This window comes from Massilia sp. SYSU DXS3249, from assembly GCF_053668055.1.
Genome location: NZ_JBSIPX010000018.1, coordinates 57,672 through 102,833, shown reverse-complemented (window position 1 = coordinate 102,833; position 45,162 = coordinate 57,672). Strand labels below are relative to the sequence as shown.

At 66.4% G+C, this 45,162-nt stretch carries 43 protein-coding genes and 1 tRNA gene (1 of these 44 cut by a window edge); 13 read left to right on the top strand and 31 right to left on the bottom strand.

Annotation, left to right across the window (positions count from 1 at the left end; all coding sequences use genetic code 11):
- A partial coding sequence (locus tag ACWCIA_RS19085; RefSeq protein WP_454161710.1) for an IS3 family transposase occupies positions 1 to 95 on the top strand: 95 nt, incomplete at its 5' end.
- Between the two features lie 68 nt (positions 96 to 163).
- On the opposite strand, the gene ACWCIA_RS19080 is transcribed toward ACWCIA_RS19085, so the two are convergent.
- A complete protein-coding gene (locus tag ACWCIA_RS19080; protein ID WP_454165820.1) occupies positions 164 to 808 on the bottom strand; it encodes a DUF4136 domain-containing protein in 645 nt (214 codons plus the stop codon).
- Between the two features lie 299 nt (positions 809 to 1,107).
- Here ACWCIA_RS19080 and pepN point away from each other — a divergent pair, with 299 nt between their 5' ends.
- From pepN to ACWCIA_RS19060, 4 genes are all read left to right on the top strand, one after another.
- The gene (pepN, locus tag ACWCIA_RS19075) at positions 1,108 to 3,753 is read left to right on the top strand and encodes an aminopeptidase N (protein WP_454165818.1); all 2,646 of its coding nucleotides are present in this window, start codon (positions 1,108 to 1,110) and stop codon (positions 3,751 to 3,753) included.
- Positions 3,754 to 3,785: 32 nt separating this feature from the next.
- Positions 3,786 to 4,787 carry a class 1 fructose-bisphosphatase gene (locus ACWCIA_RS19070; protein ID WP_454165816.1) on the top strand — a complete coding sequence of 334 codons (1,002 nt, stop codon included), beginning with the start codon at positions 3,786 to 3,788 and terminating at the stop codon, positions 4,785 to 4,787.
- A 103-nt stretch (positions 4,788 to 4,890) separates the two neighbouring features.
- Positions 4,891 to 4,966, top strand: a tRNA-Thr gene (locus ACWCIA_RS19065).
- A gap of 266 nt (positions 4,967 to 5,232) precedes the next feature.
- Positions 5,233 to 5,568 (top strand): four-helix bundle copper-binding protein, encoded by a 336-nt coding sequence (locus ACWCIA_RS19060; protein WP_454165815.1) that lies wholly within the window; start codon positions 5,233 to 5,235, stop codon positions 5,566 to 5,568.
- 66 nt (positions 5,569 to 5,634) lie between these two features.
- Here the strand turns inward: ACWCIA_RS19060 and ACWCIA_RS19055 are convergent, their stop codons facing one another.
- From ACWCIA_RS19055 to ACWCIA_RS19035, 5 genes are read right to left on the bottom strand one after another with little or no spacing between them, the layout of a single operon-like run.
- A complete protein-coding gene (locus ACWCIA_RS19055; RefSeq protein ID WP_454165814.1) occupies positions 5,635 to 6,333 on the bottom strand; it encodes an MBL fold metallo-hydrolase in 699 nt (232 codons plus the stop codon).
- Positions 6,334 to 6,366: 33 nt separating this feature from the next.
- Positions 6,367 to 7,155, bottom strand: a complete 789-nt coding sequence (locus tag ACWCIA_RS19050; RefSeq protein WP_454165813.1) for a sulfite exporter TauE/SafE family protein — start codon at positions 7,153 to 7,155, stop codon at positions 6,367 to 6,369.
- 13 nt (positions 7,156 to 7,168) lie between these two features.
- Positions 7,169 to 7,606 (bottom strand): YeeE/YedE family protein, encoded by a 438-nt coding sequence (locus ACWCIA_RS19045; protein ID WP_454165812.1) that lies wholly within the window; start codon positions 7,604 to 7,606, stop codon positions 7,169 to 7,171.
- Positions 7,607 to 7,615: 9 nt separating this feature from the next.
- Positions 7,616 to 8,047, bottom strand: a complete 432-nt coding sequence (locus tag ACWCIA_RS19040; protein WP_454165811.1) for a YeeE/YedE family protein — start codon at positions 8,045 to 8,047, stop codon at positions 7,616 to 7,618.
- On the bottom strand, positions 8,044 to 8,376 hold the full coding sequence (locus ACWCIA_RS19035; protein WP_454165809.1) for a metalloregulator ArsR/SmtB family transcription factor: 333 nt from the start codon (positions 8,374 to 8,376) through the stop codon (positions 8,044 to 8,046). Before ACWCIA_RS19035 ends, ACWCIA_RS19040 begins: the two co-directional genes overlap by 4 nt.
- Before the next feature lie 100 nt (positions 8,377 to 8,476).
- On the opposite strand from ACWCIA_RS19035, the gene ACWCIA_RS19030 reads away from it, so the two are divergent.
- Positions 8,477 to 8,830 carry a TIGR01244 family sulfur transferase gene (locus ACWCIA_RS19030; protein WP_454165808.1) on the top strand — a complete coding sequence of 118 codons (354 nt, stop codon included), beginning with the start codon at positions 8,477 to 8,479 and terminating at the stop codon, positions 8,828 to 8,830.
- A gap of 94 nt (positions 8,831 to 8,924) precedes the next feature.
- Here ACWCIA_RS19030 and ACWCIA_RS19025 read toward each other — a convergent pair whose 3' ends face one another.
- The 3 genes from ACWCIA_RS19025 to ACWCIA_RS19015 are packed head-to-tail and all read right to left on the bottom strand — an operon-like array spanning position 8,925 to position 11,534.
- The gene (locus ACWCIA_RS19025) at positions 8,925 to 10,040 is read right to left on the bottom strand and encodes a flavin monoamine oxidase family protein (RefSeq protein ID WP_454165806.1); all 1,116 of its coding nucleotides are present in this window, start codon (positions 10,038 to 10,040) and stop codon (positions 8,925 to 8,927) included.
- Between the two features lie 2 nt (positions 10,041 to 10,042).
- Entirely contained in the window at positions 10,043 to 10,705 is a 663-nt protein-coding gene (locus ACWCIA_RS19020) for a cupin domain-containing protein (RefSeq protein ID WP_454165804.1), read from the bottom strand.
- Between the two features lie 55 nt (positions 10,706 to 10,760).
- A complete protein-coding gene (locus ACWCIA_RS19015) occupies positions 10,761 to 11,534 on the bottom strand; it encodes an SDR family NAD(P)-dependent oxidoreductase (RefSeq protein WP_454165803.1) in 774 nt (257 codons plus the stop codon).
- Positions 11,535 to 11,693: 159 nt separating this feature from the next.
- Here ACWCIA_RS19015 and gcvA point away from each other — a divergent pair, with 159 nt between their 5' ends.
- On the top strand, positions 11,694 to 12,614 hold the full coding sequence (gcvA, locus tag ACWCIA_RS19010; protein ID WP_454165802.1) for a transcriptional regulator GcvA: 921 nt from the start codon (positions 11,694 to 11,696) through the stop codon (positions 12,612 to 12,614).
- Positions 12,615 to 13,081: 467 nt separating this feature from the next.
- On the opposite strand, the gene ACWCIA_RS19005 is transcribed toward gcvA, so the two are convergent.
- Complete coding sequence (locus ACWCIA_RS19005) at positions 13,082 to 13,711, bottom strand: hypothetical protein (RefSeq protein ID WP_454165800.1); 630 nt, start codon at positions 13,709 to 13,711, stop codon at positions 13,082 to 13,084.
- Here ACWCIA_RS19005 and ACWCIA_RS19000 point away from each other — a divergent pair.
- Positions 13,710 to 14,027 carry a DUF883 family protein gene (locus tag ACWCIA_RS19000; RefSeq protein WP_454165798.1) on the top strand — a complete coding sequence of 106 codons (318 nt, stop codon included), beginning with the start codon at positions 13,710 to 13,712 and terminating at the stop codon, positions 14,025 to 14,027. The two genes, ACWCIA_RS19005 and ACWCIA_RS19000, sit on opposite strands and share 2 nt — an antisense overlap.
- Positions 14,028 to 14,320: 293 nt before the next feature.
- Here the strand turns inward: ACWCIA_RS19000 and ACWCIA_RS18995 are convergent, their stop codons facing one another.
- The 3 genes from ACWCIA_RS18995 to ACWCIA_RS18985 form a co-directional block, all read right to left on the bottom strand.
- Entirely contained in the window at positions 14,321 to 17,449 is a 3,129-nt protein-coding gene (locus tag ACWCIA_RS18995; protein WP_454165796.1) for an efflux RND transporter permease subunit, read from the bottom strand.
- A gap of 9 nt (positions 17,450 to 17,458) precedes the next feature.
- A complete protein-coding gene (locus tag ACWCIA_RS18990; RefSeq protein WP_454165795.1) occupies positions 17,459 to 18,577 on the bottom strand; it encodes an efflux RND transporter periplasmic adaptor subunit in 1,119 nt (372 codons plus the stop codon).
- 112 nt (positions 18,578 to 18,689) lie between these two features.
- Positions 18,690 to 19,307 (bottom strand): LysE/ArgO family amino acid transporter, encoded by a 618-nt coding sequence (locus ACWCIA_RS18985; protein ID WP_454165793.1) that lies wholly within the window; start codon positions 19,305 to 19,307, stop codon positions 18,690 to 18,692.
- A 93-nt stretch (positions 19,308 to 19,400) separates the two neighbouring features.
- Between ACWCIA_RS18985 and ACWCIA_RS18980 the strand changes: the two genes are divergently transcribed.
- Positions 19,401 to 20,303: a LysR family transcriptional regulator ArgP gene (locus tag ACWCIA_RS18980; RefSeq protein WP_454165791.1), complete on the top strand. Its 903-nt coding sequence runs from the start codon at positions 19,401 to 19,403 to the stop codon at positions 20,301 to 20,303.
- A gap of 24 nt (positions 20,304 to 20,327) precedes the next feature.
- Positions 20,328 to 20,690: a hypothetical protein gene (locus ACWCIA_RS18975; protein ID WP_454165790.1), complete on the top strand. Its 363-nt coding sequence runs from the start codon at positions 20,328 to 20,330 to the stop codon at positions 20,688 to 20,690.
- Positions 20,691 to 21,168: 478 nt separating this feature from the next.
- Here ACWCIA_RS18975 and ACWCIA_RS18970 read toward each other — a convergent pair whose 3' ends face one another.
- From ACWCIA_RS18970 to ACWCIA_RS18920, 11 genes are all read right to left on the bottom strand, one after another.
- Positions 21,169 to 21,906, bottom strand: coding sequence for a 2OG-Fe dioxygenase family protein (locus ACWCIA_RS18970; RefSeq protein ID WP_454165789.1), 738 nt, complete (start codon positions 21,904 to 21,906; stop codon positions 21,169 to 21,171).
- A gap of 54 nt (positions 21,907 to 21,960) precedes the next feature.
- Positions 21,961 to 23,994 carry a TonB-dependent receptor gene (locus ACWCIA_RS18965; RefSeq protein WP_454165787.1) on the bottom strand — a complete coding sequence of 678 codons (2,034 nt, stop codon included), beginning with the start codon at positions 23,992 to 23,994 and terminating at the stop codon, positions 21,961 to 21,963.
- A 7-nt stretch (positions 23,995 to 24,001) separates the two neighbouring features.
- Positions 24,002 to 24,493, bottom strand: coding sequence for a DUF6702 family protein (locus ACWCIA_RS18960; RefSeq protein ID WP_454165786.1), 492 nt, complete (start codon positions 24,491 to 24,493; stop codon positions 24,002 to 24,004).
- Positions 24,490 to 26,871 carry a M1 family metallopeptidase gene (locus ACWCIA_RS18955; protein ID WP_454165784.1) on the bottom strand — a complete coding sequence of 794 codons (2,382 nt, stop codon included), beginning with the start codon at positions 26,869 to 26,871 and terminating at the stop codon, positions 24,490 to 24,492. The genes ACWCIA_RS18960 and ACWCIA_RS18955 overlap by 4 nt, the downstream gene beginning before the upstream one ends.
- A 200-nt stretch (positions 26,872 to 27,071) precedes the next feature.
- Entirely contained in the window at positions 27,072 to 29,426 is a 2,355-nt protein-coding gene (locus tag ACWCIA_RS18950) for a M1 family metallopeptidase (protein WP_454165782.1), read from the bottom strand.
- A gap of 190 nt (positions 29,427 to 29,616) precedes the next feature.
- A complete protein-coding gene (locus ACWCIA_RS18945; RefSeq protein WP_454165781.1) occupies positions 29,617 to 31,047 on the bottom strand; it encodes a serine hydrolase domain-containing protein in 1,431 nt (476 codons plus the stop codon).
- A gap of 207 nt (positions 31,048 to 31,254) precedes the next feature.
- Entirely contained in the window at positions 31,255 to 31,680 is a 426-nt protein-coding gene (locus ACWCIA_RS18940) for a PEP-CTERM sorting domain-containing protein (protein ID WP_454165779.1), read from the bottom strand.
- Positions 31,681 to 31,841: 161 nt separating this feature from the next.
- Positions 31,842 to 32,978 (bottom strand): HupE/UreJ family protein, encoded by a 1,137-nt coding sequence (locus ACWCIA_RS18935; protein WP_454165777.1) that lies wholly within the window; start codon positions 32,976 to 32,978, stop codon positions 31,842 to 31,844.
- Complete coding sequence (locus ACWCIA_RS18930; RefSeq protein WP_454165775.1) at positions 32,975 to 34,147, bottom strand: hypothetical protein; 1,173 nt, start codon at positions 34,145 to 34,147, stop codon at positions 32,975 to 32,977. Before ACWCIA_RS18930 ends, ACWCIA_RS18935 begins: the two co-directional genes overlap by 4 nt.
- 85 nt (positions 34,148 to 34,232) lie before the next feature.
- Positions 34,233 to 34,520, bottom strand: a complete 288-nt coding sequence (locus ACWCIA_RS18925) for a hypothetical protein (RefSeq protein ID WP_454165773.1) — start codon at positions 34,518 to 34,520, stop codon at positions 34,233 to 34,235.
- Between the two features lie 10 nt (positions 34,521 to 34,530).
- Positions 34,531 to 36,018, bottom strand: a complete 1,488-nt coding sequence (locus ACWCIA_RS18920) for a DUF4331 domain-containing protein (RefSeq protein WP_454165772.1) — start codon at positions 36,016 to 36,018, stop codon at positions 34,531 to 34,533.
- Between the two features lie 265 nt (positions 36,019 to 36,283).
- Between ACWCIA_RS18920 and ACWCIA_RS18915 the strand changes: the two genes are divergently transcribed.
- A complete protein-coding gene (locus ACWCIA_RS18915; RefSeq protein ID WP_454165770.1) occupies positions 36,284 to 36,871 on the top strand; it encodes a sigma-70 family RNA polymerase sigma factor in 588 nt (195 codons plus the stop codon).
- A gap of 20 nt (positions 36,872 to 36,891) precedes the next feature.
- The gene (locus ACWCIA_RS18910; protein WP_454165768.1) at positions 36,892 to 37,572 is read left to right on the top strand and encodes an anti-sigma factor; all 681 of its coding nucleotides are present in this window, start codon (positions 36,892 to 36,894) and stop codon (positions 37,570 to 37,572) included.
- Here the strand turns inward: ACWCIA_RS18910 and ACWCIA_RS18905 are convergent.
- The 7 genes from ACWCIA_RS18905 to ACWCIA_RS18875 all read right to left on the bottom strand — a co-directional run bounded on the left by ACWCIA_RS18905 (position 37,559) and on the right by ACWCIA_RS18875 (position 44,446).
- Positions 37,559 to 37,981 (bottom strand): response regulator, encoded by a 423-nt coding sequence (locus ACWCIA_RS18905; RefSeq protein WP_454165766.1) that lies wholly within the window; start codon positions 37,979 to 37,981, stop codon positions 37,559 to 37,561. The two genes, ACWCIA_RS18910 and ACWCIA_RS18905, sit on opposite strands and share 14 nt — an antisense overlap.
- Positions 37,982 to 38,150: 169 nt before the next feature.
- Positions 38,151 to 39,335, bottom strand: coding sequence for a GAF domain-containing sensor histidine kinase (locus tag ACWCIA_RS18900; protein ID WP_454165764.1), 1,185 nt, complete (start codon positions 39,333 to 39,335; stop codon positions 38,151 to 38,153).
- Positions 39,336 to 39,437: 102 nt separating this feature from the next.
- On the bottom strand, positions 39,438 to 40,484 hold the full coding sequence (locus ACWCIA_RS18895) for a hypothetical protein (protein ID WP_454165762.1): 1,047 nt from the start codon (positions 40,482 to 40,484) through the stop codon (positions 39,438 to 39,440).
- A 59-nt stretch (positions 40,485 to 40,543) separates the two neighbouring features.
- Positions 40,544 to 41,107 (bottom strand): TMEM175 family protein, encoded by a 564-nt coding sequence (locus tag ACWCIA_RS18890; RefSeq protein WP_454165760.1) that lies wholly within the window; start codon positions 41,105 to 41,107, stop codon positions 40,544 to 40,546.
- Positions 41,104 to 41,784 (bottom strand): YoaK family protein, encoded by a 681-nt coding sequence (locus ACWCIA_RS18885; protein ID WP_454165758.1) that lies wholly within the window; start codon positions 41,782 to 41,784, stop codon positions 41,104 to 41,106. Before ACWCIA_RS18885 ends, ACWCIA_RS18890 begins: the two co-directional genes overlap by 4 nt.
- Positions 41,785 to 41,798: 14 nt before the next feature.
- On the bottom strand, positions 41,799 to 43,676 hold the full coding sequence (locus ACWCIA_RS18880) for an amidohydrolase (protein WP_454165756.1): 1,878 nt from the start codon (positions 43,674 to 43,676) through the stop codon (positions 41,799 to 41,801).
- 74 nt (positions 43,677 to 43,750) lie between these two features.
- Positions 43,751 to 44,446, bottom strand: coding sequence for a hydrolase (locus tag ACWCIA_RS18875; RefSeq protein ID WP_454165755.1), 696 nt, complete (start codon positions 44,444 to 44,446; stop codon positions 43,751 to 43,753).
- 411 nt (positions 44,447 to 44,857) lie between these two features.
- Between ACWCIA_RS18875 and ACWCIA_RS18870 the strand changes: the two genes are divergently transcribed.
- On the top strand, positions 44,858 to 45,162 hold the start of the coding sequence (locus tag ACWCIA_RS18870; protein ID WP_454165753.1) for a hypothetical protein. Its footprint extends 1,177 nt past the window's final position; 305 of the gene's 1,482 nt are visible here — the first part of the coding sequence; it begins with the start codon at positions 44,858 to 44,860; its stop codon lies beyond the right edge, outside the window.

Here is a 45,162-nt window from a genome sequence, read left to right as displayed (position 1 = left end):
AGTATATCCATTACTATAATCACGACCGCATCAAGATGAAGCTAAAAGGGCTGAGTCCTGTCCAATACAGAACCCAGCCCTTAGCACTTCACTAGATCCAACCGTCCAACTTTACGGGGTCAGTTCAAAAGGTTCCGGCTTTCGTTTTTTACTACCGCGCCGCTCAGCCGTTCTTCTGCTGCAGCTCCACGCGCCGCGTCGCGCCGCTCGGGCCGGGGAAGCCGGCGAAGGCGCTGTGCACCAGGGCCGGCATGACGGCCGGGGTCGACAGCTCGCGGCTGGTGTTATGCACGGTCACGTCGAACAGGCGCTTGTCGCCCTTGTCCTTGATCGAGAGCTGCAGCTCGCGGCGGAAGCGGTGCTCGATCGAGACCTGGTAGCTCGGGAACGGATTCCAGAACGGGTCGTGCAGCGGGTGGTACCAGCCGGCGAAGCGGGCACGCGGGCCGAAGCGCGGGCCGTAGCCGTAGCGATAGTACGAATAGCCGTGGAACATCGGCGGCATTTGCTCGATCACGCGCACCGGCACGTCGGTCGTGGTGAAGCGCATCGCCACTTTCAGGGCGGCGGCAGTGGTGTCGGCTTCGCGGAAGCCCAGCTGCGCCAGTTGCGCGCGCACCAGGTTCTGGTAGCTCTGGTATTCCAGGGTGTTGTCGATCGCCGGCGGCGTCTCGAAGGCATAGCTCTTGTCCCCGATCTGGGCCGGCCACTGGTGGAAGGTGGTGACATCGCTGCGGATGGTTGTCGCGCATCCGCCGAGCAGCAGGGCCATCGCGGCGGCTGCTGTCATCATCAACAGGCGTTTCATTATTCTCTCCAATATTTTTTACGGAATTCGAGCGCCTAACAAAACCTTCATGGCGGCGTTGCGTTCGTCTCGCCGTACTAGCGTACTGTCTTCGACGACGCGCCTTGCCCTGAAGGCTTTGTTAGGCGCTCTTATCCGACTCTTAGGCTGCGCTTTTTCAGTCATTTTCGCAGATAAATTTACACATGGTTACCCTCTGCACATGCCGACACATTCCACCGCACGGAAATCGCGCGAAGCAGTGGAAATCTTGTTGGTAGAATAAGCCCTTCTTCGACTGTCATTTCTCGGACATCCCCATGCGCACCGACACGCCCCAGACGATTTACCGGAAAGACTACACCCCGCCCAGCTACCTCGTCGATACCGTCGAGCTCGGCTTCGACCTCGATCCCGCCCGCACCATCGTCGCCAACCGGATGACGATGCGGCGCAATCCCGACAGCGCCCAGCGCGAAATCGAGCTCTACGGGGAAAACCTGGAGCTGGTGGCGCTGCGCATGAACGGCAAGCTGCTGCGCGACAAGGATTACCGCATCGAGGGCAGCCTGCTCACGATCCCGAACACACCCGAGGAAGTGACGCTCGAGATCGAAACGATCTGCGCGCCGGAACTGAACACCACCCTGAACGGCCTGTACACGTCGAACGGCAATTTTTATACGCAGTGCGAGGCCGAAGGCTTCCGCGCGATTACCTACTTCCCGGACCGTCCGGACGTGATGGCCGTGTTCACCGTCATGCTGCGCGCCGACAAGGAAAAATACCCGGTGCTGCTGTCGAACGGTAACCTGGTGGAAGAGGGCGAGCTCGGCGACGGCCGCCACTACGCCAAGTGGGAAGACCCGTTCAAGAAGCCCTCTTACCTGTTCGCCCTGGTCGCCGCGCGCCTGGTCTGCCAGGAAGAGACCTTCAGGTTGGCCGACGGCCGCGACGCGCTGCTCCAGGTCTGGGTCGAAGAGGGCAACCTCGACAAGACCGACTACGCGATGCAGTCGCTCAAGAACAGCATCCGCTGGGACGAGGAACGCTGGGGCCTGGAGCTCGACCTCGACCGCTTCATGATCGTCGCCGTCAGCGACTTCAACATGGGCGCGATGGAAAACAAGGGCCTGAATATCTTCAACACCAAGTTCGTGCTGGCCAATCCGCGCGTCGCCACCGACATCGACTTCCAGGGCATCGAGGCCGTCGTCGGCCACGAATACTTCCACAACTGGACCGGCAACCGCGTCACCTGCCGCGACTGGTTCCAGCTGTCGCTGAAGGAAGGCTTGACCGTGTTCCGCGACCAGGAATTCTCCGCCGACATGATCGGCACCGAGAGCGGCCGCGCCGTCGGCCGCATCGACCAGGTGCGCACCCTGCGCCAGGCCCAGTTCCCGGAAGACGCGGGGCCGATGGCGCACCCGGTGCGTCCGGACTCCTTCGTGGAAATCAACAATTTCTACACCGTGACCGTGTACGAAAAGGGCGCCGAAGTCGTGCGCATGTACCAGACCCTGCTGGGCCGCGAAGGCTTCAGGAAGGGCATGGACCTGTATTTCGAACGCCATGACGGCCAGGCCGTCACGGTCGACGATTTCCGCCGCGCCATGGCCGACGCCAACGGCCGCGACCTGACCCTGTTCGACCGCTGGTACAGCCAGGCCGGCACCCCGGTCGTGCGCGCCGAAACCCGCTACGACGAGACGGCGAAAACCTATACGCTGAGCTTCATGCAGTCCTGCCCGGCCACGCCCGGTCAGCCGCGCAAGTTCCCCTTCCACATCCCGATCGCCGTGGGCCTGCTGGGCGCCGACGGACGCGACATGCCGCTGCGTATCAACGGCGAGGACAAGGGCAACACCGCCGTGCTGGAGCTGACGGAGTCCGAACAGAGCTTCGTCTTCGAGAACGTGCTGGAACAGCCGACGCCATCGATCCTGCGCGACTTTTCCGCGCCGATCGTCCTCGACTTCAACTACGGCGACGCCGACTTGCTGCACCTGTTCAGCCACGACAGCGATGCCGTGAACCGCTGGGAAGCCGGCCAGCGCCTGGCCATGGGCCGCCTGCTGAAACTGACGGGCGAAGCCGGCGTCGATGCGCCCCTGATGCTGGACGATACTTTCCTCCTGGCGATGGGCAAGATGCTGGGCGACGAAACGCTCGATCCCGCCTTCCGCGAGCAGGCCCTCCTGCTGCCGTCGGAGGGCATGGTGGCCGAGCAGATCGAGGTGGTCAATCCGCTGTCCATCCACCTGGCGCGCCAGTTCATGCGGGCCAACATCGGCGCCCGCCTGCGCACCGAATTGCTCGCGCAGTACGAAGCGAACCAGACGCCGGGGGAGTACAGCCCGGACGCCCTGTCCGCCGGCAAGCGTGCGCTGAAAAACCTGTGCCTGGCCTACTTGACGGCGGCCCAGGACGAGGAGGGCCTGGCCCTGGCCCAGCGCCAGTTCGACGAGGCCGGCAACATGACCGACCGCGTCGCCGCCCTGAGCGCGCTGATCCATTCCCGTGCCCCGGGCGCGGACGCCGCCCTGCAGCGCTTCTATGACGAGTTCGAGGACGAGCCGCTGGTCATCGACAAGTGGTTCATGCTGCAAGCCTCGGCGGCAACGACCGACGTGGCCGCCGTGCGCGCGCTGATGCGCCACCAGGCCTTCAACCTGCGCAACCCGAACCGCGCGCGCAGCCTGATTTCCAGCTTCTGCGCCGGCAATCCGGTACAGTTCCATGCGATCGACGGCAGCGGCTACGCCTTCTGGGCCGAGCAGGTCATCGCGCTCGACGCCCTGAACCCGCAGGTGGCCAGCCGCCTGGCCCGCGCGATGGACCGCTGGCGCCGCTACACGCCGGAACTGCAGGAGACCATGAAGAAGGCGCTGCAGCAGGTGGCGGGCCAGCAGCGGCTGTCGAACGACGTCCGCGAAGTGGTGGGCAAAGCGCTCGCGAATTAAATTAAAAGTAATCAATCCAAAGAAGGAAGTTCATGAAACGCGTCAGTCTCACGCAACACCTGGTGGAGCAGCAGCGCCTCCACAACAGCATTCCGGCCGAGCTGCGCCTCCTGATCGAGGTCGTGGCCCGTGCCTGCAAGCGCATCAGCTATGAAGTCAGCAAGGGTGCGCTGGGCGACATCCTCGGCAGCGCCGACACCGAAAACATCCAGGGCGAAGTGCAGAAGAAGCTCGACGTGATTTCCAACGAAATCCTGCTCGAAGCGAACGAGTGGGGCGGCCACCTGGCGGCGATGGCGTCGGAAGAGATGGAAACCATCCACCCGATCCCGAACCGCTATCCGAAGGGCGAGTACATGCTGCTCTTCGATCCGCTCGACGGCTCGTCGAACATCGACGTCAACGTCTCGATCGGCACCATCTTCTCGGTGCTGAAGGCGCCGGAAGGCATGCAGGATCCGACCGAAGAAGCTTTCCTGCAGCCGGGCTCGGCGCAGGTGGCGGCCGGTTATGCCGTCTACGGCCCGCAGACGATGCTGGTGCTGACCACCGGCGACGGCGTCCACTGCTTCACGCTCGACCGCGAGATGGGTTCCTGGGTGCTGACCCAGAGCGACATCCAGATCCCGCCGGCGACGAAGGAGTTCGCGATCAACATGTCGAACAAGCGCCACTGGCACCCGCCTGTCCAGCGCTATGTCGACGAAATGCTGGCCGGCAAAACCGGCGCGCGCGGCAAGGATTTCAACATGCGCTGGATCGCCTCGATGGTCGCCGACGTGCACCGCATCCTGAACCGCGGCGGCATCTTCATGTACCCGGCCGACATGCGCGACCCTGCGCAACCGGGCAAGCTGCGCCTGATGTACGAAGCGAACCCGATGGCGATGATCGTCGAGCAGGCCGGCGGCATGGCGACCGACGGCGTCAACCGCATCATGGACATCGCTCCGACCAAGCTGCACCAGCGCGTGCCGGTGTTCCTGGGTTCCAAAGAGGAAGTCGAGATCGTTACCCGCTACCACGCGGAATAAGTGTTTTTTTAGCAAAACCCGTGCGAAATTGCCGAGTCGGACTAGCAAGTTTGCCGGGTTGTTTGCTAGAATACGGCTCTTCGTCGGGATTGCCTGGCGTAGAGCCGCTGTAGCTCAGTCGGTAGAGCAGCGCATTCGTAATGCGAAGGTCACCAGTTCGATTCCGGTCAGCGGCACCAGAATTCAGCAGTAAAAAATAAAAAGGGTTGCATGCATAGGCATGCAGCCCTTTTTTGTTTGCCGCGCGCAGACTGGCTCCCGGTTGTCCGCGCAGCATCGTTCCTGGCAAAGCCATTGACATACGTTCCGGCGGGAACGGTGTGCCTTCTCTCTCTCCACAGGTATAGACTCATTTGTCCAAATGTATTTGTCATTCCTTCACCCGGGTCTGGCAATTTGCCGACCGCGCATGCGCGGCGCATTCACTGATCAGCAAGGAGAAATCATGGCCATCGACAAGTTTCAGGAATGTATAGACGCGTGCAATGCCTGTGCCGCCGCCTGCGACGAGTGCTCCACTGCCTGCCTGGAGGAGGACGACGTCAAGATGATGGCCGGCTGCATTGCTTTGGATATGGATTGCGCCCAGGCCTGCCGGCTAGCCGCTGCCTGCATGGCACGGGGCAGCCGGTTCGCCGCCGATGTGTGCCGCCTGTGTGCCGACATCTGCACCGCATGCGGCGACGAATGCGGGAAGCACCAGATGGACCATTGCCAGCGGTGTGCGCAAGCCTGCCGCCGTTGCGCCGAAGCGTGCCGGGCGATGGGCGCTGCCGCCTGAGGACAAGCGGCAGGCCGTGCCGGCTACCGATCGCGGCACTACGAGACGTGGTCGTCCAGTGGACGGTCACACCCCGTGCGGCAAGCCCAGGCTGCGATTGGCCGGCACCGCCACGTCGATCAGCTTCGGTTTCGGCAAGTCGAGTTCGCTCATCAGCCTGCAGAAGTCGGCGCGGCTGCGATTGGCGAGACGGGCGTTGTGGCGCTTCTCCCAGCCGATGGTCGACACGGCCTGGCCCTTGTAGTCGTGTCCCGGCCAGATGCGCGTCGCGTCGGGCAGCGCAAACAGTTTGCCGGTGACGCTGTCGTAGAGCGCCTCGCTGCTGCCGCCCTGGAAATCGGTGCGTCCGCAGCCGTCGATCAGCAGCGTATCGCCCGTAAACACGTTGCCGCGCCAGACATAGCTCATGCTGCCCGCCGTGTGGCCCGGCGTATGCAGCACCCGGATTTCCTCGTCGCCGAAGCGCAGCACGTCGCCATCGCTCAGTTGCACCTCGGCCGGCGCGATGCCGCAGCCGCCCGGCACCGCCGCCTGGGCGCCGGTCAGCTCGCGCAGCCGGCCGGCCGAGGTGATGTGGTCGGCGTGGGCGTGGGTTTCCAGCACGTAGACGAGGTCGAGCCCGAGGCGCTCGAGGTGGCGCAGGTCGCGCTGCCAGTGCCGGTCTACCGGGTCGATGATGACCGCCTCGCGTGCGCCCGGCGCTGCGAGGAGATAGGTGAAGGTCGACGATTCGGTGTCGAACAGCTGGATGGGATTCAGTTGCATCGTGCTACTCCTCATAACGGTAACGGGACTTCTCTACGACAGCGCCTTCACGATCATCGCCACGGCGGCGAGCGCGGACACGACTGCGAAACCTTTCTGCAACTGCGGCCCGGCCAGGCGGGCAGCGAGCGAACGCCCGCCGAGCATGCCGGCAAGCGCACCCGCCGAAAAGGGCAGGGCGATGTTCCAGTCCATGCCGCCGCTGGCGGCGGCGGCGGCGACGCCGGCCAGCGAAATCAGGGCGATGACCGCCAGCGAGCTGGCAAGCGCCGCTTGCATCGGCAGGTCGGTGTAACGCCGCAATGCCGGAACCATCACGAAGCCGCCTCCGACGCCGAGCAGCCCGGACAGCAGGCCGGCGAGGCCGCCAGACAAGGCCATCGCACGGGCGCATGGGCGGGTCCAGATGAAACGCCCGGTGGCTCCGTCGCGCACGCACGCGGGAGAGGCGGCAAGCGCCGGGCGCCGGCCCGACGCCTGCCTGTAGGTCTTCGTGGCCACATACAACAATACAAGCCCGAACAGCACCGCCAGCCAGCGGCCATCGGCTTGCCGTGCAGCCCATAGTCCTGCAGGCGACAGCAGCATGCCGGCGGCGGCGATCAACGCGGCCGCGCGGTAGCGCACCAGCCCGGCCCGCAGCCCGAGCACCGCCCCGAACGCGGCCGCCATGCCGACAGCCAGGAGCCCGACAGGTCCCGCCTCGGCGACGGTCGCACCGGCGCCGAAGACCAGCAAGGGAACGGCCAGGATGCCGCCGCCGGCGCCGGTCAGTGCGAGCACCAGCCCGACCACCAGGCCCAGGGACAAAGCAGTCAGCATGCCGCTTGCCTGCTCACGCGCCGGCGCGCATGCGCGCCGCCGACACCCGCTCGAGGACTTCGAACACGGCCATCCCTGCCAGCATCGCCAGCGTGAACGTCATCGGCTTGACGCCGCCGGAAGCGAGCGAAGCGAGCGCCGGGCCTGGACAATACCCGGCCAGTCCCCAGCCGACGCCGAAGGTGAGCGATCCCAGCACCAGGCGGCGATCGATGCCGGCCGCGGTGGGCAGGTGGATGGGAGTGCCCAGGAGCGAGCGGTCCAGGCCGCGCGCGTACCCGAAAGCGACGAGGCCGACCAGGACCGCGCCGCCCATCACCAGTGCCAGCGACGGATCCCAGCTGCCGGCCAGGTCGAGGAACCCGGTCACCTTTGCCGGATCGGTCATCCCCGATGCGATCAGCCCGATGCCAAAGACCAGGCCGGCTACCAATGCCGTTACGATGTGCATGTCATCTCCTCAGGCGAGCACGTGGCGCGCAATGTAGACCGTGACGAATCCGGCGAACATGAATGCCGCCGTGGCCGCCAGCGAACGCGGCGACGTGCGTGAGACGCCGCATACGCCATGGCCGCTGGTGCAGCCTGCGCCATAACGGGTTCCGACACCGACCAGCAGGCCCGCCGCCACCAGGGTGCCCGTGCCCGCCTCGACCGTGACCTCGGGCAGTGAGGCCGCCAGGCCATATACGAGAGGGGCGGCCATCAGGCCGCCGAGGAAGGCGATGCGCCATCCGGCATCGCCAGGCTGCACCCGCAGCAGGCCGCCGAGGATGCCGCTGATGCCGGCGATCCGGCCGTTGAAGAGGATGAGTAGCGCCGCTGCCAGGCCGATGAGCATGCCGCCGGCCAGTGCCGTCCAGGGCGTGAAATGGATCCAGTCGATCGTCATTCTTGCACTCCTTTACTGGGCAGGCAGAAAAGTTCGTAGAGGACGCCCATGATCGCAATGGCTTCCTTGCTCTCGAGTTTGTAAAAGATCTGTTTGCCTTCGCGCCGGGTGCTCACGAGGCCTTCTTCGCGCAGCACGCCGAGCTGCTGGGACAAGGTCGGCTGCTGGATACGCAGCAGCGTTTCGAGTTCGCTGACGCAGTATTCGCCTTGCGCCAGCTGGCACAGCAGGAGCAGGCGATCGGGGTTGCCCAGCACCTTCAACATGCCGCAGGCGCGTGCCGCAGCCGCTTGCATGGCATGCAGGTCGAGTTTGTGTGGTTCGGTCATCGTCGGTCCTCCTTGCGCTTCAATATTCCTGCGGATATTATATGCATCAACAATATATAATTCAATAGATTGTTGTACGCAATACGCACAAGGAGTCGATATGAACGTTCGTTATCTCGCTGAAGACTTTGCGGTCGCGCCGCAAGTGACGCCTGCGGAGCTGGCTGGCCTGCGCAATACAGGTGTGGCCACGCTCATCTGCAACCGTCCCGATGGGGAGGGCGATGGCCAGCCTGCGTTCGCCGAACTGGCGTCGGAGGCAGCGCTGCACGGCATCGAGGCGCATTATTTGCCGGTCGTGCCAGGCAAGATCACCCAATCCGACGTCGCCGCGTTCGCCGCGATTCTGGCCAATGCGCCGCGGCCGGTTCTTGCGTATTGCCGTACCGGTTTGCGCGCCGAGACGTTATGGCAGCAGGCCGCCAGCTTGCAACGCGATGGGGGCGGCGCTTGAGTTGGCGCCGGGCGCAGCCTGCTTCGTCACCCCTCAGCCCCGGGGAAGTGGCAGGGATGGGACATCGGCCGCGCTCGGCCTCGCCTCGGCAGGCCTATCGAAACGGCCGTTCGGGCAGCGCGCCGACTCCTGCGCCCGCCGCATCGACCGCCCCGGCGACATAGCCGGGGAAAGCGCGCGACCATTCGCTGGCTACGCCCGTGAGGCGGCCGGCCCAGGCGCCATCGCCCGCGCTCGCCAGCGGCGCGGCGCCATGGTCGCCGGCAGCGTCCAGGTCCGCCGCCGTCGCGGTGCGCGGATCGCTGGCCCAGTCCTTGATGAATTCCGCCGTCGGCGCGCCCGCCCGCGGGCCGAACAGGCGCACCAGCTGCGCGCGGCACTGCGCCTGCAGCACCTCGTCGGTGAGTTCGCGGCGCAGCCGGGCAGGCAGGGCGAAGAAGCCGAACAGGGCGGCGTCGCCGCCCGGGATCGAGGCGTCGTGGAGCTCGCCCAGCGGCCCCACCAGGCTGCGCGCGCCGCCGGACAAGCCCTGTTCGCGCCAGAACGGCGTCTCGTAAACGGCCACGTATTTTGCGTGGGGCGCCATCCAGGTCGGCGTCGCCTGCCATTGCCGGGCCAGGGCCTGGGGCAGGGCAGGGATGAAGGCGATCGTCTGCGCGGCCAGGCGCGGCGGCACGGCCAGCAGGACGTGCTCGGCCTGCCAGGTACGCGTGCGGCCGTCCGCGTCCTCGCTGTCCAGCTCCACGTGGGAGGGCTGTGCGCGCAGGCTGCGCACCGTCTGGCCGGTCAGGATGCGGTCTGCCCCGAGGCGGCTGCGCAGGGCATCGGTGAGGGCCTGCATGCCGCCCGCAAGGCGCATCGAGGGCGGCGAGTTGAGGTAGCCGGCGACGCGCAGCGGCGGCCCGGCGGGTGAGCGCTCGACCAGCAGGTCGCCCTCTTCGTACTGCGCGAAGCGTTCCAGCTCCAGCTGGCGTACCAGCCGGTCCAGCCCGGGCTGCATGGACGGCCAGAACCAGGTCGGGCCGAGGTCCATGCGGCCGCGCCGCGAGGGAGGGGCGGACGCGGATGCGGATGCGGAAATAATGCGGCCGCCGCAGGCCGTGTGCGCCTCCAGCAGGACATAGTCGTGGCAGCCCTGTTGTTCGAGCAGGTAAGCGGCGTATAGCCCGGCCAGGCCTCCGCCGATGATGGCGATGCGTGCAGTCTGCATGGTCAATTCGGTTGATCGCCGGCCAGGTGGCCGGTCTTGAGATAGAAGCTCACGCCTTCCGGGCCGGCCACGAGGTCCGGGACCTCGCCGGGAGGAAAGCGCATCCAGGTGCCGCGCCCGTGGCTGCCGTCGCCTTCGATGCTGCCGGCCAGTACCAGCACTTCCGCGCCGCCCGCCGCCTGCTCGAGGATGGCGGCACCCGGCTCCAGCCGCTGCAGCGACACCTGTTCGCGTTCGCTGGCAAACAGCGGGCAGACCATGCGCGCGCCTTCGCGCCGCCAGGCGGCCGGATCGCGGGTATCGATGCGGACCTGCGCCGTGTCGTCGGCCGCCATCTGCCACAGCTTCACGAAGATCAGCGCGCCGTCCCTGCTGGAAGGGCGATGGGACGATCCCGGCGGATTGCGCAGGTACCAGCCCTCGGGGAAGTCGTCGTGCTCGTCGGAGAAGACGCCGGACAGCACCAGGATCTCTTCGCCGCCCGGGTGCAGGTGGCGCGGGAAGTCGGACGCGGGCGCATAGCGGACGATGCTGGTGGCGCGCGCTTTTTCCTCGCCGATGCGGTCGAGCATCACGCGTTCCACCCCGGCCTGCGGCGAGGCGACCCACTGGTACTGCTGCGGCGCGACTACCGCGCGGCGCGAGAAATCTGCGTTGATGTACATGGTGTCCTCCGGCGATCCCTGAAATGTCCCGCTATTTAAGCATGTGCGGGACGACTCAGTTACGGCCGGCCATGACGCCGCCGTCGACGTCCCACACTGCGCCCGTGACCCAGCCTGCCTTGTCCGACAGCAGGAAGGCCACCGCCTCGGCCACATCCTGGGGGGTACCGACACGCCCGATCGGATGGAAGGCATTGAAACCCTGCAGCGCGCCGTGCACTTCGGCCTTCGGAATGAAGCCCTCGTAGATCGGGGTTTCCACCACTGCCGGCGACACCGCGTTGACGCGGATCTGCTTCGATGCCAGTTCGATCGCCAGGTGCTGGGTCAGCGCATGCAGGCCCGCCTTGGCCATCGAATAGGCCGACGACGGCGTCGCCGCAATGGCCTGCTTGCCCCACATCGAACCGATGTTGACGATGGCGCCGGGACGCCCGCCGGCAACCATGTTGGCCGCGACTTTCTGGGTGATGAAGAAGGTCGCCTTGTTCAGGGACATGTACTGGTCGTAGTCCGCTTCCTGGTGCTCGAGGAAGGGTTTCGGGAGGAACAGGCCGGCCGCATTCACCAGCAGGTCGATGTCGGTGTGGTCGCTGTCGATCGCGGCCAGCAGCGCGGCCAGGCCTTCGGCGCTGGACAGGTCGGCGCTCAGGGCCGACACCGGGCCGAGCACGGCCAGTTCGGCAGCCGCGGCTCGCGCCTTGTCGCGGCGGTTGCCGACGATGACGGCGCTGCCGCCTTCGGCCAGGACCGTGCGCGCGGTCTGCAGCCCGATGCCGCTCGTGCCGCCGACGACCAGGAGTTTCTTGCCTTCGAATTGCTTGCTCATGTGGGACTCCCGTTATGGCCCGCAGCTTGCAGGCCTTGGTAAATAAAAAGTTGTCGGTCGAGGTCCGGAGACCATCGACACGGGAGGCATTCTGCGCATTGCAGCGCGGCCGCACAAACCAGATAAACTATGCTCACCTAAAAGAAAATCTTTACCGTCATGACCTCTCCCGTCCACCTGAAAGCCTTGCGTGCCTTCGAGGCCAGTGCCCGCCATAACAGCTTTTCCGCGGCGGCGGCCGAGCTGCACGTCACCCCGGCCGCCGTCGGCCAGCTGGTCAGGACGCTGGAAGAATGGCTGGGCACGCCGCTGTTCCACCGCGGGAGCAGCGGGCGGGCGCGGCTGGTGCCGACCGAGGCCGCGGAGCGGGCGTTGCCCGACATCCGCGCCGGCTTCGACCGGCTGACGCTGGGCATGGAGCGGCTCAGGGAAGGGGCGGCGAGCGGCGTGCTCACCGTCACCGTCAGCCCCTCCTTTGCGGCCAAATGGCTGCTGCCGCGCATCGACCGCTTCCAGGCCCGCTGGCCCGACACCGACGTGCGCCTGGACACCAGCCAGAAGCCGGTGGACTTCGTGGTGCAGCGGGTCGACATCGGCGTGCGCTACGGCGCCGGCGTATGGCCGGGCCTGCGCGCCGACAAGCTGATGGAGGAGGAAATCTATCCGGTCTGCTCGCCCGCCCTGCGCCGCCGCAAGCGGCTGGGCAAGCCGGCCGACCTGGCGCGCGAGACCCTGATCCACGACCTGACGATGGAAGGGCAGGGCCTGCCTTCGTGGGCGGACTGGCTAGCCTCGGCCGGCGTGGCCGGCGCCGCAAGCCTGCGCGGCATGCAGATCAATAACTCGGCCGCCGTCCTGCAGGCGGCCATCGACGGTCACGGCATTGCCCTGGCGCGCAGCGCGATGGTGCACGACGACCTGGTGGCGGGGCGCCTGGTGCGCCTCTTTCCCGACATCGCCTGCCGCTCGCCGCTGGCCTATTACGTCGTGTACCGGCCGGAATGTACCGGCCTGCCGAAGCTGGCGGCGTTTCGCGACTGGCTGTTCGAGGAAGCCGGCGGGGAGCCGGCCGAAGGCTGAACGCCTGCCTCTGCAGGACTTTCCCGCAAGCCGTTTCTATTTCCTTTGTTCATTAAAACATCGCGCAACACGCCTGCTTTCGCGCTTATTTTTGCTTCATCGTCATTGATCTCATTGCTCTGTTAGTCAGCGCACGGTCCGGCTACCCCAGTCGTTATATTTTTTGTATCGTGACGTGGTTACCCGGCCGCCGCAATCGTGCAGTACGTCAAATCGGCGTACGCTTGCAAAACGGGATGCGAAAGTGACGTGGCTTCAAGTTTTCAACGGAACTTTTGAGTTTTTCCGAGGTCGTCGAGCCGACTCGTTGACCGAAGGCAAAATCCGAATGAGCCATTGATGTAGCGCAGTACATTTTCGCGCCTCCGTTTTGTTTCGAGCGGAATCGAGGAAGAATGTGGTGATGGTCGGATACCGGTCTACTCCGCGTTGGTCTTACATTTTACAAGGACAAAAGTCATGGATAATCAGAAGTCGAGCGAGGGAAAAGGCGTTGATGCCGGCAAAGGCAACAGCATGAGCAACAACCAGTCGAGCCTGAACAAGGACGACAAGTCGACCTCCAGCCTGGGCAAGGGCAGCACCGGTTCGTCGGCCAGCGCCGGCTCGTCGGGCAGCCTCTCGGGCAGCTCGTCGACCAGCGCCAGCCCGGCAACGGGTTCGAGCAGCGGCAACATGGGCAGCTCGGGCAGCACCGGCAGCATGGGTTCGAGCGGCGCCGGCAGCAGCGGCGGCATGAGCGGCTCCTCGAGCAGCCTGTCGGGTTCGTCGCAGTCGGGTTCGACCGGCGCCTCGGGCATGTCGACTTCGGGTTCGTCGTCGGGTTCGACCGGTGCTTCGGGCATGTCGACCTCGGGTTCGTCGTCGGGTTCGACCGGCGCCTCGGGCATGTCGACCTCGGGCTCGTCCTCGGGTTCGACCGGCTCGTCGGGCATGTCGGGCACCGGCTCGTCCTCGGGTTCGTCGGGCGCCATGGGCGCCTCGTCGACCGGCGGCAGCTCGTCGGGTTCGATGGGCGGTTCGTCGGGTGCCATGGGCGGCTCGACCGGCACCAGCAGCACCGGCGCCGATTCGTCGTCGTCGTCGAAAGAGGGCATGATGGCTTCGATGAAGCCTGACCAGCTGCACAAGACGATCGACAAGGCCGGCGAAGCTGCCCAGCCGATCGTCGAGCGCGTGGTCAGCACCGCCCACGCCGGCGTCGACAAGCTGAGCGGCCTGCTCAGCGGCGCATCGAGCCAGTTCAGCGACCGTTCGGCCCAGATGAACGACACCTACCAGCAACTGGCCGATTCGGGCCGCGAGTATGTGCGCAACAAGCCGGGCACCGCTGTGGCCATCGCCCTGGGCGCCGGCTACATCCTGGCCAAGCTGCTGGGTGGCAGCAAGCGCCGCGATCGCGATTATTATTAATCGCTAGCGCAGGGTTCCGGCCGATCTCTTTCGGCTGGAACCGGTCGCGATAAGAAAACGCCGACACGATGTGTCGGCGTTTTGTTTTGTGGTGTGGAGCGGAGCAGTCGGATTGGATGCGCCGTACAGCGTGGGGTCATTGAGGCTGGGGGCCTCAATGACGAGCCCACCCTACCAAGGCAGCACCGCGAAGCAGCGAGGTTCGTAGGGTGGGCTCTCGAGCCCACGCGGTTTCACCCGCAATGACCCAGGCGCCTCCACCACAAGTCGCAAGCGGGGGAAGGCCGCCAACTTCACTTCACCGCCGCCGATTCCTTCGCCTTGACCGCATCCCCCGGCGGATGGCGCCGCATCCGCCCCACGCCGCGCTTGAGCATCAGCTTGAAATCGTCCACATAGGTAAACACCGCCGGCACCACCAGGAGACTGAGCAGCGTCGAGGTGATCAGCCCGCCGATCACCGCAATCGCCATCGGCGAGCGGAAGCTCGGGTCGCCCGACAGGCCCAGCGCGAGCGGCATCATGCCCGCACCCATGGCGATGGTCGTCATCACGATCGGGCGCGAACGCTTGTGGCAGGCGTCGACCAAGGCTTCGAAGCGCGCCATGCCGGCCTTTCGTGCCAGGATCGCGTAGTCGACCAGCAGGATCGAGTTCTTGGTCACGATCCCCATCAGCATGATCAGGCCGATCATGGTCGGCATCGACAGCGCGCTGTTGGTGATCAGGAGCGCGACGAAGGCGCCGCCGATCGACAGCGGCAGGGCGGCCAGGATGGTCAGCGGCTGCATGAAGTCGGCGAACAGCAGCACCAGCACGCCGTAGATGCACAGCACGCCGATCGTCATGGCGATGCCGAAGCTGGCGAACAGCGCCTGCATCTCTTGGGCGTCGCCCAGTTCCGCGATCTGCACCGAGGCCGGCAGGCTCGTGAAAGCGGGCAGGGCACGCGCCTCGGCATTGACGTCGCCCAGCGAGCGGCCGCCCAACTCGACGTCGAGCGTCACGTTGCGGCTGCGGTTCAGGCGCGAGATCTCGGCCGGGCCGCTTTCCATCGTGATGTCAGCCACGGTGGCCAGCAGCACGGGACCGTTCTTGCCCGGCACCGTCAGGCGGCCGATGGCGTCCAGGTCGGCGCGCACGGCGTCCGGCAGTTTTACCCGGATCGGCACCTGGCGCTCGGACAGGTTCATCTTGGGCAGCGCCTGCTCGTAGTCGCCGGCGGTGGCCACGCGCACGGTTTCGCCGATGGCGGCAGCGGTGACGCCGAGGTCGGCCGCGCGCGCGAAGTCGGGACGCACGATGATCTCCGGGCGTACCAGCGAGGCGCTCGAGCTGACGTTGCCGATGCCTTGCAGGCCGCGCAGTTCGCGCTCGGCGCGCTGGGCCGCGGCGGAGAGTGCCGCCGGGTCTTCGCTGCGCAGCACGAGCTGCAGCTTGCCGCCGGTGTCGGCCTGGCCGACGCTGAAACGCGCGCCCGGGATGCCGGAGAGCTGCGTGCGCATCTGGCGTTCCAGCTCGGAGAGCGATTCGTCGCGGTCGCTGCGGTGCACGGTGGTCACGGTCAGCACCGCGCGCCTTGCCTCGGCCGAGGCGCCGGGCGCAAAGGCGTCGCCGCTGGAACCGCCGCCGATCGAGCTGAAGATGCTGGTCACGCCCGGCACCCGCATCGCCGCCTGGCGCGCCTGCTCGGCCACGACCCGGGTTTGCGCCAGGGTGGAGCCGGGCGGCAGCTCGACGTTGACGATGGTCTGGCCGCGGTCGGCGGCCGGCACGAAGCCGGTCGGCAGCAGCGGCACCAGCGAAATCGAGGCGATGAAGAATACGGCAGTCGCAATCGCGGTGATCAGGCGGTGGCGCAGGCACCACTGCATCGCGCGCATGTAGCGGCGCATCAGCGGGCCGTCCTTTTCCTCGTGCGGCTTGGCCGGCTTCATGATGTAAGCCGCCATCATCGGCGTGAGCAGGCGCGCCACCACCAGCGAGGCCAGGATCGCCAGCACCGCCGTCCAGCCGAACTGCTTGAAGAAGCGGCCCGGGATGCCGCCCATGAAGGCCGTCGGCAGGAACACCGCCACCAGCGAGAAGGTGGTTGCAATGACCGCCATGCCGATTTCGTCGGCCGCTTCCAGTGCCGCCTGCATCGGCGTCTTGCCCATGTTCAGGTGGCGCGCGATGTTCTCGATCTCGACGATCGCATCGTCCACCAGCACGCCCACCACCAGGGCCAGCGACAGCAGGGTCACCATGTTGAGCGTGTAGCCGAACAGGTACTGGCCGAGGAAGGCGGGGATCACGGACAACGGCAGGGCGGCGGCGGCGACGAAGGTGGCGCGCCAGTCGCGCAGGAACCACCAGACCACGATCACCGCCAGCACCGCGCCCTCGTAGAGCATCTCCATCGAGGCGTCGAAGTTTTCCTGCACCGGCTCGGCGTTGTCGACCACTTCGCGCAGCACCACGTTCGGGTGCGCCTTCTGCAGCTCGGCCACGGCGGCGCGCGCGCCTTCGGCGACCTCGGTCTCGCTGGCGCCGCGGGTGCGGAAGATCTCGAAGCCGATCACCTTGCGGCCGTCGTGTTCGGCCAGCGAGCGCGGCTCGGAGACGGTATCGACCACGGTCGCCACCTCGTCGAGGCGCACGCGGCGCCCGTCGGGCAGCGGGATGTCCATGCGCGCCAGTTCCTGGGCGCTGGCGACGGTCGCCAGCGTGCGCACCGACTGCTCGGCGCCGCTGACGTCGCCGCGTCCGCCCGGGGCTTCGCGCTGCACGTTGCGCAGCTGGCGCGACACGTCCAGTGCCGACACGCGCAGCGCCGCCATGCGCTCGGCGTTCAGCTCGACCCGCACTTCGCGGTCGACGCCGCCGACCCGCTTGACCGCGCCCAGGCCGGGCACGGACAGCAGGCGCTTGGATACCGCGTTGTCGACGAACCAGCTCAGTTCCTGGTCGTCGAGACCAGTGCCGCCCGAGCCCTTGCCGGGAGCCGCGCTGGCCGTGAACGTCAGCACCGCGCGCCCGGCGGTGGCGGCCTTGGTCACGCTCGGCTCACGCATCTCGGCGGGCATGTCGGAGCGCACCTGGGAGACGGCGTCGCGCACGTCGTTCACGGCGTCCGACAGGTTTTTGTCGAGGATGAATTCGACGGTGACCGTGGCCACGCCGTCGAGCACCTTGGTATAGATGTTCTTGACGCCCTGCAGGGTGGCGACCGAATCCTCGATCTTGCGCGCCACCTCGGTCTCCAGCTGGGCGGGCGCCGCGCCGTCGAGGGTCGCGGTGACGGTCACGATCGGCAGTTCGATGTCGGGGAAGAACTGGACTTTGTTGGCGTTAAAGGCGAGCAGGCCCGCCAGCGTGAGCAGGGCGAACAGCAGGATCGCCGGAATCGGATTCCGGATGGAGAGGGCGGAAAAATTCATGATCGATCCTCAGCGCGCCGCGACCTTGGCGGGGGCGGTCGCCGGTACATTCCTCACCAGGTCTCCGTCGTTCAGGAAGCCCGCGCCGCTGACGACGATCTGCGCGTCCGGCGCCAGGCCGCCGACCACCTCGATGCGCTCGCCCAGGCGGCGGCCGGTCGTCACCTTCAGCTGGCTCACGCGGCTGTCCGGGTTCAGGCGGAACACGTAGCTGAAGCCGTCGCGCACGGCGATGGCCTGCTGCGGGACCGTCATCGCTTCCGAGCTGCCGAGTTCGAATTCGCCGCCGGCGAACATGCCGGCCTTGAGCGGCGCATTGGCCGACAGCGCCGGCGGCAAGTCGACATAGACCAGCGCCGTGCGGGTCTGGGCATCGATGGTCGGCGCCACCATGCGCACCTTGCCCGCCACTTCGCTGCCGTTGGCCGCCTTGACCGTCACGCGGGTGCCGGGCTTGATGCGTCCGAGGTCGTTCGCCGTCACTTCAGCGCGCCATTCGAGGCGGCCCTGGCGGATCAGGCGGAACAGTTCGGTGCCGACGCCGACCACCGCGCCCACCGTCGCGCTGCGCGCCGAGATGATGCCGCTGTCGGGCGCCACCACCTGCGTGTATTTGAGGCGCAGGTTCTGCTGGGCCAGCGTGGCTTTCGCCGCCGCCACCCGCGCCAGCGCGGTGCGCTCGGCGGTGACGTATTGCGTCACCTGCTGCTCGGAGAGCGCGCCGGAACTCTTCAGGGCCTGGCCGCGTTTCGCGTTGGCGGAGGCCTCGGCCGCATTCGCCTGCGCTTCCTGCAGCGCCGCGCGCGCCTGCTCGACGTCGGCGCTGACCGTGTCGGCCGAGAATACGGCCAGCACTTCGCCCTTCTTGACGACGTCGCCGACGTTGACGCGCACTTCCGTCAGGCGCAGCCCGGCCGACTCGCTGCCGATGACCGCTTCCTGCCAGGCGGCGACGTTGCCGTTGGCGCCCAGGCGCAGCGGCAGGCTGCTCGCCGCGGGCTTGGCCGTGGTGACGGTCAGGGCCGGGGTAGCGGGGGCGTCCTTTTTTTCTTCCTCATCCTTGCCGCAGGCGGAGAGGGCGAGGACGAGCAGGATGGCGGACAGAATGCGTGGAGTCGAGGAGGGCATGTGCGTGGATTTCCGGGGTCCAGGTTCGGGCAAGGCGCTCGCCTTGAGCGCAATGCAGCAGTGTATCAAACCACACGAAAAGTTGACGCGAGTTCAACTATGCCGGCAGGCCTCACGCTCCCTGCACCAGCAGCCAGGCCAGCACCAGCATCAGCGTGCCGGTCAGCCCTTCGATCGCGCGCCATACCGCAGGTCGGCCTAGCACCGACGCGAAGCGCCGCGCGCCGAGGCCCAGCGCGGTGAACCACAGCACCGAGGCCGTCATCGCGCCCAGGGCAAAGGCGCCGCGCTGCTCGCCGGCCAGGCTGCTGCCGACCGCGCCCAGCAGCACGACGGTGTCGAGCCAGACGTGGGGATTGAGGAGCGACAGCGCGATCACGGTCACCAGCGCCCGCTTCAGGCCCAGCGCGGCGCCTTCGCCAGGCAAGGCCAGCGCCGCACCGCCGCGCAGGCTGCTCGCCCAGCAGCGCCAGCCGTACCAGACGAGAAAGGCGGCGCCGCCATAGCGCGCCAGCGCCAGCAGGGCAGGAGAGGATTCGATCAGGGTGCCGAGGCCGGACATGCCGAGCGCGATCAGGGCGACGTCGATGACGATGCAGGCGGCGACGGTGGCGGCGACATGCTCGCCGCGCACGCCGGTGCGGATGACGTGCGCGTTCTGGGCGCCGATCGCCATGATCAGGCTGGCGCCGAGGGCCAGCCCTTGTAAGAACAGGTGTTGGGAAAACATGACAGCTCCTTGATGGGAACCGCATTCTCCCGGGGGTAAGGTCCTACTTCAATTATATTCAGCATTATTAAAGATGCTTAAGAAAAACTGAATATGCGAGTCGATCCCCGCCGCAGCGCCGCCTTCACGGCCGCCGTCGATACCGGCAGCCTGGAGCTGGCCGCCAGCCAGCTTGGCCTGTCTTCTTCCGCCGTGTCCCAGCGCATCTCGGCGCTGGAAGCCGAGTTCGGCACGCCGCTGCTGGTGCGCAGCCGCCCCTGCCGGCCCACCGTGCCCGGCATGCGCCTGCTGCAATACCTGCGCCGCAGCACCCTGCTCGAATCGGAATTCCTGGCCGAGATGGGTGTCGACACCGGCCCGGCGCGGGTCGCCCTGGCCGTCAACAACGACACCCTGGCGACCTGGCTGCTGCCGGTGCTGGCGCCCATCCTGCAGAGGGAGGGCTTGCTGGCCGAGTTCGTGCTCGACAACCAGGGCCATACCTTCGCCCTGCTGGAAGAGGGGCGCGCGGTGGCCTGCATCGCCGGCAATGCCCAGCCCATGCATGGCTGCACGGCGACGCCGCTGGGCGTGATGCGTTACCGGATGGTGGCCGCGCACGATTTTGCCCGGCACTGGTTCCCCGATGGCCTCGAGCGCGAGGCCGCGCGTCGCGCCCCGGTGGTCGTGTTCGACCGCAAGGATGTGCTGCAGGCTGCCTTCCTGCTCGAGCACCTCGGCCTGCCCGAGGGCAGCTATCCCTGCCATTACGTGCCCGCCAGCGAACCCTTCGTGCAGGCGATCCGGCTCGGTTTCGGCTACGGCATGCTGCCGCTCGAGCAATGCCAGGCGCTGCTCGACGACGGCAGCATGGTCGACCTGGCGCCGCAGTCATTCATCGACGTGCCCCTGTACTGGCATGCCTGGCGCATCCAGCCGCAGCGCGTCGAGCGCATGGGCGCGGCACTGGTCGAGGCGGCGCACGGCGTGCTGCTGCCGCTGGCGGAAGGGGACTAGAATGGGGTGTCGATGGAGGTCACGATGAAGAAGCCGCTCTTGATTGCCGCCCTGTGCGCAGGGCTGCCGGCCTGCGCCGCGCAGGATGTCGTTCCCGCCGCCGGGCCTGTCGCCGCGCGCTGTCCCATGCCCGACGATCCGCCGCCCGCCTCGGGCGCCTTGCCGGCGCGCGCAGGCGACCGGCCCGCGCCCCATCTCGGCAGCGTCGCCCCGAACAGCCGCGTGCCCTCGCAGGTCCTCACGCCCTCGATGCGCGCGATGGCCGCCGCCGGCGCCGCACACGACGGGCAGGCCGCGCATGTGCACAAAAACCCACAGGAACATTGTGAAAAGTCACCCGCGCCGGCAGCATCGGAAGGGAACAGGGCAGGGCGCGGAGGCGGGTAAAGCGCACCGGTGCCGTGCGGCGCGGGCGAGGAAGGCACTGCGATGGTGCGGCGCACCATGAAATCATCGGTATCGCATTAGTCGTCGGAGGATTCTTACGCGGACGGAGGGCATTGTCTCAGGAGTCCGGTAGTTTTACTGTATTGCGACGCACAATAAATGGGGTTATATTGGAACCGTCTCCTCCAGTTTTTCTCCGAAACTCTGGATTACCGCCCGCTACCCCCAGGTACGCGGGCGTTTTTTTTGGTCGGGTTTCGCTGTATGGGGCACGCGGGGCTACGGATGTAGGGTGGTCGGCTACACCCGAACGGAAGACTGGCCTGCTGCGTGAACGCCGCCCACGCGTTCAGCAGCAGAAGAAGGAAGGCGACAGGGTTTCGACTGCACGTTGAACGCGTGGACGGCTTCCCTGCCGCGCAGACGCAAGCTGCCGGGTGGAGCCGTCCACCCTACGCAGAGCCAGCCGCGTGGCGAATCACACCCCCTCGCCCTGGAAACTCCCCGCACGCCAGGTCAGCACCAGCGTATCGCGATGCCCATGCTCGCCCAGCGGCTGGATCGGCGTCGATTCGTGGATCACGCGTGCGTCGTCGAGCAGCAGCAGGGTCCAGGGTTCGGTCATGGTAAAGCGCAGGCCGCGCGGGCCGTCGGCTTCGAACATGCGGGTCTCGCCGCCCTTGATGTTGGTGCGGCCGATCAGGATCACCGCCACGAAGTCGACGCCGTCGCGGTGCGCGCCTTCCGGCGTCGGGCGGCCGATGCCGTCGGCGGTATCGATGCGGAACTGGTGCGCTTCCACGTACCAGGGCTGGGCCTTGCGCACGCTCGAACACACCGCGCCGAGGGAGCGCAGCAGCCGTTCCCAGGCGCCTTGCGCAATGGTCGCCGGCTCGATCGGTTCGAACAGGCGGTGCATGCCGCCGTGCAGGGCGTTGTATTCGACCGGCTGCCAGTGCGCGCGGTGCGGCGTCTGCGCCAGCGTGCGGCCGTCGTCGATGAAGCAGGAGTGGCGGCGGCGCCGGTAGCGGCCGCCGTCCTTCAGGTAGTTGTCCAGTTCCAGGCGGTCCCAGCTCGGAATAAGCCCGGACAGCTCCTCGAGCGAGCAGCCGGCCAGCTGGGCGACGTCGCTCGGGCGCAGCAGGCCATAGCCGTCGCCCTGCAGGGCTTCGTGGAGTCGGGAAGGATCGGTATAGAGTGGTTCAGGTGAGGTCATGCCCGGTAGCGTAGCATTTTTTGCACGCGGCGGTCAGGTCCTCCTCCTGAAGCCCTACCAGGTTTTGGTGAAGGTCACGCGGAAAGTGCGCGGCTCGATCGGATGGAAGTGGATGTCCTCGCGCGGCGCCGCTTCGCCGGCCAGTTGCGATGCATAGTAATAGTCGATGGCCGAATCGCGCCGGTTGGCGAGGTTGAAGCCTTCGATCTCGACCTGCATGTCGCGCCCGATCCGGTAGCCGATGCGGCCGTTGAGCGTGGTGCTCGGCTGCGAGCGCACGCTGTTGTCCTCGATGAGCGGACGCGGGCCGAAGTAGCGCAGGCGCAGCGCGCCCGACCATGGGCCGGCCCTGTCGACGGTGAGCGCCAGCTGGCCCACGCCTTCCACCGCACCCGGGATCCGGTCGCCATTGCGCGAACGGGCGCGCGCATACGCCGCATCGAAGTCCACCGACAGCCACTTCAAAGGCCGCCAGTAGTTCGAGAACTCGACGCCATAGCGGCGGCTGGCCTCGCCCGCTTCGGTCATGCCGGCGTCGCCGATGTAAGTCAGCTCGGAATCGAAGTCGAGCCGGTACAGGGCGACGGCCGTCTGCATCTTCGGAATGGCCTCGGTGCGCAGGCCGAGTTCCATGCCGGTCGAGCGCACCAGGCCCGGCGCGCGTTCGACCGCCTCCAGGCTGGCCGGATCGATCGCCGCCACCGTGCCGCGCGCGTCGTTGCTGTGGAAGCCCTGGCCGTAGTTGAGATAGAACTCGGTCGAGGCCAGCGGCGCCACGATCAGGCTGAACGAGGGGCTCGCCTGCGTGTCGTATGCGCGGCCCGTGTTCGCCGCCAGGTTGCTGCGCACGTCGAAGCGGTAGCGGTCGGCGCGCAGGCCCAGCATGGTGCGCACCACCGGGTTCCAGCGCGTCGCGCTTTCCACGAACACGGCGCCGCTGGTTTCGACGATGTGGTCCTCGCGCGTGGTCGACAGGATCTGGCGCGCCCGCGTGTTGTGCAGGCCGTTGAAGATGTTGTCGTTCTGGAGGCGCGCACCAAACGTCAGGTCGGAGGCCATCGTCTCGCCGCGGTGCAGGTGCAGGGTGTGGGTGGCGTCCAGGCCGCTGGTGACGCGGCGGTCGGGCTGGGCGAACTGGTCGCCGTTGACCGGGTCCACCATGAAGTAGGTGAAGTTGGAAAAGAGGGCTAGCTGGTTGCGGATCAGGTAGGCGCTCAGCTTGGAAGCGGAATCCGCACCGGTCCGGCGCCAGACGCCGGACAGGCTGTAACGGCGCGCGCTGCCGCCATCGGTGGCGTCGACCGCGTCGAAGCGGCCGAGCGCACCGTTTTCCACCGCGCGCAGCGGGATCTGGTCGGTCGCGTTCCAGCTGCCGCGGTAGGCCATGGCGGTGACGCTCCAGCCGTTGTTCGCGTAGCCGCGGCTGTAGCGCAGCACGCCGTTGAACTTGCGGTAGTCGTCGGGCCGCGTCCACGGGCCGTCGTTGCGCATCCCTTCCAGCGCGTACAGCAGCGTGCCGCCGGCGAGTTCCGGCGAGCCGGCGACCAGGGCGCGTGCGAAGCCGTCCTCGCCCAGCGTCACGCTGCCGAGGTCTTTCACGAGGCGGTTCGCGTAGCCGATGTCGGCGCTGCCGGCCGAGGAGAAATCGCCGCTGCGTGCCGAGTAGGGGCCCTTGCGGTAGTCGAGGCGGCCGACGAGTTCGGGGATCACGAAGTTGACGTCGGTCCAGCCCTGGCCATGGGCGTGGCTGCGCTGGTTGACCGGCATGCCGTCGACCCAGGTGGCGAGGTCGGTGCCGTGGTCGAGGTTGAAGCCGCGCAGGTAGAACTGGTTGGCCTTGCCTTCGCCGCTGTGCTGGCTGGCGATCAAGCCCGGCATCGCTTCGAGCATTTCGCCGGGACGGTAGGCGGTACGGGCGGCCAGTTCTTTCTGGCCGACGCTGCCGGCGCCGGCCGAATCGGCCATGCCGAGCTGGCTGGAGCGCGAGCCTTCGACCAGCACGCGTTGCAGCACCAGGTCGTCGGCCAGGGAAGGGGAGCAGGCGAACAGCGCGGCCAGCGCGCAGGGAAGGGGGCGAAGCAGGAGCATGTTTCTATCAGCGCGTCGGCTGTTCGGTAGTAGTGCGGTCGAAGGTCAGGGTGCGCACGGCATTGCCTTCGTTGAGGTTGACGGTGTTGACCTGGTCGGGCAGGAAGTCGACCAGGATGGCGTTGCGCACGGCGGCCGCCTTCCACAAGGGGGTCTGTTCGATCTCCTGGTAGATCGTCACGTTGGTCGGGTCGATCGTCATCCCGACCCAGCGCAGCGTCAGCCTGGCCTTGTCCTGGCCCTCCAGCCAGAAGCGCGGCTCGACGTACTTGCGCAGCACTTCCTGGTCTTCCGGGTCGGTCAGGTCGAACTGGCGCCCGTACAGGTTGGCCAGCAGCGCCTCGATGTCGTGCGCCATGTAGGTGTGCACGATCTCGGTGCTGCCCGTGCGGGCGTTGAACGAGATGTCGGCGATGCCCGCGTGGAAGCGGTGCGCCGCCACCGCGCCGCTCACGCAGAACAGGACGGCGGCGATCATCGTCTTGAAAGAACGCTTCATTGCACGGCCTTCGCGGCTTCAGGCTTCGCTTCAGGTTTCTTCAGCGGCGCATTGAAGTCCTTCATCATGTCGTTGCCCGGCGGCTGGGTCTTGAACAGCTCCAGGCGCGACGGGGTGACTTTGCGCGGCCAGGCATTGTTGTCGACGTTGATGTCGGCCGTCTCCCAGAACGGATCCTGGGTAAGCGACACCATCGGCTCATCGGTCACGATCAGCTTCGTAATCTTCGTAGGCGAATAGCGCCACACTTCCGCCGGGATGCGCTCGACATATTTTTTGCCGCTCTGGAGCTGGATCTCGAGTACCAGCGGCGTCACCAGCCCGCCGACGTTGGTGAAGTCGACCAGGTACAGGTGCTTGCCCGAGGCGAGCAAGGCCTTTTCCCAGTCCTCCAGCTTTTCCTGTGTTTCATTGAACTTGTTGCGGTCGGCGTTGGTGACCGTGAACTCGTCGTGCTCGTTGTAGAAATCCTTCAGCTCGGGGTGCGCGTCGACGCGGCGCGCCATGCCCTTGTTGCGCTGGTCCGAGAGCGAGGTCGGCTCGGCTTCCTTCAACTTGCGGCGCCAGGCCTTCTCGGTTTCCGGATTCTGGGTGCTGACCGTGTACTCGCTGATGCCGTCCACGCTCACGTCGACCGCATCGGTCGTGTAGAACCAGCCGCGCCAGAACCAGTCCAGGTCCGTGCCGGAGGCATCTTCCATCGTGCGGAACAAATCGGCCGGGGTCGGACGCTTGAACTTCCAGCGGCGGCCGTATTCTTTAAATGCGAAGTCGAACAGCTCGCGGCCCAGCACCGTCTCGCGCAGCACGTTCAGCGCGGTGGCCGGCTTGCCGTAGGCGTTCGGGCCGCGCTGCAGCACCGACTCCGAATTCGTCATGATCGGGTTCTGGTTGCGGCTCTTCATGTAGTCGACGATGGCGCGCGGTTCGCCGCGGCGCGACGGGTAGTTTTCTTCCCAGGCGCTCTCGGCGAGGAACTGGAGGAAGCTGTTCAGCCCTTCGTCCATCCAGGTCCACTGGCGCTCGTCCGAGTTGACGATCATCGGATAGTAGTTGTGGCCGACCTCGTGGATGATCACGCTGATCAGGCCATACTTGGTCGCCTTCGGATAGGTCAGTTCGCCGGTCTTCTTGTCCTTGGTGGGACGTGGGCCGTTAAACGAGATCATCGGGTATTCCATGCCGCCCACCGGACCGTTCACGGAAATGGCGGTCGGGTAGGGGTAGTCGAACGAGTACTTGTTGTACTGCTCGATGGTGTGCACGACGGCCTGCGTGGAATAGCGCTCCCACAGCGGGTTGCCTTCCTTCGGATAGTAGGACATCGCCATCACGTCGACGTCGCCGCTCTTGATGCCCTGCGCGTCCCAGATGAACTTGCGGCTGGTCGCGAACGCGAAGTCGCGCACGTTCTTCGCCTTGAAGCGCCAGGTTTTCATGTTGGTGGCGCGCTGTTTTTCGGCAGCCGTCGCCTCGGCCTGGGTGACGATGATCACCGGCTTCTTCGCCGTGCGCGCCTGCTTCAGGCGCTCGCGCTGCGCGCCCGTGAGGACGTCGCCCGGGTTCTGCAGCTCGCCGGTCGAGGCCACGATGTGGTCGCTCGGGACCGTGATCTCGACCTCGTAGTCGCCGAATTCGAGCGTGAACTCGCCGTCGCCCAGGTACTGCTTGTTCTGCCAGCCGGCCACGTCGTAGTAGGCCGCCATGCGCGGGAAGAACTGGGCGATTTCGAAGATGTCGTTCTTGTCTTCTTTATCGAAACGCTCGTAGCCCATGCGGCGGCCGACGATGTTCGCTTCCGGGATGTTGAAGCTCCACTCGAGCGAGAAGGCCACGCGCGCGCCCGGTTTGACGGGCTGCGGCAGGTCGATGCGCATCATGGTGCCGTTGATGACGTGGTGCAGGGGACGGCCGTCGCTGCCCTGCACGTTGCGGATGTTAAAGCCGCCGGCAAAGGCGCGGCTGTCGAAGTTGGCGCGCAGGGCGTCGAACTTCACGCCTTCGGCGCCGGTGCGCTGCCAGGCTTCGCGCGAGGGAATGGTCGAGATGTTGCGGTTGGCCGAATCGGCGCGGAACATGTTCTGGTCGAGCTGCACCCACAGGTAGGCGAGGGTGTCGGGCGAGTTGTTGTGGTAGGTGACCGTGCCCGAGCCCGTGATGGCGCGCTTCGCTTCGTCGAGCGTGGCGCGGATCTTGTAGTCGGCGCGCTGCTGCCAGTAGGCGTGGCCCGGCGCGCCGGACGCGGTGCGGGTGGTGGTCGGGGTCGGCAGCAGCTCGTCGAGCTGGCGGAACTTGTCGTCGAATTTGTCGGCGGCGTGGGCGCCGGCGGACAGCATCAAGGTCAGCGCGGCTGCGCGCGCAAGGTGCTTCATGTTCATGTCTGATTATCTGTTCTAAAAGACGAAACCGGCAGCCGCGTTTTTAACGTGGCCACCGGCTCAATGTAGGGTGGACGGCTCCGCCGTCCACGCGTCCAAATCACGCTTGAAATGCCTGCTCGGCTGATCTTGTCCTGGCTGAACGCGTGGATCGTAACTCAGGCCACTGGCCTGAGTTACCCCGTCCACCCTACGGGCACTTACTTCGGCACCACCGGCACCGTCTCCTTGTTCGGTTCCTCGGCGGTCGCCGCCTTCTCTTCCTTGGTCTTCAGCTTGGTATTGAAGTCCTTCATCATGTCGTTACCCGGCGGCTGGGTCTTGAACAGTTCCAGGCGCGACGGGGTCAGCTTGCGCGGCCAGGCGTTGTTGTTCTGGTCGATGTCGGCGGTTTCCCAGAACGGATCCTGGGTCAGGCCAGTCATCGGCTCGTCGGTGACGATCAGTTTCGTGATCTTCTTCGGCGAGTAGCGCCACACTTCGGCCGGGATGCGCTCGATGTATTTCTTGCCGCTCTGGAGCTGGATCTCGAGCACCAGCGGCGTCACCAGCCCGCCGACGTTGGTGAAGTCGACCAGGTACAGGTGCTTGCCCGAACTGAGCAAGGCCTTTTCCCAGTCCTCGAGCTTTTCCTGGGTTTCGTTGAACTTGTTGCGGTCGGCATTCGTGACCGTGAACTCGTCGTGCTCGTTATAGAAATCCTTCAGCTCGGGATGGGCGTCGACGCGGCGCGGCATGCCCTTGTTGCGCTGGTCCGAGAGCGAGACCGGCTCGGCTTCCTTCAGCTTGCGGCGCCAGGCTTTCTCGGTTTCCGGATTCTGGCTGCTGACCGTGTACTCGCTGATGCCGTCGATGCTGACGTCGACCGCGTCGGTCGTGTAGAACCAGCCGCGCCAGAACCAGTCGAGGTCCGTGCCGGACGCGTCTTCCATGGTGCGGAAGAAGTCGGCCGGGGTCGGGCGCTTGAACTTCCAGCGGTTCGCGTATTCCTTGAGGGCGAAGTCGAACAGTTCGCGGCCCAGCACCGTCTCGCGCAGCACGGTCAGCGCGGCGGCCGGCTTGGCGTAAGCGTTGTTCCCGAACTGGAGCAGCGACTCCGAATTGGTCATGATCGGCACCTGGTTGCGGCTCTTCATGTAGTCGGTGATCAGGCGCGGTTCGCCGCGCATTTCCGGCCACTGCTCTTCCCAGGCTTCCTGGGCCAGGGTCTGGACGAAGGAGTTCAGGCCCTCGTCCATCCAGGTCCACTGGCGCTCGTCCGAGTTGACGATCATCGGGAAGTAGTTGTGGCCCACTTCATGGATGATCACGCCGATCAGGCCATACTTGGTGCGCTTCGAATAGGTCAGTTCGCCGGTCTTCTTGTCCTTGGTCGGACGCGGGCCGTTAAACGTGATCATCGGGTATTCCATGCCGCCCACGGGGCCGTTCACGGAAATCGAGGTCGGGTACGGGTAGTCGAACGAGTACTTGTTGTACTGCTCGATGGTGTGGACGATCGCCTGGGTCGAGTAGCGCTCCCACAGCGGATTGCCTTCCTTCGGGTAGTAGGACATCGCCATCACGTCGGTGTCGCCGCTCTTCATGCCCTGGGCGTCCCAGATGAACTTGCGGCTCGAGGCAAACGCGAAATCGCGCACGTTTTTTGCCTTGAAGTGCCAAGTCTTGGACGTGGTGGCACGGCCTTTTTCAGCCGCTTCCGCCTCGGCCTGGGTGACGATGATCACCGGCTTCTTCGCGGTCTTGGCGCGTGCGAGGCGCTCGCGCTGGGTGGCGGTCAAGACCGAACCCGGATTCTGCAGCACGCCGGTCGAGGCCACGATGTGGTCCGACGGCACCGTGATCTCGACGTCGTAGTCGCCGAATTCGAGCGTGAACTCGCCGGCGCCGAGGAACTGCTTGTGCTGCCAGCCGTAGGCGTCGTAGTAGGCCGCCATGCGCGGGAACCACTGGGCGATCTCGAACAGATCGTTCTTGTCGTCGAACTTCTCGTAGCCCGAGCGGCCGCCGAGCACCTTCTGCTCGTTGATCTTGTAGTTCCACTCGACGTTGAACGAGAAGCGCTGGCCCGGCTTCAGGGGCTGCGGCAGGTCGATGCGCATCATCGTGCGGTTGATCACGTGCGGCAGGTTGCGGCCGTTCGCCTTGACCGAGGTGATGTTGAAGCCGCCGTCGAAGGTCAAGCCTTCGAAGGTCGTGCGCAGGGCGTCGAACTTCATGCCTTCTTCCGGGCTGCGCGGCTTGGCCCAAGCCTCGCGCGAGACCGAGGTGGCCGACATGCGCGCGTCCGAGTTCGGGCGGTAGATGTTCTGGTCCAGCTGCAGCCAGAGGTAGTTCAGCGTGTCGGGGGAGTTGTTGTGATACGTGATCGTCTCGGCGCCGCGGATCGCGCGGTTCGCTTCGTCGAGCGTGGCGCGGATCGTGTAGTCGGCGCGCTGCTGCCAGTAGGCGTGGCCCGGCGCGCCGGAAGCGGTGCGGATGGTAGTCGCGGTCGGCAGCAGCTCGTCGAGCTGGCGGAATTTGTCGTCGAACGGGTCGGCCGCGAATGCGGACATGGTAAGGCAAAGCCCTGCCAGAGCGATTGGCAAACGTATCATTTGTCCCCTGATTTTTTTAGATGGATTAGAAGAAAGTATTCTAATGGCATCTTTCAGGGGCGCCCCGGGCGGATTTGTAAAAAACCTGATACATGGTGCATGGCGACGCGGCCGGCCAACAGCCGACGCGCGCGCCATGCAAAGAACCTTACTCTGCCCGCTTGAACGGCACGTCCGACGACCCCGCCACGATCCGCCCGCCATCGCCCTCCATGCGCAGTTCCAGCTCGCGCGAAAGCACGAACAGCACCGTCGGCGAAGCCGCGTGCAGGGGCTCCCAGGCGTCGGGGCGCAGGGCGATCATCAGCTGGCCGTCGCGGCGCGCGATCATGAAGTCGCCCAGTTGCCGGGTGGTGTAACGGCCGGCGAGTTTTTCCTGGTCCGCTGCCGGCAGCGCCACCGCCTCGCGCAGCTTCGTCTGGTAGGTCGGCCACTTGTACTCGAAGGCGACCGCGCGCGCGATGGCGCCGGCCAGCGGGCCGCCGTTGGCGCCGTTGGTCATCACGACCACGCCGTCGCCGCCTTCCTTACCGTTGCCGGCATAGGCAAACAGCGTGTTCTGGTAGCCCATGTTGCTGCCGCCGTGGGCAAAGGTCAGCGTGGCGCCGCTGCCGTCGACGTTCACGCCGAGGGCGTAGCCGTTCTTGACCGGCTGCAGCATGGTGCGCGCCATCGCGGGCGAGAGCACGCCCTTGCCGCCGCCGAGGCTGCGCTGCAGGTCGATGGCGAAGCGGGCAACGTCGCTCGGGGTCGTCCACATGCCGGCCGCCGCCAGTTCCGGATAGGTGTAGGGGCCGCCGGCATAGGGCTTGCCGCTGCCGTCGTGCGGCAGGGCGGCGCGCGCCAGCGAAGCCGCCGGCAGCGGCTGGGCGAAGCTGCTGTCCTTCATGCCGATCGGCTTTAACACCGTGTCCGTGAGCAGCACGTCGAAAGGCTGCCTGCTGCGGTCGATCAGGGCCTGCTGGACGACGCTGTAGCCGCCGCCGGAATAGCGGAAGGCGACGCCAGGCGGCGCATCGACGCGCACCGGTTTCGTATTCGCCGGGCCGGCGCCGTCGAGCACCTGCACCAGGGTCGGCACCGGTTTGCCGGCGGCGTAGCCGGGGAAGCCCGACACGCTGGTGCCCGCGGTATGCGACAGCAGCTGGCGCAGGCTGACTTTCGCGTCGCCGTTCGCGCCTTGCGGGAGTTTCCACGAGGTGAGGAGGGTGTTGACGTCGGTGTCGAGGTCGAGCTTTCCTTCCTGCGCCAGGCGCAGGGTCGCCATCGCGGTGACCGGCTTGGTGATCGAGGCGGCCTGGAACAGGGTGTCGGCGGTGACGGCCGGGCCGCCGGCGTGGGTGACGCCGTAGCCCTGCGCCCAGGCGATCTTGCCGCCGCGGATGACGGCGATGCTCACGCCGGGCACGTTCAGGCGGCGCATCTCGTCGGCCAGCGTGCGCGTGGATTCCTGGCCGGCCAGCGCGACGGGCTGGCGCAGTCCGCGTTCGATGCGGGCGATGTCGTCGTTCGTCGCGGCGAAGGCGGGCAATGTCATGGCGGCGGCGAATACTGCGGCGGCATGTGCCAGCGTGTTCAAGGCAGGGCGCGGGGCAAGGTGGGATAACGCAGCTTCTGGGACATTGCTTCCTCCGAAATGTTTTATCGATAATTTGTTATTTGCGAGAAATATTTTATCGTTAACATTCGGTCACTAGTCATTTTATATTTCTTGAAACAAACACATCATTTCGTGACTAGTTTATAACTCGGCAATGCATCCTGCGGCTCTTAGTCAGGCGTTTCCTCACGCCTTCTTCCGGCTCGCCAGGACCAGCCCTGCCAGCCCGACCGACAGGATGGCGACGGTCCCTGGTTCCGGCACGCCTTCCTGCTCCGCCGGCAGTACCGGGGTAGTCCGGATGGCGGCGCCGGCGCCCGGCGTGGAGGCGCGGCTGTCCTGATAGAGATGATCGTGGGGGGAACGAAGGGCATGCGCCCCGGCGCTTTTCGCAGCCAGGCTGGTTGCCGACAGGTCGACTCCATAAAAACCTTGCAAAGCTGTCGGCAGGGTGGGGATGGTTTCGGCTGGCGCAGCCTCGTACAGGGACTGCTTGATCGATTCGGTGACCTGGACGCCAGCGTCGGCGCCATCTTGCCCGATACTGGCGGCATGTGCGCAGGGGCAGGACAATGCTGTGGCCGCAACCAGCCATGCCAAGGCGGTCTTCATGTGGGCTCCTTCAGATTTTTTTTGAGTTATGTATCCCTTTCCTTTGAGAAGCACATTCCGTGCCGCAACTTTAATTCCTTTAGGAATCAATAAGTTGGTGAGCGAGGTAGCAGCGGAAGGCTGCCCACTGTAAAAAATACCGACAGCCGGCAGCCTCGCTCCTAAGCCATCAGTTGCAGGTCGAGAGCCCGTTCCGCCAGCCAGACCAGCGCCACCAGGGCGATGCAGACCGACCCGCCGCTCATCACCACGCGCCGATAGAACTGGCCGCGGCGCAATCCGAAGGCCAGCGGCAGGAACACGGCCACGATGGCCAGCTGCCCCAGTTCCACGCCCACATTGAAACCGACGAGCGACAGCACCAGCGCATCTTGCGGCAAGCCGAGGTCGGCCAGTACGCTGGCGAAGCCGAAACCATGGATCAGGCCGAATCCGAATGCGACGAGTGCGCGCCAGCGGTGGTACAGGGGCCACAGGTTGTTCAGGGCAGCCAGGATCACGGACGCCGCGATTGCCGATTCGACCAGGCGCGAGGGCAGGGACAGTGCGCCCAACACCGCCAGGCTCAGGGTCAGCGAGTGCGCCAGGGTGAAGGCGGTCACGATCTTGAGGACGTCGATCGCCGAGGCCTTGAGCGTGTCGCGCCCTTGCCATTGGCCGTCGCGCCGCACCAGCACGGCCGGCAGCAGCAGGGACAGCAGGAACAGGATGTGGTCGAAGCCGATCCAGATATGCCAGACGCCGTGGCGCACATAGTCCACGAATTGACGCCATTTTCCCGGCTGGGAGACGGACAGCGTTTGTTGGCGGGAATCGGGCGCGAAGATCGCGGCGCCGGTGACCGGACCGTGCGTCAGCCGCAGCAGGCCCTTGTGCTGGGGATCGATGTCGAACAGCAGGCTGTAGCTGATCGCCAGCGCACTGACCGGCGCTTCGCAGGCACCCTGCAGGCGCAGCACGGAATAGGCGCCGTCGGTGTGATGGTCGATCAGCTGTTCGGTCACCCGCAGCAGGCAGGGCTTGCCCTCGCTGGCCAGTTGCAGGCGCGCCAGCGCGTAGGCGGCAATCGCCTCGTGCCGCGCACGTATCTCGTCCCAGGTCAGGGCGGCGTCGCCGTCGGCATCGATGCCGACGGCCATCTCGAGGTCGCGCAGGGCGATGTCCCACTGGCCCTCGATCTTTTCCTCCTTCACGTCCAGCGCGAGGTAGCTGTCGCTGGCCTTGTGTGCCTGCGCCGGCAGCATGCCCGTGCACAGCAGCGCCAGCAGCGCCAGCAGGTGTGTCCAGCGCGCCTTCATGCCTTGCCCTCCAGGCGCGCCACGGTCGCGGCGATGGTGGCGTCTTCGATCCGGCTGCGCGTCAGCCAGGTATGCACCAGGGCGCGCGCCTCGCGGTCGCCGCTGGCCGCAGCCGCTTCGGCCAGGATGCGCAGGTCGGCCGGTTCCTTCTGCACCGCCCAGTTCAGCTTGGCCAGGCGCACGGCGGCAGCGGCATCGCCGCGCAGCGCCAGTTCGAAGCGCGCCTGTTCGCGCTGGTGCACGTTGTCGTTGCGCCGTATGGCCGCATCGAAGCGCGCCGCCAGCAGGCCAATCGCCTGCTTCGCTTCCGGCATGCCGGCGCTTTTCAATGCAATCGCATAGCGCAGCAGCAGCGCGTCGGCCGCGGTGTTGTTTTTCAGGAGGCGCATGACCTCCGCCGCGCGCCCGGCGTCGAGCAGGAAATCGGCATAGGCGGCGAGCAGGTAGCTGTCGGCCGGGTCGAGGGCCAGGGCTTCGCGGAAATGGGCATCGGCCGCCGCGCCACGGCCCAGGCGCGCGGCCATTTCGCCGAGCAGGGTGGCGACCCACACGCGGATCGCGGGCGGATCGCCGGGACGCGCCGCATAGGCCTGCAACAGGCGTTCGTAGCTGGCGCCGGCCTCGCCGCTGACGCTGCCGACGTTGGACAGGCAGGTCTGCACCACCAGTTGCGGCGCGCGCGAATACAGGCGCATGCAGCTCGCACGCGCGCCTGCGAAGTCGCCCGTGATGAGCTGGACGGTGGCGCGCGTCAGCCAGGCCTGGCTGTTGTCGCTGTCGCGCGCCAGCACCTGGTCGAGGTCGGCCAGCGCGGCGCCGAACTGGTGGGTGCTCTGGCGCAGCGTTGCGCGCAGCACGAGCACGGATGAAGGCGGCTGCGCTTGCGACCACCAGGGCGCGAGGGCCGCCTGGGCGTAGCCGAGGTAGCGCGGATCGCCGTCGCGCCGGCTTTGTTCGATGTAGCGCTGGGCCAGCATGGTGGCCTGGCCCAGGTCGCCCGGGTTGGCATTGGCGGCCGCGCGCAGGCGCTGCAGGTCGCGCCGCGCGGGACCTGCGCCGCCCGGCAGGCGCTCGAGCACCTGGGCGCCGCTGGCGGGGATGTAGGGGGCCGCGCCTGCGCTCGCGAGGGCGCAGGTGCAGGCGAAAGCAGCAATGATCTTGCCGAGCATGAGGGCTCCGGAAGAAAAAAGGGCACGCGGGACGGCGCACCGTCCCGCGCAGGAGGACTCACCATCCCTCGCGGGACGGGAGCGTTCAGGTCACCGGTTGCGGCTCGGTATCCTCGGGCTTGGTCTCGGTGATGGCGTCGATCTCGACCGGCTCGTTGGTATCGAGCATGGAGGAGACCATGCTGGCCACGTAGGCAAAGAACGAGTCGCCGGACGCCACGGGTGGCGGCGTCGGCGTCATGTTCGCCGGCGGCTGGGGCACGGGCGGCTTGTCGCCGGCGTCGCCGCCGCAGGCCGACAGGGCCAGCGCCGTGCAGAGCGCGGCCGTGGCGAGCAGGCCGCGCCTGGGGCGGGAGAGGAGTCGGTTTGGCATGGCGCTCTCCTTACTGGTTGCCCGGCAGCGGCGTGTTCAGGTACGGGAAGGCCGCCTTGAAGCTGTTGGCATCCTTGCGCACGCCGTCGGTCAGCGGCAGGGCCCCGGCAGGCGCGTCGGACGGCTTGCAGCCCACGCCCAGCGCATCGTTGGTGCCCGTCAGGACGCACAGCGCACCCATCGCCACCCGCAGGGCCACGTCGGTGACGTCGTCGGCCGGACGGCGTCCGTTCGGGAAGCCCGCATTGTCGCCGGCGGCCACGCCGAGCGGGTTCTGCGATGCCTGCGGCGTCGGCGCGATGCTGGTGTTCAGGCGCAGCATTTCGGAGGCGATCACGTTCTTCGGCCGGTTCACGCCGGGCAGGCCCTGCAGGAAGGCCGCCACCAGGTCGGTACGCGGGAAATTGGTCGGCGCCTTGGCCGACGGGAACAGCGTCTCGACCACGGCCGGCAGCACCGGATTGGTCACGTACGGGAGAAACTGGACATCGCCGCTCGGCTTCGAGGTGTTGAAGCGGTCCTTGTCGTCCATGCCGATGATGACTTCGTTCACCAGCGGCATCCCGAGGCGCGACACCTGGGCCCAGGGGCCGCCTTCCTTGACCGCGTTGTTGATGCCCGAGGCCGGGTTCGGGTTGATCAGGCGGCCCTGGCGCATGCTGGCCGTGGTGTAGGCGCCGATCACCGGCTCGCCTTCCACCGCCACACAGCCGATCGGCAGCTCGAGCGCGATCGAACTGACGTTCTTGTTTTCGAGGTCGTTCTTGTTGCCGCCGGACTCGGCGCCAAGCGGGTTCAGGTTGAACAGGTCGAAGATCTTGCCGACCGCGATGTAGAACGGCTCCTTGCGCTGGCCGACGAACACGCGGCCGGTGCCGCAGCCGGGAATGGCGATGTCGTAGATGTGCTGGTTGGCATAGGTTTCGTAGCCACCGGCGCCGCCGAAGACCTTCTCGCCGATATTGTCGACCGGCTTGTCGAATTCGGTGGCGCCGTTGGCCCCGGCCAGGCGGGTGCGGGTGCCGGTGCGGCGGTCCCCCTTGACCATGTCGATGGTATAGGTTTCGCGCACGTTCAGCGAAGCGGGATTGACGCCGCTAATGGTCGAGGAATTGATCAGGGGGATCAGCACCTGCCTGCCGCCGATGTTCAGGGCGGTGCGCTTCGAGGTGTTCTTGAAGCGGATCTGGAAGGTGATGTCTTCCTTGGCATCGCCATTATTGTCGACGTGGATTTCGTACAGGGCGTTCTGGTCGAACTGGTAAAAGTTCGGGCCGCCTTGCGGATCCTGGAAAGGCGTGTAGTTCGCGATCATCGTCACGAAGCCGGCGCGGCCAGGCGCATAGCTGCGGAACATGTAGAAGTCCGTGCCGTCGACTTTCGGCGAATTTGTCAAAAATGGCGCTTCCCTGTGACTGGAAGCATGTACTGGGCCGGACAGCGCGGCGAGCGCGGTTCCAGTAAAAATAGCGGCCGCCCATAGGGATTTTGTTTGCATTTGCCTCATCTCGCTCTCCGGTTGACTACACAGTTTAATTTTTTATCATCTTGCAAATTTGATGATACTGATTGCTGTCCATACATGCCGCGCGATTGAATGAGCAGAGGAAAAATCCCGTATGCATGCAGGTTGCATCCGGATATACGTAGCCCGAGGCATATCGGATTCACATTTTTTTGTATCAATACGCCGGCCTGAACTGTGGTACTTTCTCACCCGACATGACAACCGCCACCACCATGCTTCCATTCGCAGGCGTCCATTGAGCGGCGCGACGACACCACCCGATCCAGCCCAGCTGCAGGTTTGGCTGCAGGCGGCCGCGCGCCATGACCGCGGCGCTTTTCGCTCGCTCTACGATGCCAGTTCCCCCAGGTTGTACGGCCTGGCCTTGCGCATTCTCGGACGGCGCGAGCTGGCGGAAGAGGTGGTGCAGGAAAGCTTCGTGGCGATCTGGCGCCATGCGGGCGAATACGAGAGCGCCTTGTCTGCGCCGATGACCTGGATGGCCACGATCGTGCGCAACCGCGCCTTCGACCTGTTGCGCCGTACGCGCAAGGAGGCCGCCAGCGACGCCATGCTCGACGGCGAGGACCTCGATCCGCTCGGTGCGCTGACGATGACGCCGGCCGACACGCTCCAGATGAGCAGCGAAGCGCGGGCGCTGGCCGAGTGCATGGCGGCGCTGGAAGAAAAGCACCGGCAGGTGGTCGGCATGGCCTTCTTCCACGACCTGTCGCACAGCGACGTCGCGCACAAGCTGACGCTGCCGCTGGGCACCGTCAAGACCTGGATCCGGCGCAGCCTGGCGCGCCTGCATGCCTGCCTGAGCGCGCGGGGTGCCGCATGAACCTGCGCGGCAACGCGCCTTTGCGGGAACGCCTCGCGGCCGAATATGTCCTCGGGACGCTGCGTGGACGGGCGCGCCGGCGCTTCGAGGGACTGATGCACGGCGACGCCGCCCTGCGCCGGACGGTAGGCGAATGGAGCGGACGGCTCGGCGCGATGGCCGAGTTCGTGCCGGTGGTACGACCGCGGGCGCGGGTCTGGCGTGGAGTGGAAGCGCGCCTGGGATGGCAGGCGGCGGCGCCGCGCTGGCAGTTCTGGCGCCATGGTTCGCTGGCCCTGTGGCGCACGCTCGGCCTGGCGTCGTCGGCCCTTGCGGCACTGCTGCTGGTCGCCGTGCTGCACGAACGCCCGGGAACCCCGGTCATCAGCGACATCGCCAGCCTGACCGACGAACAGAGCCGTCCCGCGCTGGTGGTGACGGCCGACCGCGAGCGGGCACGGATGACGGTGAAGGTGGTGGCAAGCGTACCGCTGACAGCCCAACAGGTGCTGCAGCTGTGGGCCGTGCCGCGGGCAGGCAAGCCGCGCTCCCTGGGCGTCCTCGGCGCCGGCCGCGAGTTGACCTTGCCCTTGCCTGCGAATGCCATCGGGGCCGATGTCGCCGTGCTGGCGATCAGCCTCGAACCAAAGGGCGGTTCGCTCAATCCCGACGGACCGAGCGGGCCGATTCTCTACAAGGGCAGCTGGGTCAGGCTGATGTAGGCGGCGCGAGCCGCCCTTGGCCGCCGGTGAGGCCGTCCATGGTCGCCAGGATGGTGTCGAGCCTGACCGGCTTGAGCAGGTAGTGGTCGAAGCCCGCCTCCTGGGCCAGCCGGGACGAGTCCGGCGAGATGTAGCCGGTGATGGCGACGATCAGGGCATCGGCCGTTTCGGGCATGCCGCGCAGCGCCGCGCACAGGTCGAAGCCGCTGCCGTCGACCAGGAAGATGGCGCTGAACACGGCATCGGGGCGGAACAGGGGAACGGCGTGGCGGGCGGCGGCAACGGTGGTGACGGTGCGGACTTCATGGCCCATCCCGGCGAACAGCTCCGTGAACAGTTCGCGCGTTTCCTCGCTGCGGTCTACCAGGAGAACCCGCAAAGGCTGCTTCCCATCGGGTGTTGGAAGCATGTTGGCTGCCTGTCGTGAAGGTCGAGTCCCAGTATGTGTGCCGAGGCAAGGAAAGCACAAGGAATATATTTACTTGCGGTAATAAAAACGCGGCGGGTGGCCGTGCAGGCGGGATAAACAACAGTCTGTCACGTAGCGGCACCTTGGCAGCCGCAATGCAGGGCGGTCTTCAGTCCGCGATCCGGGCGCCCTGCAGCCGGAACACGAAAACGGTGGTGCCGTCAGCCGAACTCACCTCGATCGTGCCCCGGTGCGCACGCGCGATCTGGTCGACGATGTACAGTCCCAGGCCCAGTCCTTCGCTGCCGGAGCGCGAGGTCGCGCGCCAGTAGGGCTTGAACAGGTGGTCGATCACGCCTTGCGGCAGTTCGCCGCCCTGGTTGGCGACCGAGAGGACGAACTGGCCGCCGGCCATGGACGCGCTCACCCGCACCGGCGTGTGGTCGCTGCCGTGCACCAGCGCGTTCTTCAGCAGATTCGACAGCAGCTGGGCGATGCGCGCAGGATCGCAGTGCAGGCGGATCGCCGGGGCGATGGCGGCCTCGATCAGGCGCTCCGGATACAGGCCGCGCATCTCGTCCACCACCTGTTCCAGGGTCGGGTCGACCTCGGCGTCGCGCAGGTTCATCGCAATGCCGGTGCCCATCCGCCCGCGCGTGAAATCGACGACGTCGTCGACCAGCGCGGCCATGCGCTCGGCGCTGCGGCGGATGCGTTCGACCACCGGACGGGTGGCGGGATCGGGGTGCTTCAGCTTGAGCACTTCGGTGCCGAGCAGGATCGAGCCGAGCGGAGTGCGCAGGTCGTGGCCGAGGACGGCGATGAACTGCTCGCGCAATTCCGCCGTCTCGCGCTCGTCGAGCAGGGCGGCGCGCGCCTCGACGAGCTTGTTGTCGGCGTCGAGCTGTTTCGAGATCAGCTCGGCGAACAGGTGCATGGTCGAGACGGTGACGTTGTCGGTGAGGCGGGCCGGCTCCGGGTCGAGGCCGCACAGGGTGCCGAAATAACTGCCGTCGGTGCGGAAGACCGGGATCGAAAAATAGCTCTGGAAGCCGTAGATGCGCGGCGTGTGGTGGGCGCGGTACCGGTCGCTGTCCTGCACGCTGTCGATGATCACCGCGCGCTGCGTGTCGCGCACCTCTTCGCACAGGGTCGTGGTCACGTCGAGCTGGCCGCCGGGCAGGAGGCCGAAGTCGAGCCGGTCGAGCACCGCGCAGGCGGTCCAGGAATCGTCGGTGACGTGCGCGATGCAGACGAAACGCAGGCCCGTCATCGCCGCCACCGTTTCCAGTATGTTCGGCACCGCGCTGATCGCCTGGATTTCTTCCACGCGCTTCAAGAGGTCCTGGTCCATCCCTATCCCTGGCTGATTGTCGTTGTAACTACGTGTCTATACATGCTGTAACCGCATGTTAACGCGGCATGTTAGCACGAATGCATGCCGTTCCAGCAGGGCTCACACGGTCCAGGCGCCGTCCGCGTACACCCGTTCCTCGCCGAGATAGACCGCGTCCGTCACCGCGAACACGTCGATGTGGTAGCGCGCGTCCTTGCGCTTGAAGCCCGGTTTCGGATAGACGCCGTGTTTGGCGCCGAGCGAGAGGTGGATGCCGCACATGCGCTCGTAGGTCCCGATGTCGTCGACGCGGCGCTCGCGGGTAAAGGCGCGGTTCATGCCGAAGCCCAGTTCGCGCACCCAGACTTCGCCCTCGTCGGCGCGGATGATGTCGAGCACGCGCTGGAATTCCGGCGTCGCGTTTTCGGTGCCGATGACGCGCCCGCGCTCGACGACGATCGTCACCGGGGTCTCGGGCCGGTTCGACAGGTAGGAGGTGTCGCCGAACACGTGCACCTGGGCGCGGCCGTTCACCGCCTCCAGGTCGAGCGCCTCGGTGAACACTTCGCCGATCGGGAACTGGCCGCCGACGTTATGCATGTCGCTGTAGTCGCCGATGTTCAGCTTGGCCGGTTCCAGCCGCGAGGCGAATACGAGTTCTTCTCCTCCGCCGACGACGCGCGCATGCGGCGCCGTGTCGATGCGGCCTTTCAGCGCGCGCCCGACGCCGCGAAAATAGGCCGGGTCGTAGGCCAGCGCCTCGATGTAGTGCTCGCCCTGCGCGCCCGGCATGCGCGACAGGTGCACGTGCTCGACCACCTTCAGGCCCAGCTTGAACAGCTCGACGCGGATGCGGAAGGCTTCGAGGCGGAAGTTGGTCGACTGCACCAGGACCACCAGATCCTTCGCCGCCAGCTCGCGAAAGCGCGCCAGCACGGTCTCGGGCGGCACGCTGTCGAAATCGAGGAAGTCGCCCTGGGGCAGGTTGCGCCGGTAGGCCTCGACCAGGGCGCGCGACAGCCCGGTACGGGTGTCGTACACGACCAGCGCGCGCTGCCCGGGCCCGTGTTCGATGGCGATGTCGAGGATGGCGCGCAGGTGGCTGGCGGCGGCGTCGATGCTGTGCGCGGGCAGGTCGGGCGTGGGAGCGAGGGGGGAAGCGGACATGGCGGAACTCGGGACGGTCTGGACCCGCCATTATACGGATGCCGGGGACGGGTTCGCCTTCAGGCGCCGGCCCGGGCCCGCGGCGGGCAGGCCTGCGGCATCACCCACAGCAGCGCCAGCAGGACGTGGACAAGGGCGCCCAGCGGCGGATACCACAGCGACAGCCCGATCGCCAGCGCGTACAGCAGGATCGACAGCCGGTTCTTGCGGCTGCCCACGCCGTGCACATGGCCCGCTCCGCTCTCCAGGCGCCAGGACAGCAGCATGAAGGAGATGGAACACAGCAGCAGCACCACGCCATACAGGGCCACCGGCAGCGGCGCCAGCGGATTCTCGCCGGCCCAGGCCGTGACGTACGGGATCAGCGACATCCAGAACAGCAGGTGCAGGTTGGCCCAGAGGGCGGCGCCGTCCACCTTCGCTACCCGGTCCAGCAGGGCATGGTGGTTGACCCAGTAGATGCCGACATACACGAAGCTGAGCGCATGCCGCAGCCAGCCCGGCAGCAGGCCGGCCAGGTCGGCGGCCGCCGTGGAGTGGGGCGGTTTCAGCTCGAGCACCATGATCGTGATGATGATCGCGATGACGCCGTCGCTGAAGGCCTCGAGCCGGTTCTTCTTCATGGCGCGACGGGTTCCGGCAGCCACAGGTGCAGGACCAGGATCGCCACCGGTACCGCCAGGGCGACGAAGCCGAAGGCAAGGTAGGCAAAGGCGGCGGCGGCGCAGCCGAGGGCAAAGGCGAGCACCGGCCAGAAGAACTTGGCGCAGCGTGCACGGGTGGCCGCGTCGGCCGCGCCGCGCAGGCGGTCGACGGTATCGATCACGAGCTGGGTGACATTCCCGGTCATCATCGAGGTCGGCGCCAGGTTGGACAGCAGCAGCTTGCTGGCGGCGCTGTGCGCGCCCATCGCCGCCGCGCCCAGCAGGCCTGCCGCCATCGCCAGCGCACCGGCGCTGCTGCCGACCGGCTCGGCCAGCATGCCGCAAACCATGAAACCGAGCAGCAGCACCAGCTGCAGCAGGTAAGAAGGCTTGACGGCCGGCTTGCCACGCCGCTCGCAGCCGGCCACCAGCAGCCGCGCCGCGGCCACGCCCAGGATGAAGGCCGGGAAGGCCAGCAGTTTCAGCAGCGAGGGCGTCTGCGCCGGGTCGGCCAGCGACACCGCGATCAGCACGAAGTTGCCGGTGACGTGGGCCGTGAACAGGCCGAACAGGGCGATGAAGCCGAGGGTGTCGACATAGCCGGCCAGGAAGCCCATGCCTATGCCTTGCAGGCGCTGGAAGTGTAGGGTGCTCATCTGTCTCACCCCCATCAGAACGCGAAGCAGCTGCAGCCGAAGGCGCCCCAGAAGCCGCCGAAGTCCGAGACCGGCACGTTCGACTTGCGGGCCCGGTCGTGGCTGTGGGCATGCACGCCGCAGGGGCCGCTGCACTGGTGGGGTAACGCCACCTGTTGTTGCGGCTGCGGAGCTGCGCGGCGCCAGTGTCCCGGCACCTTCTGCACCGGCGACCACTCGGGCAGGACCGGGATCGGCGCCGGTCCCAGGTCGGTGAACTCGGCGGCGCCGTAGACGACCTTGCCGCCGACCACGGTCAGCACCGATTCGATCGCCTTGATGTCCTCGTCAGGGACGGTGAAGAAGTCTTCCGACAGCACGGCAAGATCGGCCAGCATGCCTTCCTGGATGCGGCCCTTGCGGCCCTGTTCGTTCGAGAACCAGGCGCTGCCCGAGGTCCAGAGTTCCAGCGCGACGCTGCGATCGAGCAGGCCATTGTCGCCATACAGCGCCAGGCCGCCGACGGTGCGCCCGGTGACCAGCCAGTACAGCGCCGTCCACGGGTTGTAGCTGGCCACGCGGGTGGCGTCGGTGCCGGCGCCGACCGGCACCCCGGCGTCGAGCATGTGCTTGACCGGCGGCGTGGCTTTCGCTGCTTCGGCGCCGTAGCGGTCGACGAAGTACTCGCCCTGGAAGGCCATGCGGTGCTGGATCGCGATGCCGCCGCCCAGCGCCTTGACCCGTTCTATGCTGTGCTGGCTGATGGTTTCGCAATGGTCGAACATCCAGTGCAGGCCATTGAAAGGAATCTCGCGGTTGACCTTCTCGAACACGTCGAGCATGCGCGTGATCGATTCCTCGTAGGTGGCGTGCAGGCGGAAGGGCCAGCGCTGCTCGACCAGGTGGCGCACCACTTTTTCCAGTTCGTCTTCCATGCCGGCCGCCAGCTCCGGGCGCGGCTCCAGGAAATCCTCGAAGTCGGCCGCCGAGAACACCAGCATTTCGCCGGCGCCGTTGTGGCGGTAGTAGTCGCTGCCCTGGCCCGGCGTCACCATGCCGGTCCAGCGCTGGAAGTCTTCCAGCTCGGCGCCCTTGTTCTGGGTGAAGAGGTTGTAGGCGATGCGGATGGTGAGCTGGTTGTTGCGGTCGAGCTCCTCGACGACCGAATAGTCCTCGGGGTAGTTCTGGAAGCCGCCGCCTGCGTCGATCGCGCTGGTGATGCCGAGGCGGTTCAGTTCGCGCATGAACTGGCGCGTGGAGTTCACCTGCAGGTCGTAGGGCAGCTTCGGGCCTTTCGCCAGGGTGGCGTACAGGATCATCGCGTTGGGGCGGGCGATCAGCATGCCGGTCGGGTTGCCGGCAGCGTCGCGCTGGATCTCGCCGCCCGGCGGGTTCGGCGTGTCCTTCGTGTAGCCGACGGCGCGCAGGGCGGCGCGGTTGAGCAGGGCGCGGTCGTACAGGTGCAGGATGAAGACCGGGGTGTCGGGCGAGGCGGCGTTGATTTCTTCTAAGGTCGGCATGCGCTTCTCGGCGAACTGGAATTCGTTCCAGCCGCCCACCACGCGCACCCACTGCGGGTTCGGGGTGCGCAGGGCCTGCTCCTTGAGCATGCGCAGGGCGTCGGCGAGCGAGGGCACGCCTTCCCAGCGCAGCTCGAGGTTGTAGTTCAGTCCACCGCGGATCAGGTGCAGGTGCGAGTCGTTCAGGCCGGGGATGACCGTGCGGCCGTTCAGGTCGATGACCTGGCTGCCCGCCTGGCGATAGCGCATCACGTGCTCGGCGTCGCCGACGGCGAGGAAGCGACCGTCCTGGATGGCGACTGCGCCGGCCTGCGGCTGCGCGCGGTCGAGGGTGGCGAAACGGCCGTTGACGAGGATGAGCGGCGTGGCGCTGCTAGTGGACTGTGCTTGCATGGTTCTACTCCTGAATCGCTGATGGTGGCATGGCGGTCCGCCGGGCGGACCGGATCGGCTGCGGTTTCGCTTGTTCAGGCGCGGACCGGGGCAGGGACGGGTGCCAGCACTTCGTTATTGCCCTGGTTGCGCGCCGGCGCCTTGTGCACCATCGTGTAGGCGTAGTCCACGCCCATGCCGTAGGCGCCCGAGTGTTCGGTGACGATCTTGATCACGGCATCGTAGGTCTCGCGGTGCGCCCAGTCGCGCTGCCACTCGAGCAGCACCTGCTGCCAGGTGACCGGGACCACGCCGGCCTGGATCATGCGCTGCATGGCGAAGTCGTGGGCCTCCTTGGTGGTGCCGCCCGAGGCGTCGGCCACCATGTAGATCTCGTACTCGCCCTCTAACATGGCGCAGAGGGCGAAGGTGGTGTTGCAGACTTCAGTCCAGAGGCCGGCCACGATCACTTTCTTCTTGCCGTTCTTGGCCAGCGCGTCGCGCACCTTCTGGTCGTCCCAGGAATTCATGGAGGTGCGCTCGAGGATGGGGTGGTCGGGGAACACGTCCAGGATTTCCGGGTAGGTGCGGCCCGAGAAGGAGTCGGTTTCGACGGTGGTGATGATGGTGGGGACGTTGAAGACCTTCGCCGCCTTGGCCAGGCCGACCACGTTGCTCTTGAGGGTCTGGCGGTCGATCGACTGCACGCCGAAGGCCATCTGCGGCTGGTGGTCGATGATGATCAGCTGCGAATTTTCCGGGGTCAGGACTTCGAGTTTGGCGTTGCTCATGGTGTGCTCCTTGATATGGTCGGTGATGAACGATGATCATCGAAGGCTTCGACTCTTCCGCGGTCCTCCGCTGCGTTGCCGCTGCCTTGTGTTCGATGCGATGGAGTCATTATGCGCAGTCCTGGAACACTTGAAAAACGGATAATGTCCATTCATACAATCGAAATTTTCGAACATCTACGCGACGGACCTTCCGGCGTGCCCGGCAAGGGCCTTATCCGAGGCCGAACCCATGCAAGTGGCTTTGATGCAGCGCAAAGTCGCGTAATGCGATGCGCAAGGTGCCGGCAGGCGCTACCCGGGCGAACGGCGCGCCGCCGGCGCCATGGCAGCGTTATGATTTAGACAGCAAGGGCCGTTCCTGGCGGGGCGGCGGCATGCGTATCACACATACTTACAGGCGACGGAGCGATGGCAACTAGATGGGAAACGCCGGCCAGCGTCTGGCTGGAGGACGAATCGAGCGGGCAGTTTGCGCTGCAGGCCACGGAGGGCCTGGGACAGATCGACTGGCAGGCGCATGCGCGCGGCCGGCTGCCCGATTGCGCCCACCTGCTCGGCGCCTCGCTGCCCACTTCCTGCGCCTGCGCGCCGATCTATCCGGAAGGTTTTGCGTTCTGCCCGACCTGCGGCCGCCCGCTCGAGAAGCTCCTCGGCCGCGTGCACACGCAGCCCGACTGGTGGGGCGCCCATGGCGACCAGCTGCTGCCGCGCCA

Bases quoted from the DNA above. Each gene is read 5' to 3' on its own strand.
- ACWCIA_RS18975 (WP_454165790.1), top strand. From the start codon at position 20,328: ATGAAGAAGCCGCTCTTGATTGCCGCCCTGTGCGCAGGGCTGCCGGCC.
- ACWCIA_RS19060 (WP_454165815.1), top strand. From the start codon at position 5,233: ATGGCCATCGACAAGTTTCAGGAATGTATAGACGCGTGCAATGCCTGT.
- ACWCIA_RS19070 (WP_454165816.1), top strand. From the start codon at position 3,786: ATGAAACGCGTCAGTCTCACGCAACACCTGGTGGAGCAGCAGCGCCTC.
- ACWCIA_RS19040 (WP_454165811.1), bottom strand. From the start codon at position 8,047: ATGACGATCGACTGGATCCATTTCACGCCCTGGACGGCACTGGCCGGC.
- ACWCIA_RS19025 (WP_454165806.1), bottom strand. From the start codon at position 10,040: ATGCAGACTGCACGCATCGCCATCATCGGCGGAGGCCTGGCCGGGCTA.
- ACWCIA_RS18955 (WP_454165784.1), bottom strand. From the start codon at position 26,871: ATGAACATGAAGCACCTTGCGCGCGCAGCCGCGCTGACCTTGATGCTG.
- ACWCIA_RS18885 (WP_454165758.1), bottom strand. From the start codon at position 41,784: ATGAGCACCCTACACTTCCAGCGCCTGCAAGGCATAGGCATGGGCTTC.
- ACWCIA_RS18900 (WP_454165764.1), bottom strand. From the start codon at position 39,335: ATGGACCAGGACCTCTTGAAGCGCGTGGAAGAAATCCAGGCGATCAGC.
- ACWCIA_RS18935 (WP_454165777.1), bottom strand. From the start codon at position 32,978: ATGAAGGCGCGCTGGACACACCTGCTGGCGCTGCTGGCGCTGCTGTGC.
- gcvA (WP_454165802.1), top strand. From the start codon at position 11,694: ATGACCTCTCCCGTCCACCTGAAAGCCTTGCGTGCCTTCGAGGCCAGT.
- ACWCIA_RS18995 (WP_454165796.1), bottom strand. From the start codon at position 17,449: ATGAATTTTTCCGCCCTCTCCATCCGGAATCCGATTCCGGCGATCCTG.
- ACWCIA_RS18905 (WP_454165766.1), bottom strand. From the start codon at position 37,981: ATGCTTCCAACACCCGATGGGAAGCAGCCTTTGCGGGTTCTCCTGGTA.
- ACWCIA_RS19015 (WP_454165803.1), bottom strand. From the start codon at position 11,534: ATGAGCAAGCAATTCGAAGGCAAGAAACTCCTGGTCGTCGGCGGCACG.
- ACWCIA_RS18920 (WP_454165772.1), bottom strand. From the start codon at position 36,018: ATGCAAACAAAATCCCTATGGGCGGCCGCTATTTTTACTGGAACCGCG.
- ACWCIA_RS19045 (WP_454165812.1), bottom strand. From the start codon at position 7,606: ATGCACATCGTAACGGCATTGGTAGCCGGCCTGGTCTTTGGCATCGGG.
- ACWCIA_RS18985 (WP_454165793.1), bottom strand. From the start codon at position 19,307: ATGTTTTCCCAACACCTGTTCTTACAAGGGCTGGCCCTCGGCGCCAGC.
- ACWCIA_RS19005 (WP_454165800.1), bottom strand. From the start codon at position 13,711: ATGCCCTCTTTCGACGACGACGACGAATCGGCGCCGGTGCTGCTGGTG.
- ACWCIA_RS18990 (WP_454165795.1), bottom strand. From the start codon at position 18,577: ATGCCCTCCTCGACTCCACGCATTCTGTCCGCCATCCTGCTCGTCCTC.
- ACWCIA_RS19020 (WP_454165804.1), bottom strand. From the start codon at position 10,705: ATGTACATCAACGCAGATTTCTCGCGCCGCGCGGTAGTCGCGCCGCAG.
- ACWCIA_RS19080 (WP_454165820.1), bottom strand. From the start codon at position 808: ATGAAACGCCTGTTGATGATGACAGCAGCCGCCGCGATGGCCCTGCTG.
- pepN (WP_454165818.1), top strand. From the start codon at position 1,108: ATGCGCACCGACACGCCCCAGACGATTTACCGGAAAGACTACACCCCG.
- ACWCIA_RS18980 (WP_454165791.1), top strand. From the start codon at position 19,401: ATGCGAGTCGATCCCCGCCGCAGCGCCGCCTTCACGGCCGCCGTCGAT.
- ACWCIA_RS18890 (WP_454165760.1), bottom strand. From the start codon at position 41,107: ATGAAGAAGAACCGGCTCGAGGCCTTCAGCGACGGCGTCATCGCGATC.
- ACWCIA_RS18930 (WP_454165775.1), bottom strand. From the start codon at position 34,147: ATGCTCGGCAAGATCATTGCTGCTTTCGCCTGCACCTGCGCCCTCGCG.
- ACWCIA_RS18950 (WP_454165782.1), bottom strand. From the start codon at position 29,426: ATGTCCGCATTCGCGGCCGACCCGTTCGACGACAAATTCCGCCAGCTC.
- ACWCIA_RS18925 (WP_454165773.1), bottom strand. From the start codon at position 34,520: ATGCCAAACCGACTCCTCTCCCGCCCCAGGCGCGGCCTGCTCGCCACG.
- ACWCIA_RS18895 (WP_454165762.1), bottom strand. From the start codon at position 40,484: ATGTCCGCTTCCCCCCTCGCTCCCACGCCCGACCTGCCCGCGCACAGC.
- ACWCIA_RS18970 (WP_454165789.1), bottom strand. From the start codon at position 21,906: ATGACCTCACCTGAACCACTCTATACCGATCCTTCCCGACTCCACGAA.
- ACWCIA_RS18940 (WP_454165779.1), bottom strand. From the start codon at position 31,680: ATGAAGACCGCCTTGGCATGGCTGGTTGCGGCCACAGCATTGTCCTGC.
- ACWCIA_RS19050 (WP_454165813.1), bottom strand. From the start codon at position 7,155: ATGCTGACTGCTTTGTCCCTGGGCCTGGTGGTCGGGCTGGTGCTCGCA.
- ACWCIA_RS19055 (WP_454165814.1), bottom strand. From the start codon at position 6,333: ATGCAACTGAATCCCATCCAGCTGTTCGACACCGAATCGTCGACCTTC.
- ACWCIA_RS19000 (WP_454165798.1), top strand. From the start codon at position 13,710: ATGATGGCTTCGATGAAGCCTGACCAGCTGCACAAGACGATCGACAAG.
- ACWCIA_RS18960 (WP_454165786.1), bottom strand. From the start codon at position 24,493: ATGAAGCGTTCTTTCAAGACGATGATCGCCGCCGTCCTGTTCTGCGTG.
- ACWCIA_RS19030 (WP_454165808.1), top strand. From the start codon at position 8,477: ATGAACGTTCGTTATCTCGCTGAAGACTTTGCGGTCGCGCCGCAAGTG.
- ACWCIA_RS18965 (WP_454165787.1), bottom strand. From the start codon at position 23,994: ATGCTCCTGCTTCGCCCCCTTCCCTGCGCGCTGGCCGCGCTGTTCGCC.
- ACWCIA_RS18875 (WP_454165755.1), bottom strand. From the start codon at position 44,446: ATGAGCAACGCCAAACTCGAAGTCCTGACCCCGGAAAATTCGCAGCTG.
- ACWCIA_RS18880 (WP_454165756.1), bottom strand. From the start codon at position 43,676: ATGCAAGCACAGTCCACTAGCAGCGCCACGCCGCTCATCCTCGTCAAC.
- ACWCIA_RS19035 (WP_454165809.1), bottom strand. From the start codon at position 8,376: ATGACCGAACCACACAAACTCGACCTGCATGCCATGCAAGCGGCTGCG.